This is a genomic window from Paraburkholderia saeva (assembly GCF_907164555.1).
Classification (GTDB): Bacteria; Pseudomonadota; Gammaproteobacteria; order Burkholderiales; family Burkholderiaceae; genus Paraburkholderia; species Paraburkholderia saeva.
Genome location: NZ_CAJQZC010000005.1, coordinates 1 through 53217 on the forward strand (window position 1 = coordinate 1; position 53217 = coordinate 53217).

Annotated in this window: 66 protein-coding genes and 1 tRNA gene (1 of these 67 only partly in view); 31 read left to right on the forward strand and 36 right to left on the reverse strand. The window is 61.6% G+C overall.

Features of this window, described 5'->3' with window-relative positions; all coding sequences use genetic code 11:
• The 4 genes from LPA36_RS14240 to LPA36_RS14255 form a co-directional block, all read left to right on the forward strand.
• A partial coding sequence (locus LPA36_RS14240; protein ID WP_228877542.1) for a hypothetical protein occupies nucleotides 1-297 on the forward strand: 297 nt, incomplete at its 5' end.
• An 82-nt stretch (nucleotides 298-379) separates the two neighbouring features.
• On the forward strand, nucleotides 380-1090 hold the full coding sequence (imuA, locus tag LPA36_RS14245; protein WP_228877546.1) for a translesion DNA synthesis-associated protein ImuA: 711 nt from the start codon (nucleotides 380-382) through the stop codon (nucleotides 1088-1090).
• Entirely contained in the window at nucleotides 1020-2498 is a 1479-nt protein-coding gene (locus LPA36_RS14250; RefSeq protein WP_228877547.1) for a Y-family DNA polymerase, read from the forward strand. Before imuA ends, LPA36_RS14250 begins: the two co-directional genes overlap by 71 nt.
• 6 nt (nucleotides 2499-2504) lie before the next feature.
• Nucleotides 2505-5651 carry an error-prone DNA polymerase gene (locus LPA36_RS14255; RefSeq protein ID WP_228877549.1) on the forward strand — a complete coding sequence of 1049 codons (3147 nt, stop codon included), beginning with the start codon at nucleotides 2505-2507 and terminating at the stop codon, nucleotides 5649-5651.
• Between the two features lie 25 nt (nucleotides 5652-5676).
• On the opposite strand, the gene LPA36_RS14260 is transcribed toward LPA36_RS14255, so the two are convergent.
• Nucleotides 5677-6618 carry a dTDP-4-dehydrorhamnose reductase family protein gene (locus LPA36_RS14260; protein WP_228877553.1) on the reverse strand — a complete coding sequence of 314 codons (942 nt, stop codon included), beginning with the start codon at nucleotides 6616-6618 and terminating at the stop codon, nucleotides 5677-5679.
• Between the two features lie 10 nt (nucleotides 6619-6628).
• Nucleotides 6629-6841: a heavy-metal-associated domain-containing protein gene (locus tag LPA36_RS14265; protein WP_228877555.1), complete on the reverse strand. Its 213-nt coding sequence runs from the start codon at nucleotides 6839-6841 to the stop codon at nucleotides 6629-6631.
• Between the two features lie 130 nt (nucleotides 6842-6971).
• On the opposite strand from LPA36_RS14265, the gene cueR reads away from it, so the two are divergent.
• From cueR to LPA36_RS14280, 3 genes are all read left to right on the forward strand, one after another.
• The gene (cueR, locus tag LPA36_RS14270) at nucleotides 6972-7397 is read left to right on the forward strand and encodes a Cu(I)-responsive transcriptional regulator (protein ID WP_228877561.1); all 426 of its coding nucleotides are present in this window, start codon (nucleotides 6972-6974) and stop codon (nucleotides 7395-7397) included.
• Between the two features lie 270 nt (nucleotides 7398-7667).
• The gene (locus tag LPA36_RS14275; RefSeq protein ID WP_228877563.1) at nucleotides 7668-7814 is read left to right on the forward strand and encodes a DUF3563 family protein; all 147 of its coding nucleotides are present in this window, start codon (nucleotides 7668-7670) and stop codon (nucleotides 7812-7814) included.
• A gap of 214 nt (nucleotides 7815-8028) precedes the next feature.
• Nucleotides 8029-8385: a hypothetical protein gene (locus tag LPA36_RS14280; protein WP_228877566.1), complete on the forward strand. Its 357-nt coding sequence runs from the start codon at nucleotides 8029-8031 to the stop codon at nucleotides 8383-8385.
• A 163-nt stretch (nucleotides 8386-8548) separates the two neighbouring features.
• On the opposite strand, the gene LPA36_RS14285 is transcribed toward LPA36_RS14280, so the two are convergent.
• Together LPA36_RS14285 and LPA36_RS14290 are read right to left on the reverse strand one after the other, a co-directional pair.
• Nucleotides 8549-9394 carry a 23S rRNA (adenine(2030)-N(6))-methyltransferase RlmJ gene (locus LPA36_RS14285; RefSeq protein WP_228877572.1) on the reverse strand — a complete coding sequence of 282 codons (846 nt, stop codon included), beginning with the start codon at nucleotides 9392-9394 and terminating at the stop codon, nucleotides 8549-8551.
• Between the two features lie 257 nt (nucleotides 9395-9651).
• Nucleotides 9652-10623, reverse strand: a complete 972-nt coding sequence (locus tag LPA36_RS14290) for a potassium channel beta subunit family protein (protein WP_228877574.1) — start codon at nucleotides 10621-10623, stop codon at nucleotides 9652-9654.
• Between the two features lie 231 nt (nucleotides 10624-10854).
• Here LPA36_RS14290 and LPA36_RS14295 point away from each other — a divergent pair, with 231 nt between their 5' ends.
• On the forward strand, nucleotides 10855-11652 hold the full coding sequence (locus LPA36_RS14295) for a 3-hydroxybutyrate dehydrogenase (protein WP_228877576.1): 798 nt from the start codon (nucleotides 10855-10857) through the stop codon (nucleotides 11650-11652).
• A gap of 9 nt (nucleotides 11653-11661) precedes the next feature.
• The gene (locus LPA36_RS14300) at nucleotides 11662-12900 is read left to right on the forward strand and encodes a DUF3734 domain-containing protein (protein ID WP_228877579.1); all 1239 of its coding nucleotides are present in this window, start codon (nucleotides 11662-11664) and stop codon (nucleotides 12898-12900) included.
• Nucleotides 12901-13086: 186 nt separating this feature from the next.
• Here LPA36_RS14300 and LPA36_RS14305 read toward each other — a convergent pair whose 3' ends face one another.
• Nucleotides 13087-14286, reverse strand: a complete 1200-nt coding sequence (locus LPA36_RS14305; protein WP_228877580.1) for an amino acid aminotransferase — start codon at nucleotides 14284-14286, stop codon at nucleotides 13087-13089.
• 486 nt (nucleotides 14287-14772) lie between these two features.
• Between LPA36_RS14305 and uvrB the strand changes: the two genes are divergently transcribed.
• The 6 genes from uvrB to LPA36_RS14335 all read left to right on the forward strand — a co-directional run bounded on the left by uvrB (nucleotide 14773) and on the right by LPA36_RS14335 (nucleotide 21018).
• The gene (gene uvrB / locus LPA36_RS14310) at nucleotides 14773-16866 is read left to right on the forward strand and encodes an excinuclease ABC subunit UvrB (RefSeq protein WP_228877582.1); all 2094 of its coding nucleotides are present in this window, start codon (nucleotides 14773-14775) and stop codon (nucleotides 16864-16866) included.
• A 363-nt stretch (nucleotides 16867-17229) separates the two neighbouring features.
• The gene (locus tag LPA36_RS14315) at nucleotides 17230-17778 is read left to right on the forward strand and encodes an iron transporter (RefSeq protein WP_228877584.1); all 549 of its coding nucleotides are present in this window, start codon (nucleotides 17230-17232) and stop codon (nucleotides 17776-17778) included.
• A gap of 141 nt (nucleotides 17779-17919) precedes the next feature.
• Nucleotides 17920-18252 (forward strand): cupredoxin domain-containing protein, encoded by a 333-nt coding sequence (locus tag LPA36_RS14320; protein WP_228877586.1) that lies wholly within the window; start codon nucleotides 17920-17922, stop codon nucleotides 18250-18252.
• Nucleotides 18253-18327: 75 nt separating this feature from the next.
• Entirely contained in the window at nucleotides 18328-19173 is an 846-nt protein-coding gene (locus LPA36_RS14325) for an FTR1 family iron permease (RefSeq protein ID WP_228878825.1), read from the forward strand.
• Complete coding sequence (locus tag LPA36_RS14330; protein ID WP_228877589.1) at nucleotides 19170-20576, forward strand: 4Fe-4S binding protein; 1407 nt, start codon at nucleotides 19170-19172, stop codon at nucleotides 20574-20576. Before LPA36_RS14325 ends, LPA36_RS14330 begins: the two co-directional genes overlap by 4 nt.
• A 31-nt stretch (nucleotides 20577-20607) precedes the next feature.
• Complete coding sequence (locus LPA36_RS14335) at nucleotides 20608-21018, forward strand: GlcG/HbpS family heme-binding protein (protein ID WP_228877591.1); 411 nt, start codon at nucleotides 20608-20610, stop codon at nucleotides 21016-21018.
• 324 nt (nucleotides 21019-21342) lie between these two features.
• On the opposite strand, the gene hemP is transcribed toward LPA36_RS14335, so the two are convergent.
• The 4 genes from hemP to LPA36_RS14355 all read right to left on the reverse strand — a co-directional run bounded on the left by hemP (nucleotide 21343) and on the right by LPA36_RS14355 (nucleotide 23816).
• Nucleotides 21343-21621 (reverse strand): hemin uptake protein HemP, encoded by a 279-nt coding sequence (gene hemP, locus LPA36_RS14340; protein ID WP_228877593.1) that lies wholly within the window; start codon nucleotides 21619-21621, stop codon nucleotides 21343-21345.
• A 193-nt stretch (nucleotides 21622-21814) separates the two neighbouring features.
• Entirely contained in the window at nucleotides 21815-22300 is a 486-nt protein-coding gene (locus LPA36_RS14345; RefSeq protein ID WP_228877595.1) for an SRPBCC family protein, read from the reverse strand.
• Nucleotides 22301-22367: 67 nt separating this feature from the next.
• Entirely contained in the window at nucleotides 22368-22766 is a 399-nt protein-coding gene (locus tag LPA36_RS14350) for an OsmC family protein (RefSeq protein ID WP_228877598.1), read from the reverse strand.
• A 177-nt stretch (nucleotides 22767-22943) separates the two neighbouring features.
• A complete protein-coding gene (locus LPA36_RS14355; protein WP_228877600.1) occupies nucleotides 22944-23816 on the reverse strand; it encodes a pirin family protein in 873 nt (290 codons plus the stop codon).
• A gap of 122 nt (nucleotides 23817-23938) precedes the next feature.
• On the opposite strand from LPA36_RS14355, the gene LPA36_RS14360 reads away from it, so the two are divergent.
• Complete coding sequence (locus tag LPA36_RS14360; protein WP_228877602.1) at nucleotides 23939-24949, forward strand: LysR family transcriptional regulator; 1011 nt, start codon at nucleotides 23939-23941, stop codon at nucleotides 24947-24949.
• A gap of 339 nt (nucleotides 24950-25288) precedes the next feature.
• On the opposite strand, the gene LPA36_RS14365 is transcribed toward LPA36_RS14360, so the two are convergent.
• The 9 genes from LPA36_RS14365 to LPA36_RS14405 form a co-directional block, all read right to left on the reverse strand.
• On the reverse strand, nucleotides 25289-25705 hold the full coding sequence (locus LPA36_RS14365) for an ExbD/TolR family protein (RefSeq protein ID WP_228877603.1): 417 nt from the start codon (nucleotides 25703-25705) through the stop codon (nucleotides 25289-25291).
• Nucleotides 25706-25718: 13 nt separating this feature from the next.
• Entirely contained in the window at nucleotides 25719-26450 is a 732-nt protein-coding gene (locus LPA36_RS14370; protein WP_228877604.1) for a MotA/TolQ/ExbB proton channel family protein, read from the reverse strand.
• Between the two features lie 30 nt (nucleotides 26451-26480).
• Nucleotides 26481-27230, reverse strand: coding sequence for an energy transducer TonB (locus LPA36_RS14375; RefSeq protein WP_228877605.1), 750 nt, complete (start codon nucleotides 27228-27230; stop codon nucleotides 26481-26483).
• 251 nt (nucleotides 27231-27481) lie between these two features.
• The gene (locus LPA36_RS14380) at nucleotides 27482-27718 is read right to left on the reverse strand and encodes a (2Fe-2S)-binding protein (protein ID WP_228877607.1); all 237 of its coding nucleotides are present in this window, start codon (nucleotides 27716-27718) and stop codon (nucleotides 27482-27484) included.
• A gap of 189 nt (nucleotides 27719-27907) precedes the next feature.
• The gene (gene murI, locus LPA36_RS14385) at nucleotides 27908-28750 is read right to left on the reverse strand and encodes a glutamate racemase (RefSeq protein WP_407674283.1); all 843 of its coding nucleotides are present in this window, start codon (nucleotides 28748-28750) and stop codon (nucleotides 27908-27910) included.
• A 217-nt stretch (nucleotides 28751-28967) separates the two neighbouring features.
• Complete coding sequence (bfr, locus tag LPA36_RS14390; protein ID WP_228877608.1) at nucleotides 28968-29447, reverse strand: bacterioferritin; 480 nt, start codon at nucleotides 29445-29447, stop codon at nucleotides 28968-28970.
• A gap of 170 nt (nucleotides 29448-29617) precedes the next feature.
• Entirely contained in the window at nucleotides 29618-31141 is a 1524-nt protein-coding gene (locus tag LPA36_RS14395; protein ID WP_228877609.1) for a fumarate hydratase, read from the reverse strand.
• 67 nt (nucleotides 31142-31208) lie between these two features.
• On the reverse strand, nucleotides 31209-31808 hold the full coding sequence (locus tag LPA36_RS14400) for a TIGR00645 family protein (RefSeq protein WP_228877610.1): 600 nt from the start codon (nucleotides 31806-31808) through the stop codon (nucleotides 31209-31211).
• Nucleotides 31809-32010: 202 nt separating this feature from the next.
• Entirely contained in the window at nucleotides 32011-32910 is a 900-nt protein-coding gene (locus LPA36_RS14405; protein WP_228877617.1) for a DMT family transporter, read from the reverse strand.
• A 523-nt stretch (nucleotides 32911-33433) separates the two neighbouring features.
• Between LPA36_RS14405 and acs the strand changes: the two genes are divergently transcribed.
• From acs to LPA36_RS14425, 4 genes are all read left to right on the forward strand, one after another.
• Nucleotides 33434-35416, forward strand: coding sequence for an acetate--CoA ligase (acs, locus tag LPA36_RS14410; RefSeq protein ID WP_228877619.1), 1983 nt, complete (start codon nucleotides 33434-33436; stop codon nucleotides 35414-35416).
• 123 nt (nucleotides 35417-35539) lie between these two features.
• Entirely contained in the window at nucleotides 35540-35887 is a 348-nt protein-coding gene (locus tag LPA36_RS14415) for a DUF4212 domain-containing protein (RefSeq protein ID WP_228877620.1), read from the forward strand.
• Between the two features lie 4 nt (nucleotides 35888-35891).
• Complete coding sequence (locus LPA36_RS14420) at nucleotides 35892-37910, forward strand: sodium:solute symporter family protein (RefSeq protein WP_228877621.1); 2019 nt, start codon at nucleotides 35892-35894, stop codon at nucleotides 37908-37910.
• A 93-nt stretch (nucleotides 37911-38003) separates the two neighbouring features.
• A tRNA-Ser gene (locus tag LPA36_RS14425) sits at nucleotides 38004-38094 on the forward strand.
• Between the two features lie 82 nt (nucleotides 38095-38176).
• Here the strand turns inward: LPA36_RS14425 and LPA36_RS14430 are convergent.
• The 4 genes from LPA36_RS14430 to LPA36_RS14445 all read right to left on the reverse strand — a co-directional run bounded on the left by LPA36_RS14430 (nucleotide 38177) and on the right by LPA36_RS14445 (nucleotide 40668).
• On the reverse strand, nucleotides 38177-39367 hold the full coding sequence (locus LPA36_RS14430; RefSeq protein ID WP_228877622.1) for a site-specific integrase: 1191 nt from the start codon (nucleotides 39365-39367) through the stop codon (nucleotides 38177-38179).
• A gap of 235 nt (nucleotides 39368-39602) precedes the next feature.
• Complete coding sequence (locus LPA36_RS14435; RefSeq protein ID WP_228877624.1) at nucleotides 39603-39980, reverse strand: hypothetical protein; 378 nt, start codon at nucleotides 39978-39980, stop codon at nucleotides 39603-39605.
• Nucleotides 39977-40258, reverse strand: a complete 282-nt coding sequence (locus LPA36_RS14440; RefSeq protein WP_228877626.1) for a hypothetical protein — start codon at nucleotides 40256-40258, stop codon at nucleotides 39977-39979. Before LPA36_RS14440 ends, LPA36_RS14435 begins: the two co-directional genes overlap by 4 nt.
• Nucleotides 40255-40668, reverse strand: a complete 414-nt coding sequence (locus LPA36_RS14445) for a hypothetical protein (RefSeq protein WP_228877628.1) — start codon at nucleotides 40666-40668, stop codon at nucleotides 40255-40257. Before LPA36_RS14445 ends, LPA36_RS14440 begins: the two co-directional genes overlap by 4 nt.
• Between LPA36_RS14445 and LPA36_RS14450 the strand changes: the two genes are divergently transcribed.
• Both LPA36_RS14450 and LPA36_RS14455 read left to right on the forward strand, forming a co-directional pair.
• Nucleotides 40667-41233: a hypothetical protein gene (locus LPA36_RS14450; RefSeq protein ID WP_228877630.1), complete on the forward strand. Its 567-nt coding sequence runs from the start codon at nucleotides 40667-40669 to the stop codon at nucleotides 41231-41233. The genes LPA36_RS14445 and LPA36_RS14450 overlap by 2 nt on opposite strands.
• Nucleotides 41234-41239: 6 nt before the next feature.
• A complete protein-coding gene (locus tag LPA36_RS14455; protein WP_228877631.1) occupies nucleotides 41240-42688 on the forward strand; it encodes an ISL3 family transposase in 1449 nt (482 codons plus the stop codon).
• Between the two features lie 24 nt (nucleotides 42689-42712).
• Here LPA36_RS14455 and LPA36_RS14460 read toward each other — a convergent pair whose 3' ends face one another.
• From LPA36_RS14460 to LPA36_RS14520, 13 genes are all read right to left on the reverse strand, one after another.
• A complete protein-coding gene (locus LPA36_RS14460; protein ID WP_228877632.1) occupies nucleotides 42713-43771 on the reverse strand; it encodes a hypothetical protein in 1059 nt (352 codons plus the stop codon).
• Nucleotides 43772-44070: 299 nt separating this feature from the next.
• Nucleotides 44071-44289 (reverse strand): hypothetical protein, encoded by a 219-nt coding sequence (locus tag LPA36_RS14465; RefSeq protein ID WP_228877635.1) that lies wholly within the window; start codon nucleotides 44287-44289, stop codon nucleotides 44071-44073.
• A gap of 80 nt (nucleotides 44290-44369) precedes the next feature.
• Entirely contained in the window at nucleotides 44370-44954 is a 585-nt protein-coding gene (locus LPA36_RS14470) for a hypothetical protein (protein WP_228877637.1), read from the reverse strand.
• A 13-nt stretch (nucleotides 44955-44967) separates the two neighbouring features.
• Nucleotides 44968-45357: a recombination protein NinB gene (locus LPA36_RS14475; protein ID WP_228877639.1), complete on the reverse strand. Its 390-nt coding sequence runs from the start codon at nucleotides 45355-45357 to the stop codon at nucleotides 44968-44970.
• Nucleotides 45354-45635, reverse strand: a complete 282-nt coding sequence (locus LPA36_RS14480) for a hypothetical protein (protein WP_228877641.1) — start codon at nucleotides 45633-45635, stop codon at nucleotides 45354-45356. The genes LPA36_RS14475 and LPA36_RS14480 overlap by 4 nt, the downstream gene beginning before the upstream one ends.
• The gene (locus tag LPA36_RS14485; protein WP_228877642.1) at nucleotides 45635-46540 is read right to left on the reverse strand and encodes an ATP-binding protein; all 906 of its coding nucleotides are present in this window, start codon (nucleotides 46538-46540) and stop codon (nucleotides 45635-45637) included. The genes LPA36_RS14480 and LPA36_RS14485 overlap by 1 nt, the downstream gene beginning before the upstream one ends.
• A 78-nt stretch (nucleotides 46541-46618) precedes the next feature.
• Nucleotides 46619-46762 carry a hypothetical protein gene (locus tag LPA36_RS14490; protein ID WP_228877644.1) on the reverse strand — a complete coding sequence of 48 codons (144 nt, stop codon included), beginning with the start codon at nucleotides 46760-46762 and terminating at the stop codon, nucleotides 46619-46621.
• Complete coding sequence (locus LPA36_RS14495) at nucleotides 46759-46950, reverse strand: hypothetical protein (RefSeq protein WP_228877646.1); 192 nt, start codon at nucleotides 46948-46950, stop codon at nucleotides 46759-46761. The genes LPA36_RS14490 and LPA36_RS14495 overlap by 4 nt, the downstream gene beginning before the upstream one ends.
• A 3-nt stretch (nucleotides 46951-46953) precedes the next feature.
• Nucleotides 46954-47697 carry a hypothetical protein gene (locus LPA36_RS14500; RefSeq protein ID WP_228877648.1) on the reverse strand — a complete coding sequence of 248 codons (744 nt, stop codon included), beginning with the start codon at nucleotides 47695-47697 and terminating at the stop codon, nucleotides 46954-46956.
• Nucleotides 47688-47885, reverse strand: coding sequence for a hypothetical protein (locus LPA36_RS14505; protein WP_228877650.1), 198 nt, complete (start codon nucleotides 47883-47885; stop codon nucleotides 47688-47690). The genes LPA36_RS14500 and LPA36_RS14505 overlap by 10 nt, the downstream gene beginning before the upstream one ends.
• Nucleotides 47886-47887: 2 nt before the next feature.
• Entirely contained in the window at nucleotides 47888-48034 is a 147-nt protein-coding gene (locus tag LPA36_RS14510; RefSeq protein ID WP_228877653.1) for a hypothetical protein, read from the reverse strand.
• Nucleotide 48035: 1 nt separating this feature from the next.
• Complete coding sequence (locus LPA36_RS14515; protein ID WP_228877655.1) at nucleotides 48036-48428, reverse strand: hypothetical protein; 393 nt, start codon at nucleotides 48426-48428, stop codon at nucleotides 48036-48038.
• 202 nt (nucleotides 48429-48630) lie between these two features.
• Nucleotides 48631-49008 (reverse strand): hypothetical protein, encoded by a 378-nt coding sequence (locus tag LPA36_RS14520; protein WP_228877657.1) that lies wholly within the window; start codon nucleotides 49006-49008, stop codon nucleotides 48631-48633.
• 90 nt (nucleotides 49009-49098) lie between these two features.
• Here LPA36_RS14520 and LPA36_RS14525 point away from each other — a divergent pair, with 90 nt between their 5' ends.
• Nucleotides 49099-49305, forward strand: a complete 207-nt coding sequence (locus LPA36_RS14525) for a helix-turn-helix domain-containing protein (RefSeq protein ID WP_228877663.1) — start codon at nucleotides 49099-49101, stop codon at nucleotides 49303-49305.
• Between the two features lie 6 nt (nucleotides 49306-49311).
• Here LPA36_RS14525 and LPA36_RS14530 read toward each other — a convergent pair whose 3' ends face one another.
• Nucleotides 49312-49575 carry a hypothetical protein gene (locus LPA36_RS14530; protein ID WP_228877665.1) on the reverse strand — a complete coding sequence of 88 codons (264 nt, stop codon included), beginning with the start codon at nucleotides 49573-49575 and terminating at the stop codon, nucleotides 49312-49314.
• 137 nt (nucleotides 49576-49712) lie between these two features.
• Here LPA36_RS14530 and LPA36_RS14535 point away from each other — a divergent pair, with 137 nt between their 5' ends.
• The 8 genes from LPA36_RS14535 to LPA36_RS14570 all read left to right on the forward strand — a co-directional run.
• Nucleotides 49713-50090 (forward strand): hypothetical protein, encoded by a 378-nt coding sequence (locus LPA36_RS14535; RefSeq protein ID WP_228877669.1) that lies wholly within the window; start codon nucleotides 49713-49715, stop codon nucleotides 50088-50090.
• A 75-nt stretch (nucleotides 50091-50165) separates the two neighbouring features.
• Entirely contained in the window at nucleotides 50166-51032 is an 867-nt protein-coding gene (locus LPA36_RS14540) for a hypothetical protein (RefSeq protein WP_228877671.1), read from the forward strand.
• Entirely contained in the window at nucleotides 51022-51675 is a 654-nt protein-coding gene (locus LPA36_RS14545) for a hypothetical protein (RefSeq protein ID WP_228877673.1), read from the forward strand. The genes LPA36_RS14540 and LPA36_RS14545 overlap by 11 nt, the downstream gene beginning before the upstream one ends.
• Nucleotides 51668-51988 carry a hypothetical protein gene (locus tag LPA36_RS14550; RefSeq protein ID WP_228877675.1) on the forward strand — a complete coding sequence of 107 codons (321 nt, stop codon included), beginning with the start codon at nucleotides 51668-51670 and terminating at the stop codon, nucleotides 51986-51988. The genes LPA36_RS14545 and LPA36_RS14550 overlap by 8 nt, the downstream gene beginning before the upstream one ends.
• On the forward strand, nucleotides 51985-52164 hold the full coding sequence (locus tag LPA36_RS14555; RefSeq protein WP_228877677.1) for a hypothetical protein: 180 nt from the start codon (nucleotides 51985-51987) through the stop codon (nucleotides 52162-52164). The genes LPA36_RS14550 and LPA36_RS14555 overlap by 4 nt, the downstream gene beginning before the upstream one ends.
• Nucleotides 52158-52649 carry a RuvC family protein gene (locus tag LPA36_RS14560; protein ID WP_228877678.1) on the forward strand — a complete coding sequence of 164 codons (492 nt, stop codon included), beginning with the start codon at nucleotides 52158-52160 and terminating at the stop codon, nucleotides 52647-52649. Before LPA36_RS14555 ends, LPA36_RS14560 begins: the two co-directional genes overlap by 7 nt.
• The gene (locus LPA36_RS14565; protein ID WP_228877679.1) at nucleotides 52646-52846 is read left to right on the forward strand and encodes a DUF2089 domain-containing protein; all 201 of its coding nucleotides are present in this window, start codon (nucleotides 52646-52648) and stop codon (nucleotides 52844-52846) included. Before LPA36_RS14560 ends, LPA36_RS14565 begins: the two co-directional genes overlap by 4 nt.
• 21 nt (nucleotides 52847-52867) lie before the next feature.
• Nucleotides 52868-53217, forward strand: partial view of a hypothetical protein gene (locus LPA36_RS14570; protein ID WP_228877680.1) — the 5' portion only. Its footprint extends 118 nt past the window's final position; 350 of the gene's 468 nt are visible here — the first part of the coding sequence; its start codon is at nucleotides 52868-52870; its stop codon lies beyond the right edge, outside the window.

Consider the following 53217-nt stretch of genomic DNA (forward strand, 5'->3'; position numbering starts at 1 on the left):
AAGTGGGGTTTCGGCGTTTACGGCGCGAAAAGCTACCGCTCAGAGACGCCCTTCGGTGTCCCTCCGTCGGGCATGCGATCCGGCAATCCCGGAGGTGAAGCCGGCCCCCGCACCACGCCCCCCAGTGCGCATGCCTTCGCGGCGCAATCCATTTCCTTTCAGCGTAAACGCCGCCCTCCGCCTGCAACCCTTCATCCCAAGTTCGAACCTAAACCGAGCGATGACAGCCATCTGGAAGTTCAATTCCAGCCCCGGACAGCAACGGCAAACGCCTCGGATCTCCATAGTCATTCCTAGGCACCCCAAAAAATAGTGCCCGTTCGCGATAACGAAATCCCATGTACGATACTGTATATCCATACAGGTATTTCGTCGTCCAATGAACGCTGTGTGCATCCCCGAAACTATTCATCCGTCGCTCTGGCGTGCGTCGCAACTCGCGCGCGTGCGCGGCGGTACGCTGGACACGGGTTATGCGGCGTTGTCGGCGGAATTGCCCGGAGGGGGCTGGCCGTGCGGCGCGCTTGTCGAGTTGCTGATCCAGCAGGCCGGAGTAGGGGAGCTGCGATTGTTGCGTCCTGCACTTGGCAGGCTGGCCAGCAGCAAGCGGTCCATCGTTCTGATCCAGCCGCCCCACATGCCGAATGGGCTGGGCCTTGAGTACATCGGGCTTCCTTTAACCCAGCTGATGCAGATCCGCGCAGCGAAAATCACCGATGCGTTGTGGTCCGCAGAACAGATTCTGCGTGCCGGAAGCTGCTGCGCCCTTCTGTTCTGGGCGCAGGAGGTCAAGACATCGTCCTTGCGGCGTCTTCATCTGGCGGCGCAGTCGTCGGAAACGCTGTTCATCATGGTCCGGCCGCTGACGGCCGCCCAGGATGCCTCTCCGGCTGTATTGAGGCTGGCCCTGCGGCCAGCAGGCGACGGTCTCACCGTCGACATTGTGAAGCGACGAGGTCCATCACGCGCTGAGCCTCTGTCCATTCCCCTACAACCCACGCCCGTTCTGCTTTCCCGTCATGCGCGTCTTCCTCGCCGTTCAGTTGTACCGGTTGCAACTCGAGATCTTCAGGCCGAAGTGGTGGTCTGACGGACGTGACGGGCCTGCGCGCGGTTGTGTCGTGCTCGAAAAGGACAAGGTACTCATGGCCGATGGCGTAGCCCGTGCCGCGGGTGCACGCGCAGGGATGAAGCGCGGTGGTGTGCTGACGCTCGCGCCGGACACCGAGATATTCGAACGCGATCCGGCCCGTGAACTGGCGGCCCAGCAGGATGTCGCTATCGCGCTGATGAGGTTCTCGCCGGATGTCGCGTTGTGCGAAGAAGCAATCGTTCTGGTCGATGTTGGTGCAAGTTTGCGGCTGTTTGGTGGAGTGTTGAGTCTTTGTCGCGATGCCCGGGCGGTCCTTGCCACGCTGGGTTTCAGTGCAAGGGTCAGTGCTGCGCCCACAGGGCACGGCGCCTGTCTGCTTGCAAAACATGGAAACCAGCGTCTGCTCAAGCTTCATTCGCTTGAGCGCCGGCTGGCGGGCTTGCCGCTACTGTCGGTGCCGGAGGTTCGTCCGTTTGCCGACTGGTTCACGAGTCTCGGTTGCGAAACGATCGCCGATGTCCGGCGTCTGCCGCGTGCCGGCCTGCAGCGCCGGTGCGGCGAACATCTGCTCGACTCGCTCGATCGTGCGTTCGGGACGGCGCCCGAACTCTTCGACTGGCTCGAATTGCCGCCTGCGTTTTCCGCGCGCATCGAGATGCCCGAGCGCATCGAGCACGCAGACGGCGCGCTGTTCGCCGCCCACCGGCTCATCGTTCAGCTATGCGGCTGGCTGTGTGCGAAGCAGCTTGCGCTGACAGCGGCCACGCTTTCGCTTGAACACGAACGTGGACGGCAGGCCGTGCCGCCGACGGTCATCGAGATCGCGCTCGGCGAGCCGACCTGGCAGGACGCGCATCTGATCCGGCTGATCAGGGAACGGCTCGGCCGCATCGAACTGGATGCGCCGATCATCGCGTTGCGGCTCGATGCGTCGAATGTGCAGGCCGCCGAGCCGGCGTCCGGGACGCTCTTCCCCGAACCCGGCGGCTCACCGGAAGACCACGCACGGCTTGTCGAACTGCTGGTCGCCCGGCTGGGCGCAGAAAACGTGCTGCAGGCCACGCCCACTGCCGACTACCGGCCGGAAGTCGCCAATCGCTGGACGCCGGTCGGTCAGGCCGCGAAGCGCGCGACGCCGCCCGCCGGATTGCCGCGGCCCACATGGCTGCTGGAAACGCCGGTGCGTCTCTTGATGAAAAAGCATCGTCCCTTCTACGGCTCGCCGCTGCGGATGGTGTCGCCGGGCGAGCGCATCGAAGCAGGATGGTTCGACGGCGAACTCGTGACGCGTGACTACTTCGTGGCGCAAGCCGAAGACCAGAGCTGTTACTGGATCTATCGCGAGCGCACCAGCAGCCGCGATGCGGAGGATCCGCGCTGGTTCCTCCATGGTCTTTTCGGGTGACACGCCATGGATCTCACATTCAGTCCGTTACCGGACTACGTCGAACTGTTCTGTTTTTCGAACTTCACGTTTCTGCACGGCGCGTCGCACGCAGAGGAACTCGCCTCGCGCGCCGCGCAGCTCGGCTACTCAGGACTCGCGATCACCGATGAGTGCTCGCTCGCCGGCATCGTGCGGGCACACGTCGCAGCGAAGGAAGCGAAGCTGCCGCTCATCGTCGGCGCTTACTTCAGGCTGGTGAATGCCGACGGAACGCCGGCCTTCGGCCTGATTCTGCTGGCGCAGAACCGGGAGGGCTACGGCAACCTGTCGGAGCTGATCACGCTCGCCCGGATGCGCGCGCCGAAGGGCGAATACCGGTTGACGCCGCACGACCTGTCGCGTCCGGATGCGGAGTACGCGCATCTGCGCGGCATGCCTGATTGCCTCGCGATCCTCGTGCCCGATTTTCCGGCGCAGGAAGAGGCGCTGGATGTGCAACTGGAATGGCTCGAAGAGACGTTCTCCGGTCGCGCGTGGTGTGGTCTTGTCCTGCATCAACGCGCGATGGACGACATCCATCGCGGCGCCATCGAATATATCGCGCAGCAACGGGGCGTGCCGGTGGTTGCACTTGGCAACGTCGTGATGCACGTGCGCTCTCGCAAACCCCTGCAGGACACGATGACAGCAATCCGCACTGGACGGCCGGTCCACGAGTGCGGCTACGACCTTTCGCCCAATGCCGAGCAGCATCTGCGCTCGCGTCTGCGGCTGGCCAACCTGTATCCGGACTACGTACTCAGCGAGACGATGAATGTCCTCGCGCGCTGCACGTTTTCGCTCGATGAACTGAAATACGAGTATCCCGATGAACTCGTCCCTGAAGGCATCACGCCGACCGCCTATCTCCGGCAGGAGACGTACATTGGCGCACGCCGTCGTTTTTCGGGCGGCATTCCGCACGACGTGGAGACGCAGATCGAGCACGAACTCGAACTCATCGCCGACCTCAAATACGAGCCGTATTTTCTGACGGTCTACGACATTGTCCGGTTTGCGCGCAGCCAGCACATCCTGTGTCAGGGACGCGGTTCGGCGGCCAATTCGGCGGTGTGCTATTGCCTCGGCGTCACCGAAGTCGATCCGGGGCGCGGCAACATGCTGTTCGAACGTTTTATTTCGAGAGAGCGGGGGGAGCCGCCTGACATAGACGTGGACTTCGAACATCAGCGGCGCGAAGAAGTCATCCAGTACATCTATCGAAAGTACGGGCGCCATCGGGCCGCGATTGCCGCTGCCGTGTCGACGTATCGCGCGCGCGGCACGCTGCGCGAGACGGGCAAGGCGCTCGGTGTCGACCCGCAGATTGTCGATGCGGTCGCGAAGTCGCATCAGTGGTTCGACAGCGGCGCGGATCTGCTCAAGCGGTTCGAAGAGTCGGGGCTGAATCCAGAGACGCCGATCATTCGCGCATGGGCATCGCTCGCGGGACAGCTGCTTGGCTTTCCGCGGCATCTGTCGCAACACTCCGGCGGCTTTGTGATCAGTCGTGGCAAGCTCACACGGCTCGTACCCGTGGAGAATGCCGCGATGCCGGATCGCAGCGTCATCCAGTGGGACAAGGACGATCTGGAGTCACTGGGGTTGCTCAAGGTCGACGTACTCGCGCTCGGCATGCTGTCGGCGATCCGTCGTGCGCTCGATCTGGTTTCGGCGCAGCGCGGCGAGCGCTTCGACATGCAGGACATTCCATCCGAAGACAAGGCGACTTACGACATGATTTCGCGCGCCGATACCGTGGGCGTGTTCCAGATCGAATCGCGCGCGCAGATGTCGATGCTGCCGCGTTTGAAGCCGAAGACGTTCTACGACCTCGTGATTGAAGTCGCGATCGTGCGGCCCGGTCCGATCCAGGGCGGCGCCGTGCATCCGTATCTTCAGCGGCGCCAGGGCTTCGAGCCAGTCAGCTTTCCAAAAGAGGATCTGAAAGTCGCGCTCGAGCGCACGCTGGGCGTGCCGATTTTTCAGGAACAGGTGATGCAGATCGCGATGATCGCCGCGGGCTTCACGCCAGGCGAGGCGGACCAGTTGCGTCGCGCGATGGCCGCATGGAAGCGCAAGGGCGGCCTGCAGAAATACTACGATCGCATCGTCAACGGCATGCGCGAGCGCGGCTACGAACAGAAATTCGCGGAGGCGATTTTCGAGCAGATCAAGGGCTTCGGCGAATACGGTTTTCCGGAAAGTCACGCGGCCAGTTTTGCGCTGCTCGTGTATGTCAGCAGCTGGCTGAAATGCCATGAACCGGAGGCGTTTCTCGCCGCCATGCTGAACAGTCAGCCGATGGGTTTCTATTCGCCATCACAACTGGTTCAGGATGCGAAGCGGCATGGCATTGTGGTGCTGCCGGTCGATGTGACCATCAGCGGTTGGGAGTCCTCGCTCGAAGCGGTGGGCGCCGCGCGGCCTGCGGTGCGGCTCGGGCTGTCGTTGCTGCGAGGCATGCGCGATGGCGCCGCTGGGCGTATCGAGATCACGCGGGCCGTGCGGCCGTTTGCGAGCGTCAAGGATATGGCGCGGCGCGCGCAACTCGACCGGCACGACCTGCAGGTGCTGGCCGCGGCCAACGCGCTGGCCTCGCTGGCGGGGAACCGGCGCGAAGCGTTGTGGCAGTCGGTCGCGGCGGTGCCGGATCGCGACATGCTGGCGGTGGCCGCCGTCGAGGATCAAACACCGATGCTCGGCGCGCCTTCCGAAGGCGACGATATCGTGAGCGATTACCGGTCGATGGGCCTCACGCTCGGGCGCCATCCGCTGGCACTGCTCAGGCCGCAACTGCTGGAGAAGCGGCTGCTGCCCGCGAAGACGCTGAATACCTACCGGAACGGCCGGCTTGCGCGGGGCTGCGGCATCGTGACGGTGCGGCAGCGGCCCGATACCGCGAAGGGTGTCATCTTCCTGACGATCGAGGACGAGACGGGCAACGTGAACGTCATCATCTGGCCTTCGCTTCTGGAGAAGCAGAGGAAAGAAGTGCTCGGCGCGGCGTTGCTCGGCGTACTGGGCGTGTGGCAGTGCGAAGGCGAAGTGCGCCATCTGGTAGCACATACGCTCCTGGACATGTCGCATCTGCTAGGCGATCTGCCTTCCGTGAGCCGGAATTTTCACTGACGGCGATGGCCCGGCGCCCCATGCATCACGCGGCTGCGTGACCTTCGTCGCTCCACGGGAACATGGTCAGCACCTGACGGATGGCTTCGTCGAACGGCGTCCGGCGACCGATGCCCAGCGTTTCGAGCCGGCTTGCGTCCAGATGGCAGTTATGCGGACGCGGCGTCGCGTCAGTCGGCATATGTTGCGGCGCAAGTTGCGCGTCGAGCCGCAACGCGCCCGCCAGATGGCGCGCGATGTCGTACTTCGTCATCGGTTCATCGCCGGACCACTGGACGATCCCGTTCACCGTCTCGCCACGCACGTGGCATTCGAGCATCTGCCGGATGACGAACGCGACATCGGGCGTGAACGTCGGATAACGGATCGCCCAGGCATCCATGGTCGCGGGCATGGTGCCTGATGCGCCAGCCGCATCCGGCGCCGACGCAGCGATGGCCGGCACAAGACTCGTCACCGCGGACTCCCGCCAGTCGACGATCGGCCCGTACAGCAGCGGCAGACGCAGTACGCAACCGCGCTGCGCCGTCTCGAGCAGCACCCGCTCGCCGTCCAGTTTGCTACGCCCGTAGGCGTTGATCGGCGCGGGTGGATCGTCGTGCCGGTAGGGCGGGCGGCTACCGTCGAATACGTAATCGGTGGAGATCGAGAGCACCCAGGCGCCGTGCCGGTTCGCAGCCGAGGCGAGCGTGCGCACCGCGTCGACATTGAGTGCGCGGGCGAGCGCCGGGTCGTTCTCGCAGATATCCGGCCGACGCTCCGCGGCCGCGACGACCAGCGCATCGGGTTTTTCGCGCGCGACGAACGCGTCGACGGCCTGCGCATCGCGGACGTCGAGCGCGGTCATATGCGGGTCCGCGCGACGGAAAGCCGTCGAAACGATCTGCCAGCCGCGCTGCTGAGCGAGTTCGCCGGCAATTGCCCGACCGAGCAGTCCCGACGCGCCAATCACGGCAACCTTGAACATGCGTCGCCTCTCAGGTGCGGCTGACCGGCGCATCGACAACCGTATAACCGGCTTCGTCAATCGCGGCCCGCAACGCATTGGCCGGCTGGTTCGATTCGACCGATACCCGTCCCGCCGTCAGATCGACCTTGACCTGCGCCGACGCGTCCTGCTCGCGGATCGCCTGCGTGACGGCTGCGACGCAATGCTGGCAGCTCATGCCTTCCACCTTGAATTCCAACATGGATCTGTTTCCTTTTGACGATGCGGCAACTGAACGACCTGAATTATGCCTGCCGCGTGGGCATATATTCGATGGTAGAGCTTCCCACCGTGGGAAGGTGTAGCATCAAAACCGGATTTTGGAGATGAATATGAATATCGGTGAAGCGTCGAAGGAATCGGGCGTCACGGCAAAAATGATCCGTTACTACGAAAGCGTGGGCTTGCTGACCGCGAAAGCGCGCACAACGGCCGGTTACCGCGTGTACGGCGTGGAGGAAGTGCATTCGCTGCGGTTCATCCGTCAGGCGCGACGGCTGGGATTTCTGGTGGAGGACATCCGCCGGCTGCTGGCGCTGTGGCACGACCGCTCGCGCGCGAGCGCGGAGGTGAAGTCGATTGCACTCGAACACGTCGCCGATCTGGACCGGCGCATCGAAGAACTGACCAACATGCGCAATACGCTGGCGCATCTGGCCGCGCACTGTCACGGCGACCATCGCCCGGATTGTCCGATCATCGAAGGTCTCGCGGAATCCGCAGCGACCTCCGAGGCGATTTGCTGCATCGAGTCATAGCGGTTGATGTCACGCGTCGATGAATGCACGATTTCGGTGCATATTGGGTGGCGGGATCCGGGAGCGCGACGACAATCTGCTCCAGATTATCTTTAAATCAGGTATTTACCGCCGAAACAATCATGCACCATTCCAAAACGGAATGCCCGGTATTCGACCATTTCACTAGCCAGGTTGCACCAGAAGGCTATAATGCGGGTTAACCCTTTTAAGGGAAATCCCTGATGTCAACTTTCACCAGGGACTCAATCTGATCCTTGGAGAAACATCATGTTTGCATATTTCGTTGAAACGCTAAGCAACTGGTTCGAAACGGCAGAGCGCGACCGTCGTGAAGCGTTCCTCGCCTCGTCGTCGGATATCGTTCAGCTCGAGCAACGTATCCGTTCGCTCGAAACCAACGGCTACTCGCTGTAAGCGTCTGGCCAGTTGCAACCGCTCCCGGCGGCGGCGTAATAAAAGAAAAGCCCCGAATCGTCGGGGCTTTGTCACTTCTGGAGCAGGACAAGCGGGTGTTGTCGTCACGAGCGACTAGCCGGAACGATCGGCTCACGGTAAGGTAAGGCGTTTTTTGCCGCGCATCGACGTATCCGGCGGCGTCCGACACCAACTAAAACAGCTGGAACCGACCATGCTCCTGCGCCATTCGATTCGATTCGTGTCTCTGGGTGTTGCTGCGTCGCTCGCGGCGTCGGCGGTCTTCGCCGCTTCAGGCGGCCAACCGCTCGTTCTGGATAGCCAGCACGGTATCAGCGACGGGCAGAGCGGCACCGTCCTGCAAACCGCCCCACTGTCGCACGCGCCGATCGTGCAGGCGCAGCCGATTGCCGCGCCCACCGAACTCTCGACGAACTCATCGACGCCGATCTTCGTTGCGCCTTACGTCGACGTGCAGGCCGGCGGCGGTTCGCCACATCCGCATCCGCACCCGCAGCCCCATCCTCAGCCGCACCCGATGCCGCATCCGCAACCTGTGCCGGCGCAATAAGGCTACGCGCTTCGTTTCAATGCTGCGCAGATGCAGGATTGCGCCATGGGGCTTTCGACGCATGGCACAGGCAGAGCCGCGGCACGCGGTCGTCGACGCCGACTGCCCGCTCCAGACCGCAAGCGAAGCGGATCTCGAGAACAGCGTGCCGGAGGCTCACAGTTCAATCGCCGCGATATTCGAGCTTGAATTGCGCGGCCTTGTCCTGCCCAAGCGCATCGACGAGCCACGGCATCGCCTGCTTCAACATCGCCGGCAGCGTGTAAGGCGGGTTCAGGATGAACATGCCACTGCCGAAAAGTCCGAAACCGTCTGTAGGCGGATTGCTGACCGTCAGGGAGACGTGAAGCCAGTTCTTTTCCTGTAGACGTTTCAGCTGGTCGGGAAAGCGCTGCGACTCCAGACGCGTGACCTGCGGGTACCAGACGGCGTACGTGCCGGTTGCAAAGCGCGTCAGGCTTTCCTCGACGCATTTGAGCGTGCGCGTGTAGTCGCGTTTGTCTTCATAGGACGGATCAACCAGCACGAGCGCGCGGCGCGGCGCCGGAGGCAGCAATGCCTTGATGCCGTCGAAACCATCGCCCGCATACAGCATCGCGCGCCGGCCGGCATCGCGAAAGTTGTGACGCAGCACATCGATTTCGGTGGTGTGCAGTTCGAAGAGGCGCATGCGATCCTGCTCGCGCAACAGTCGCCACGCGAGATAGGGCGAACCGGGGTAATAGCGCAGGTCTCCGTCGGCGTTCAGTGCCGAGACTTCATCGACATAGTCCGCCAGCATCGGGGGCAGGTCGTTACGTGTCCACAACTTGCCGATGCCGCTCTGGAACTCACCTGTTTTGGTCGCGTAGCCTTCCTTTAACGAATAGACCCCCGCGCCAGCATGCGTATCGATATACCAGTAGGATTTGTCCTTCTGGGCAAGATAGCGCAGCAACTGGATGACGACGGCGTGTTTCAGGACGTCGGCGTGATTGCCTGCGTGAAAGGCGTGGCGGTAACTGAGCATGACGAAGCCGGACTGGAAAGGGTGCTGGAAAGAATACGCGAGCCGACGGTGACTTCCGGCGCTACCTGCCCGAACAGGGAACGCAGAATGTGCCGGACCTGACAGGTGACCCCGACGCGACGCAAGTGATGCAATGCCACTGATGGCGCAGGCGCGGGCCGCGTATTGTACGCGACGCCGCGCTACCACCTGCCTTGCGGCCATACCTGTCGGCCCGCACGCAACGCCTCGCTTCGGGACGCACGTCAATCATGCACTCATTGCGAAGCGTCGCCGACGATCTCTTCGATTTTCCGCTTCACCTCTGGCGTGATTCTGTCGACCACGTCCTGCGCCTTCATGTTCTCGCCAATCTGCTCGACACGTGATGCGCCCGTAATGACCGTACTCACGTTCGGGTTGGTGAGAATCCAGGCAATGGCAAGCTGGCCGACCGTACAGCCGAGTTCGTCCGCGAGTGCGCCCAGCCTGCCGACGATGCCGTTCTTGCCCGCATCGGTCACTTCCTTGCGCAGCCAGTCATAACCCTGCAGCTGTGCCCGGCTGTCCGACGGCACGCCGTCGCGATACTTGCCGGTCAGCAGGCCCGAAGCAAGCGGACTCCACGTGGTGAGGCCGAGACCGATGTCTTCGTACAGGCGCGCGTATTCCTGCTCGACCCGTTTGCGATGAAACAGGTTGTATTGCGGCTGTTCCATGACAGGTTTGTGAAGATGATGCCGCTCGGCAATTTCCCAGGCCGCGCGAATTTCGTCCGCGCTCCATTCGGACGTGCCCCAGTACAGCGCCTTGCCGCGCGTGATCATGTCGCTCATCGCCCAGACGGTTTCCTCGACCGGCGTGTTCGGATCCGGGCGATGGCAGAAGACCAGATCGACGTAGTCGAGCTGCAGCCGCTGCAGCGACGCATCGATGGCATTCAGCAGGTATTTGCGATTGAGCGTGTGATATTGATTCGGCGCTTCCTGCAGGCCCCAGAAGAATTTCGTGGACACCACATAGCTCACGCGAGGCCACGCCAGTTCCTTCAGCGCCTGTCCCATGATTTCTTCTGACTGGCCGGCTGCATACACCTCGGCGTTGTCGAAGAAATTGACCCCGGCATCCCGCGCGGCCGCAAGCGATTCCCGCGCGGCCCGGCGATCCACCTGATTGCCGTACGTCACCCATGAGCCGATAGACAGTTCGCTAACCTGTAGCCCGGAGCGTCCGAGTCGTCGATAGTTCATGCATTTCTCCTTCGTGAATGATTCAACAGGCGCGGTGCCTACGCTGCAACCGGGCGCCAGAGTTGCACAGCTTAAACCGATCCACATTTGTGCGTGAAACCGGATGCTTCATGCACAATAGCGGAGTTGGCCGCAGTGCAGCATTCGGCCGAACGGTATATGCCTTTCGGCCAGCTTTCCGCCGCCTGCGCGCTATGGTGTCATTGCTCATCTACTGCATGGAGGTTCTGGATGTCGTCATCGAACACGAGTCTGAATGGGAAAGTCGCGGTCGTCACAGGCGCGGCGAGCGGCATCGGAAAGCAGATTGCCCTGACGTTGTCGGCAGCTGGCGCGGCAATCGCAATTGCGGATCTGAACCAGGCCGGCGCGGACGCCGTTGCAGAGGAAATCAACAAGGCGGGCGGCAAGGCGATTGGCGTCGCTATGGACGTCACGAACGAGGACGCGGTCAACCAGGGCATCGACAGGGTCGCGGCTGAACTGGGCTCGGTCGATATTCTCGTTTCGAACGCCGGCATCCAGATCGTCAATCCGATCGAGAACTATTCGTTCTCCGACTGGAAGAAGATGCAGGCCATTCACGTCGACGGTGCTTTCCTGACCACCAAAGCCGCGCTCAAGCACATGTACAAGGACGACCGCGGCGGCATCGTAATCTACATGGGCTCGGTGCACTCGCACGAAGCCTCGCCGCTGAAGTCGGCGTATGTCACGGCAAAGCATGCGTTGCTCGGCCTCTCGCGCGTGCTTGCCAAGGAAGGCGCGAAGCACAACGTCCGGTCGCACGTCGTATGTCCGGGCTTTGTCCGCACGCCGCTCGTCGACAAGCAGATTCCGGAACAGGCAAAGGAACTCGGCATCAGCGAAGAGGAAGTGGTCAAGCGCGTGATGCTTGGCGGTACCGTCGATGGCGTGTTCACCACGGTCGAGGATGTCGCGCAAACGGTACTGTTCCTGTCGTCGTTCCCGACAGCTGCGCTGACGGGCCAGTCGTTCATCGTCAGCCACGGCTGGTACATGCAATAAGGAGCCCGCATGGCGCAACGCAACGTGAAACAGGCGCGTGCGGGCGCCGCTGAAGATGTGGGCGGCGGGCAGGCGGGTTCAGCCGCCGACGCTCACGTCGGCCGGCGCATCTCACTGCCTCAGTACGAAACGGTTGCCCTGATGCTGCAGGGCGGCGGTGCCCTCGGCGCATACCAGGCCGGGGTGTATCAGGGGCTCGACGAAGCCGGCATTCACCCGAACTGGGTGGCTGGCATTTCGATCGGCGCACTGAACACCGCGATCATCGCGGGCAACGCACCGGAGAATCGCGTCGCCCGTCTTCTGGCGTTCTGGGAGACGATCTGCCAGCCGGCGTTCGGGCCGCCGCTACCTGCATTTATCGAGCACGCGTTCTTCAACTCATCAGATGCGGTGCGCAAGGCGTTCACGGCCATGCAGGCGGTCGGCGCGCTCGTGGAAGGGCAAAAGGGCTTCTTTGTGCCGCGGTTTCCCCCGCCCATGCCGACTATCTCAGGCGCGCCGCAGCAGGCGAGCTATTACGACACCTCGCCGCTGAAAGCAACACTCGAGCGGCTCTGCGATTTCGACCGGATCAATGCGCGTGAGATGCGCGTGTCGGTAGGCGCGGTGAACGTCGGCACCGGCAATTTTGCTTACTTCGACAATACGCATACGAAGCTGCGCCCCGAGCATTTCATTGCGTCGGGTGCATTGCCCCCGGGTTTCGCTGCAGTCGAGATCGACGGCCAGTACTACTGGGACGGTGGGTTGATGTCGAACACACCGCTTCACGAGGTCGTGCAGACTACGCCGCGCCGGGACACGCTCGCGTTTCAGGTCGATTTATGGAGCGCGCGCGGGCCGGTGCCCGACAGCATTACCGACGTCCAGGGGCGCATGAAGGACATCCAGTATTCGAGTCGCACGCGTCTTGTCACCGACATGCTCCAGCGCTCTCAGCGGTTTCGTCATGTGTTGCGCGAAGTGCTGGACCGCGTCGCGCCCGAGCATCGCGACGACGCGTGGTGCAAGCTCGCAGAAGAGCTCTCGTGTTCAAAGCGCTACAACGTGGTCCATCTGATCTACCGGCACAAGGAATACGAAGGGCACTACAAGGACTACCAGTTCGGACTGTCGACGATGCGTGAACACTGGGAAAGCGGTCTCATCGATATTCGGCGGTCACTTGCGCAACCCGACTGGCTCGCGATGCCGGATAACGACGCAGGTTTCATCACGCACGATATTCATCGCGACGGTGGTTGAATCTGTCCGTGGCGGATCTTCGGCGCATGCCCTTCGTGCAGTGAAGCGCGCATCCGCTACGTAATAAAAAACGGTCCCCCACATCCATGGGGCGCCGTTTTCACAAACAAAAATCAGCGCGGCATGTCAGTGCATCACAGGCGAGCGGCACATTGCCGTACGGCCTGCCTGCGTCGACTGAGTCGCTTACTTCAGCACGTGCGCAACCGCGTTCGCGACCACGTCCAGATTGCGCGTGTTCAGTGCCGCGACGCAGATGCGGCCGGTGCTCACGGCATAGATGCCGAATTCTTCGCGCAGCCGGTCCACTTGCGGTGCCGTCAGACCCGAGTACGAGAACATGCCGCGTTGCGCGTTCACGAAGCTGAAGTCGCGTGCGACACCCGCTGCCTGCAGACGTTCCACGAGACCATTACGCATCGCGCGAATGCGGTCGCGCATTTCGCCGAGCTCCGCTTCCCACGTGGCGCGCAGTTCCGGCGAGCCGAGCACGGCTGCGACAACGGAGCCACCATGCGTCGGCGGATTCGAGTAGTTCGTGCGGATCACGCGCTTCAGTTGCGACAGCACGCGGGCGGCTTCTTCCTTGCTTGCCGTGATGATCGACAGCGCGCCGACGCGTTCGCCGTACAGCGAGAACGACTTCGAGAACGACGACGACACGAATACGTTCACTTCCGACAGCGCGAAGAGGCGTACGGCGGCCGCATCGGATTCGATGTCGTCGCCGAAACCCTGGTAGGCGATGTCGAGGAAGGGCACGAGGTTACGCGCCTTCACCACTTCGACGATCTGCAGCCATTGCGCCGACGTCAGGTCCACGCCGGTCGGGTTGTGGCAGCACGCGTGCAGCACGACGACCGTGCCGGCCGCGTAGCTGTTCAGCGCCGACAGCATGCCTTCGAAGTTCACGCCATGCGTCGCGGCGTCGTAGTACGGGTAGGAGACCACTTCGAAACCTGCGCCTTCGAACAGCGCGCGATGGTTTTCCCAGCTCGGGTCGCTGATCGCGACCTTCGCGTTCGGGTTCACGCGCTTCAGGAAGTCCGCGCCGATCTTCAGTGCGCCCGTGCCGCCCAGTGCCTGCGCCGTCACGACGCGGCCCGCGGCGATCAGCGGCGAATCATTGCCGAGCAGCAGCTTTTGCACGGCTGCGTCATAGGCTGCGATGCCTTCGATCGGCAGGTAGCCGCGCGGCAGCGCCGCTTCGATACGCGCTTTTTCTGCGTCGCGCACCGCGCGCAGCAGCGGAATCTTGCCTTCTTCGTTCGTGTAGACGCCCACGCCCAGATTCACCTTGGTGGTACGGGTGTCGGCGTTGAAGGCTTCGTTCAGGCCCAGAATCGGGTCGCGGGGAGCAAGTTCGACAGCAGAAAAAAGAGACATGATGGTTCGGCAGTAGTGAAAGGAGGGCGGGCTTCCAGCCTGGCCGGTCGGTGACGCATCGCGGACAGAGACGCAGAGGCGGCGGGCGCGCAACTTGCCATTGTAGCGAATCCCAGGCCGCTTTTTGGCCCGTAATGCGGGTTTGGGCCGCATTTTTGCCTCAGGCGGGGCTTTTTCAGGCCGCGGCGTGACCGTCTGAACACGCTGGAAAGACCGCCCGTACGGCCTTTGATGACCCCTCGCACGGCAACCTTTTGCGTCCACGCGGCGCCCGGAAGTCAGAACCAGAATTCCTACGGCCGGGACTTCGCCATCAAAGCGGTCGACCGGCGCTGGAAGTCACCGCAACAACCCAGCCCTCGCACCGGAACGGCTTCGCAGCGGTTCCCGGAAGGGGCGCCCACAACCGTCCCGGATCCATACCCGGTCCGCGAATCGACAAGAGGCTAAAATAGTCCTTTGCTTCCGGCTGAGGATGCCGCTCCCATGTCCGAACACCATCTGCGCGAAGTCGATGACACCCTCGACGAATCGAAATTCGTCACGTTCGAGGGTTCTCCGTTCCATCTTTACCAGCCGTTCCCCCCCGCCGGCGACCAGCCGACCGCAATCGAAACCCTCGTCGAAGGTGTCAACGACGGCCTGTCGTTCCAGACGCTGCTCGGCGTCACCGGCTCGGGCAAGACGTTCACGATGGCGAACACGATCGCGCGTCTTGGCCGTCCAGCCATCGTCTTTGCGCCGAACAAGACGCTCGCGGCTCAGCTCTATTCGGAGTTTCGCGAGTTTTTTCCGCGCAACGCGGTCGAGTATTTCGTCTCGTACTACGACTACTACCAGCCAGAAGCGTACGTCCCGCAGCGTGACCTCTTCATCGAAAAGGACTCGTCGATCAACGAGCACATCGAGCAGATGCGTCTGTCGGCCACCAAGAGCCTGATGGAGCGGCGCGACGTGGTGATCGTCGGGACGGTGTCGGCGATTTACGGTATCGGCAATCCGTCCGAATATCACAAGATGATCCTGACGCTGCGCACGGGCGACAAGCTCGGCCAGCGCGACGTCATCGCGCGTCTGATCGCGATGCAGTACAGCCGCAACGAAGCCGACTTCCAGCGCGGCTCGTTCCGCGTGCGCGGCGACACGATCGATATTTTCCCGGCTGAGCACGCGGAGATGGCCGTGCGCGTCGAACTCTTCGACGACGAAGTCGACACGCTGCAGCTCTTCGATCCGCTGACGGGCCGCGTGAAGCAGAAGATCCCGCGTTTCACGGTCTATCCGTCGTCGCACTACGTGACGCCGCGTGAAACGGTGATGCGTGCCGTCGAAACGATCAAGACCGAGCTGCGCGACCGGCTCGAGTTCTTCTACAAGGACGGCAAGCTCGTCGAAGCGCAGCGGCTCGAACAGCGCACCCGTTTCGACCTGGAAATGCTGCAGGAACTGGGCTTCTGCAAAGGCATCGAGAACTACTCGCGGCACTTTTCAGGCGCGGCGCCCGGCGAGCCGCCGCCGACGCTCGTCGACTACCTGCCCACCGACGCGCTGATGCTGCTCGACGAATCGCACGTGCTGATCGGCCAGCTGAACGGCATGTATAACGGCGACCGCGCGCGCAAGGAGAATCTGGTCGACTACGGCTTCCGGCTGCCTTCGGCGCTGGACAACCGGCCGCTCAAGTTCAACGAGTTCGAACGCAAGATGCGTCAGGTCGTGTTCGTGTCCGCGACGCCGGCCGATTACGAGAACCGGACCGCAGGGCAGGTGGCCGAACAGCTGGTGCGTCCGACGGGTCTCGTCGATCCGGAAATCGAAGTGAGGCCGGCGACGAGCCAGGTCGACGATATCCTCGGCGAGATCAATGAACGCGTGAAGGCGGGCGACCGCGTCCTCGTGACGGTGCTGACGAAGCGCATGGCCGAGCAGCTCACCGAGTTTCTGGCGGACCACGGCGTGAAGGTGCGGTATCTGCACAGCGATATCGACACGGTCGAGCGCGTCGAAATCATCCGCGACCTGCGGCTTGGCACGTTCGACGTGCTGGTCGGGATCAACCTGCTGCGCGAAGGGCTGGACATCCCGGAAGTGTCGCTCGTGGCGATTCTCGATGCCGACAAGGAAGGCTTCCTGCGCGCCGAGCGCTCGCTGATCCAGACGATCGGCCGGGCGGCGCGGAACGTGAACGGCAAGGCGATCCTGTACGCGGACCGCATCACGGATTCGATGCGTCGCGCGATCGACGAGACCGAGCGGCGGCGCGCCAAACAGATCGCCTTCAACGAGAAGATGGGCATCGTGCCGCGCGGCGTCGTGAAGCGGATCAAGGACATCATCGACGGCGTCTACAACGTCGACGAAGCGCGCGCCGAGCTGAAGGAGCAGCAGACGCGGGCGAAGTACGAGGACATGTCCGAGAAGCAGCTCTCGAAGGAAATCAAGCGGATCGAGAAGCAGATGATGGAGCACGCAAAGAATCTCGAATTCGAAAAGGCCGCCCAGGCGCGCGACCAGCTCGCGCTCCTGCGTCAGCGCGTGTTCGGCGCAAACGTCGGCGATCATCTGACGGGGACCGACTGACGTATGCGGGCGGGGGCAAGGTGCAGGGCGCGACTGTGCGGCTTCAATGCCGCACAGCGCGCGAGCCGGGTTATCCGGGCATTCCGTACCCACGATCCCTTCAAAGACCGCTGCGATCGCCGGCGCAACGCCACCGCATCCCGTCGCGACGTCTTGAAACCCTGTCCGGATAAGGCTTTTTAGCGCGCTGAAATTTGTCCTTCACATCGAAGGATGATAAACTCCCCATGTATTGAGAATGGTTCGCATTAACGTTCCTGATTGGCATGGCAGGAGCCGCCGCGGGACACCATGCGGAACGTCGCCAGCACGTCTTTTTCTGCGTCTTTATTCACTTCAGGTCATAAAAACAAAGGAGTTTCAATGCGGATTTCTTCACTCGTGCGCGGCGGCGCCGCGGTTGTGACGGCGATGGCCGCGCTGTCGGTATCGGCCGCCGAGTACCCGATCGGCAAGCAGCACATCGAGGGCGGCATGGAAATCGGCGCGGTCTACCTGCAGCCGATCACGATGGAACCGGAAGGCATGATGCGCAAGGCCTCGGATTCCGACGTTCACCTCGAAGCCGACATTCACGCCGTCAAGAACAACCCGACCGGTTTCGCCGAAGGCGACTGGATGCCATACCTGCAGGTGAAGTACGAACTGTCGAAAGTGGGCTCGAACCAGTCGGTGAAGGGCGACATGATGCCGATGGTCGCCGACGACGGCCCGCACTACGGCGACAACGTCAAGATGTTTGGCCCGGGCAAGTACCACCTGAAGCTGATCGTCGAACCGCCGATGCAGATGGGTCATATGTCCTTCGGCCGTCACGTCGACAAGGAAACCGGCGTGGGTCCGTGGTTCAAGCCGTTCTCGATCGAGTACGACTTCACGTTCGCCGGCATCGGCAAGAAGGGCGGCTACTGATCCGTTGATCGCCCGACGTGGCAGCGCGGCCACAAGCCGTGTCTGCCACAAGGACCACAGGCTTCACAGGCACGGAAGACACGCAGCGGTCTTGCGTGTCCGGCAAGCTGCTGGACAGCAGAACATCGCAGGAAAGGCTCAATGAGAATAAACAGGAAGATCGCGATCCTCGCCATGACGACGTCGCTCGTTGGCCTGGCGCATGCCGAGGATCTGCCGACGTTCAAGCTCGAAATGAACGACGGCACGCTGAATCCGGCGCGCATCGAAGTGCCGGCGGGCAAACGGATCAAGATCGAAGTGCACAACGTGGGTAAGGGTGCGGCCGAATTCGAAAGCGTGCAGTTGCGCAAGGAAAAGGTGCTCGCGCCGGGCGCCGATTCATTCGTCGTGATCGCGCCGCTGTCGCCGGGCGAATACAGGTTTTTTGACGATTTTCACCAGCAGGCGCAAGGCGTCATCGTCGCGAAGTAAACATGCATCAATGCGGGGTTGCGGTGGCGGGGCAGTAGCCTTCCTCAGCATTCGCACATGAGCGGGAGAATTTCGATGGGTCAGGTGTTGTTCATCGTATGGCGGGAAAGTGTCGAGGCGCTGCTGGTCGTCGGCATCCTGTATGCATGGTTGAAGAACGGTGATGAAAACGCGCAGCGCGGACTGCCGTACCTGTGGGCGGGCGTCGCGGCGGGCCTGCTCGCGGCGGTGGCGCTCGGTGCGGCCCTCGTCGGCTTCACAGAGGTGCTGTCCGGCGACGCGCAGGATTATTTCCAGACGGCGATGGTGCTGGTTGCGTGCGTGCTGATCGTGCAGATGGTGCTGTGGATGAAGCAGCATGGCCGCACGCTCAAGCGCGACATGGAAAAGTCGCTGCAAAAAAGTACGCAGGATGCGAACTGGTGGGGCGTCGCGGTGCTGGTCGCGCTGGCTATCGCGCGTGAAGGCAGCGAGACGGTCATTTTTCTTTATGGCCTCGGATTCGGTCAGTCGGGTCATGTCGATGCGAGCCAGTATCTGGCTGTCGCGATTGGCCTCGGGCTGGCGTTCCTCACGTTCTATCTGCTTCAGCTTGGCGGCAAGATCTTCTCGTGGCGGCTCTTTTTCCGCGTCACGGAAATCATGCTGCTGTTTCTCGGCGCGGGCCTTTTTCAGACTGGCGTCGACAAGCTGATCGACAAGGAAATCCTGCCGACGCTCGTCGATCAGGTGTGGAACACGTCCGCAATACTCGACGATTCGGGTACGTTCGGCTCGCTCGTCGCGACGCTCACCGGCTATCGTGCCCATCCGGCGTTGATGAACCTCGTGGCCTACGCGGTTTACTGGGCTGTCGTCTGGCTGCTGGTGCGCCGCGCGAATCGGGGGCCGGCGCAACGCACGGCAGGACGCGCGGCATGAGCAGTCTTGCACCCGGCCGCACTGGCTGGCTTGCGCAGGCAGGCCAGTGGATGCAGCGCCATGGCGCCGCCATCCGCGGCATCCAGTGGGTTGTCGTTGCGGTCTATGCGTTCCTGATTCTGGTGCCGGCTGTGATGCCGCTGCCCGACGACACGGCGCATCTGTGGACCAACCTGACGCTTGCCGCGCAGTTCGTGTTCTGGGGCATCTGGTGGCCGTTCGTGCTGCTCTCGATGGTGATGCTCGGTCGCGTATGGTGCGGCGTGTTGTGCCCTGAAGGCGCACTTGCCGAATTCGCCAGCAAATATGGACGCGGCCGGGCCATTCCGCGCTGGATGCGATGGGGCGGCTGGCCGTTCGTCGCGTTCGGGATCACGACGATCTACGGGCAGATGGTCAGCGTCTACCAGTATCCGAAGGCCGTGCTGCTGGTGCTCGGTGGCTCGACGTTCGCGGCCATGATTATCGGGTTGCTCTACGGGCGCGAAAAACGCGTCTGGTGCAAATATCTCTGCCCCGTCAACGGGGTTTTCGCACTTCTGGCGCGGCTCGCGCCGTTCCATTTCAAGGTCGACGAAGACGCGTGGCGCCGTTCGTACAAGGAAGGCGAGCATGGTCATCGCGTGATTCCGATCAACTGCGCGCCGCTTTTGCCGTTGCGCAACATGAAGGGCGCGGCGGCGTGCCATATGTGCGGCCGTTGCAGCGGTCACCGCGACGCGATCGCGCTGACGTGGCGCTCGCCCTCAACCGAAGTCGTCCAGCTCGGCGACAAGCAGGCGAACGCATGGGACACCGCGCTGATCCTGTACGGTCTGCTCGGCATCGCCATCGGCGCATTCCACTGGACAGGCTCGCCGTGGTTCATCGACCTGAAGATGTTTTTCGCGACATGGCTCGTCGATCACGACATCACGTGGCCGCTCGAAACCAACGCGCCGTGGTTCCTCTTCACGCACTACCCGGAACAGAACGACGTATTCTCGTGGCTCGACGGGTCGATGATCATCGGCTATATCGTGGCCACGGGCGTTGCTTACGGCACCGCGCTGCTGGCGCTGCTGATGGTCGGCACGCGCATGCTTGGCCGCTTCAGCTGGGTGTGCCTGCATCACTTCGCGCAAGGGCTGATTCCGATCGCGGGCACCGGCGTGTTCCTCGGACTGTCGGCCACCACGCTGTCGCTGCTGCGCGCGGAACACGTGCCGCTGTGGTGGGCGTCGGATGTACGGATCGGGATTCTCGTCATCGCCAATGTGTGGAGTGCGTGGCTCGCGTGGCTCGTCACGCGCCGCTATAGCACGCAGCTTTTCCAGCGTGGCCTTGCGATGGTATGGTTCATGGCCGCGTTAGCGGTCGTCGACAGTGCGTGGTGGCTGATGTTCTGGGGCTGGACGCGCTGACGGCATTTACAGTCCAGAACGAGGTCCGACCGTGAGAACCAAACCCGCATTAACCGACGAAGACGTCAGGAAAATGGCCGCCGCCGCCGAAGCGCACGCGGCAGCCAATCAATGGAACGTGACCGTCGCGATTTTCGACGACGGCGGTCATCTGCTTTACCTGCATCGCGGCGATAACACCGCGCCCAGTACAGTCGAGATGGCAATGGGCAAGGGCCGTACCTCGGTGCTCGGCCGGCGCGAAACGAAGATCTACGAAGAGATCATCAAACAGGGGCGCACGGCGTTCCTGAGCGCGCCGCTCGTCGCGATGGTGGAAGGCGGCGTGCCGATCGTGGTCGATGGCGAAGTGGTGGGCTCGATCGGCGTCTCGGGCGTGAAGTCGGAACAGGACGCGGCGATCGCCCGTGCGGGTATCGCCGCGCTCGGACTGGCCGGTTGATTCGCGTTTTCGTGGCGTCCGCCGCGCCAGATCGATAGAGACGTACACAGCGAAAGCACGTTCGCAGCAGCAAAAGAAAAAGCCGTGTGGATGATTTCATCCACACGGCTTTTGCATTTCAATCAGTCGCGATGCACGCGAGTGGCGCATGCGCACTGCAGTGAGAACCAAAAAAGCGGCCTGGCTGGCTGCGACGGCTGGCTTGGTGTCTGCACGAAGGGGTCTAGATCTCACGTGCAAGCCGTCGATGGCTGGCTACTGCCCAACACCTCCCGGAGAGGTGGTCCCCACAATACCTGGTACGTACTGAGTCCTGCTGGCTGCTTACTTCGTCAGGATCAGCTTGCCGAGCCGCGTGGCCCGAAGCTGATACGTCTCGCCGTTATGCGTGATGCTGACGTGGCTGCGCCCTTGCAACAGCGAATCGCTCGTGACGCTACGTTCGACTGACTCCGCCCGGCTCTGGTCAGGGCCTTCCGTGCGGCTACGGTTCCGGCTGCCGTCGAGGTCGCGCGCCGGCATGGCGGGCTTCGGACGGCTGGTCAGCGCGGCGTTCGGCGAGCGGCGCAGGCTGAGTGTGGAAGAGCGCGTGAAGTCTGTCATTCGTGGCATCGGCTGGTTGATTCGATGGATGAATTCTAAATGATAACAATTCCCATTTACAAGGTTGCGTAATTCATCGCATTGCAATTCCGATAGGCAAGGCTGCCAGTGGATTCGAGGAGTCGGGAAGGAGGCGAAGCGTGGGGTGGAGCGACGGTCGCATCGAGCCGTCGCAAAGGCACGCGAGAGGGAATCAGTGCAGTTGGCCCGGCGCCTGGCCGTCGCCCTGCACGTACTGACGAATGAGACGAACCGTGTCGATGTCCGACTCGCGATACGCCGATTTCACGATCTCACTGGTGGTGCGCTCGTCTTCGGTATCGGCGCTCGGCAATGTGGTTTCGTATTTGAAGCGCAGAAACAGTTGCAGGTCGTCCGGCGCCTCGATCGACATCGTGAGCGATCCGCCGACATACGACTCCGTCGCGAGAATGTCGTAACGCACGCTCTCGCCTGCCATGAGTGTCACCCGATCGCGCACGATGGCCTGGCCATAGTGCAGTTCGCGCTCGAGCGTGCTGTCCGTACGCGAAAGGATCGTGCAACTGTCGAGACCCAGTACGAAGAGCTGCGGCTGCTCCGCGCGCAGCACGAGTCCTTCCCACAACTGCTCGCGGGTCATGGTTTCAACGAAGGGGTTCAACGGATCGTTGATCTGGATCAGATGTTCGAAATTCAAGACGACTGCTTCCTCTTAAGACGCTGCATGACCGGCATCAACAGACGATGCCAGTTGTGCATCGGTATCAGGCCGCGGTGAGCCCGGTGCGCACCGAGATCGGACGCGTCAGGATCTTGTGCACCGGGCACGCATTGGCGATTTGCAAGAGCCGTTCCCGCTGCTCGTCCGAGAGCTCGCCTTCGAGCGTGACCTTGCGGTCGATCGTCGTGCCTTCGTCGCCGGTTTCGATCGACAGCGTGACGCGTACATCCGCAAGCGGCCAGCCCTTGCGCTGGGCGTACATCTTCAGGGTAATCGACGTGCACGCGCCGAGGCTCGACAGCAGTATCGAAACAGGCCCCGGACCGCGATCGCCGCCGCCGAGTGATTCAGGTTCGTCGGCGATCCATGTATGCGCGCCGTCGTCCAGCAAAACCAGGAAATTCGTCGAACCAATGTGGGCGGTGACTGCGGGCTCTACCATGCGATCTCCTGCGGGACAGCGGTGGACGCCGCGCGGGACACGCCGCGCGGCAAGAGCCGTTATTGTGAACGAATTTGTGAAGATTCGGGTCGCGCACCTGCACGCGATACTGAAGCGCCATCGCAGCGAACGAAGCGAGACGCCCAGAAGGGCGCGCAGGACTGCCACGTGCGCTGATCAATGCGTGATCTGTCCCATCCGGCCAGCCTGGTAATCGATGACGGCCTGACGGATTTCGTCCTCGGTGTTCATGACAAACGGGCCGTAACGCACGACAGGTTCGTTGAGCGGCACGCCGCCCAGCAGCAGGACGTCGAGCGGTTCATCGCCAGTTGCGAGCGTCACGGTGTCGCCTTCGTCGCCGAACACGACCATCGTGCGCGCATCGACCTCGCGACGATCTTCGCCGTACCGGCCATTGCCCGACAGCCCGTACGCGAACACGCGGAAATCGCGCGGCACCGGATGCACGATGCTCGCGCCTGGTTGCAGCGTGAAATGCTGATACAGGATCGGCGTGCGCGTCTCGATCGGCGCCTTCACGCCGAGCGCCTCGCCGGCGATCACCTTCACGCGCACCTTGCCATCCGCCGAAGTCGCGACCGGAATGTCCGCCGATGGCATTTCCTGGTAACGCGGCGCGATCATCTTGTCACGGCGTGGCAGGTTCACCCACACCTGCAGGCCGTGCACGCGGCCACCCGTGGCGACGAACGACGGATCGGGCATCTCGCTGTGCACGACGCCCGCGCCGGCTGTCATCCATTGCACGTCGCCCTGGCGTAGCGTGCCCGAATGGCCGGCGGAGTCCTTGTGACCGAATTCACCTTCGAGTACGTACGTGACCGTTTCGAAGCCGCGATGCGGATGATCCGGCGCGCCTTTCGCCTCGCCGGGCGCGTAGTCGACCGGACCCATCTCGTCGAGCAGCAGGAACGGATCGAAATCCATCAGCATGCGCGTCGGAAACGGTCGATGGACGATGAAGCCGCCACCCTCGGTCGTGCGAAGCGCGGGATACGTGCGTTCGATCGTGCGTGTCGTGCTCATCAAAGTCACCTCGGAAAATGGGGAATAGCATCATTTTTAGAACATAGCGCTATTATAGGGACGCATTTTCGCGGTGCCAGCCGCCGTCTCGCAATGGATTGTTCTATGAGTGGAACGATGAAATGAAGATCGACTCGCATAACCTGAACGACCTGATGTATTTCTCGCAGGTGGTCGAGCACGGTGGATTTTCGGCGGCGGAGCGCGTGCTCGGCATTTCGAAATCGCGCCTGTCGCGTCGTCTGACCGAACTCGAGGCATCGCTCGGCGTGCGTTTGTTGCAGCGTTCCACGCGCAAGCTCGCGCTGACGGAGGCGGGCCAGCTCTTCTACCAGCACTGTCAGGCGATGCTTTCCGAAGCGCAGGCGGCGGTCAACGTCGTCCAGCAGTTGCGTTCGTCGCCACGCGGCACGGTTCGCGTGAGCGTCCCGGTGACGATTTCGCAGACGATCCTCTCCGAAATCATGCCGGAGTTCATGCATCGGTATCCGGAAGTGCGCGTCGTGATGCGGGTCACGAATCGCGTCATCGATCTGTACGAAGATTCGATCGACGTTGCACTGCGCGTGCGCTCCGAGCCGCCGCAAAGCGCCAATATCGTGGTGCGGCCGCTATGGCGCACGCAGCAGATGCTCGTCGGCGCGCCGAGCCTTTTGAACCAGAATGCGCCGCCGCTGGAACCGGCCGACCTCGCGCGCTTTGAAACGCTCGATACGCCTTCCACGGATGGGCGGCACGTCTTCACCCTGATCGCGCCCGATGGCACGCGTCATCTGCACGAACACGAGCCGCGTCTGGTGAGCGCCGACCTGATGATGGTGCTTGAAGCGGTCATGGCGGGTGTCGGTATCGCTGCGTTGCCGGAGATGATGTACGGCGCAGCGTTACGCTCGGGCAAACTTTCGCCAGTGATGCCCGGCTGGACATTGCCGACGCCGCAACTCTACGCCGTCTTCGTCTCGCGGCAGGGCATGGTGCCGGCCGTGCGCGCGTTCGTCGACTATCTGGTCGAGATGCTCGATGAGCAGAACGGCGCCTACGTCATGAAGGAATGTCCGGACAGCCGCCCGGAGATGCGCCCGCTGAAAGCAGCCGATGCGTCCAGAAGCGCCGACATCGCTTTTGGCATTTAAGCGCGGGCAGTGATCGGTACTTTCAATGGCCGTTTGCTTGAATGCGCGCGCTGACGGGCCTATAGTGAAATCCCTTCGCTAAGGAGTCTCTTATGCGAAAACTCATGGCCGCTATCATAGCGAGCCTGATAGGGCTGAGCGCGCTGTCCGTGTCGACCACGGCTGTCGCATGCGGTGACTCCGGCTACTCTCATGGCAAGTGATCCCGCCGCCCGAAGGCGCCGAGTGCGCACAAAAAAAGGCCTTCATCTGACGATGAAGGCCTTTTACTTTGTCCGTTGCGTTTAGCCTGAAAAAACAGGGGTTTTCTGCGCCCGGACCGCGCAACGAAGCGGCGTTTTACTTCTTCGGTTCCGTGACGAAACCAATCTTCGTCAGACCACCGGCCTGCGCCGCGGACATGACTTCGGCGACCTTCTCGTATGCAACCTTGCGGTCCGCATTCAGGTGAAGTTCGGGCTGCGGCGTGACCTGCGCGGCGGCTGCAATCTTCGCCTGCAGCGCGTCACCTGTCACCGGCACGTCGTCCCACAGAACGGTGCCGTCAGCCTGTACGTTGACGGTGACCTGCGCAGGCTTCGTCTCTTCTTTCTGGCTGCTCGCATGCGGCAGGTCGATCTTCACCGCGTGGCGAATCACCGGAATCGTGACCATGAAAACGATCAGGAGAACCAGCATGACGTCGACGAGCGGCGTCATGTTGATCTCATTCATCAGACCATCGTCATCGTCGCCGGCAAAGGGGCTCATTGCCATGGGATCGCCTCGCTCAGTGGGTGCGCGCGGCGAGACGCAGGCCGTCGCCACGCTTGCTCGACGACAGGCGCGCGCCCGTCACGAAGAATGCGTGCAGACCATGGGCGAAACGGCTCAGCTTGCTCACGACGGCCTTGTTCGCGCGCGTCAGTGCGTTGTAGCCAAGCACTGCCGGAATCGCGACGAAAAGGCCAAACGCCGTCATGATCAGCGCTTCACCGACCGGACCCGCCACCTGGTCGATCGACGACTGACCCGCCGCGCCGATCGCCAGCAGGGCGTGATAGATGCCCCACACCGTGCCGAAGAGGCCCACGAACGGCGCCGTGCTGCCGATCGAGGCGAGAATCGCAAGGCCGCTCTGCATGCGGGCGACGCTTTCGTCCATCGTGTCTTTCAGGCAGCGCGTGACCCAGTCGGACACATCCATGCGGTCGTGCAGATGCGGTTGCGTCTGATGATGGTGATCGGCGGCTTCCTGGCCCGACAGCGCGAGCGCGAGGAACGGATTGTCCTGCGGCGTCGACGCGTGCGCGCCAAGCTTCTTCACGCCGTCAGCGAGATCGTCCGAATGCCAGAATGCCTGTTCGGCGTTCTTCGTCAGACGGTTCAGACGCATCACGTTCCAGCTCTTGATGACGATGACCGTCCACGACAGCACCGACATGATGACCAGCGTGAGCGCGATGCCGCGCGTCACAAAGTCCCCTTGCGCCCATACGTGGGCGATGCCGTAGTTTTCCATTGCAATTCCTTTTTTTAAAATCTGGATCAGTCAATCAGTCAGGCTGAATGCGAAAGGCTGGGTATAGGTCGCGCGGATCGCCTCGCCGTTCTCGATGTACGGCTTGCACGAACTGCTGCGCATCGCTGCGAGCGCGGCATCGTCGAGGCGGCCGAAACCGCTGCTCTTCTTCAGCTCGATGTTTTCGATCTTGCCAGTCAACCCCACGACGAACTTGACCATCGCCGTGCCGGTTTCGTTGTGTCGTTTCGACAGCACCGGGTAATCGGGCTGCGCGATGCTGCAATCGAGATGCGCGACGTTCTTCGGCGCGGACAGCGCCATGGTCGGCTTGCCGATCGCGGGCGCAGCCGCTTCAGCCGGTGCGGGCGCGGGCGCGGGCGTTGCAGGCGCAGGCGGTGCCGGCGGCGCGGGCTCCGGCGTGGAAATTTCGTGCTGCGACGGTGCGGCGGCTTCCGGCAGGGGCGTGGGTGTCGGTTTCGCGACCGGGCGCGGCTGGATCTTCGGCTTGACCTGCGGCACGGGTGGCGTGGGTTTGGGCGGCGTCGGTGTCGACTGGATCGCGGCCGGTGCGGCGACGGGCGCCGGGCTCAGCAGTTCCGCGGTGATCGTGCGCGATTCGAGGGCGCGCGGCACCGGTTCGTCGCGGGCGATCAGGACTGCCACCAGCAGCGCAACGTGCAGTGCGGCGACGACAGCGGTTGCCGTAACGACACGGCGATTGAAGCGAGTGGGCTGTGCCAGCGAAATGCCGTGTGGGGCGTTATACGAAGGCTGCATGTTATGGGAGCCAGACGGCATCGGACGTGCCGCCGATGCAATACTGCGGGCGAAACAGCGTCATTTTCGGAAGATCAGCAAGGAGATGCACAGGGTAGTCAGAAAACCGATCAGCAATTCCATCTCGAACTCCTGTTACAGGGTGAGCGGTAGCTGGCTGGTGTCGTGACTGGCTTGCTGACGGCGGGTGGATCGAAACAACGACGACGGCAGGACGCGTCGCGGCCAGAGCCGCACGCGCGCCCGCGGTATCAGGCAGCCTTGCGTTCGTAGAACGTCAGCGGCACCGGTTGCGCATGATGCTCGACGCCGCAGCGGCTCACGCAGACGCCGCTTTGCGCCATGACGTCACGCACGGTTTCTTCGCATTTACCGCAACAACTCGCAACGCCCAGTTCGAACTGGAGTTCATCGAACGAATCGATGCCTTCCGCAATGGAGGCGCGGATCTTCCGGTCGGAAACAGACTTGCATACGCATACGATCATGGTGTGGTGCGATAGCTAACGTTAATGCGAATTATTATCATTATGTTTGGGGCGTTTGGCAAGCGTCATATCCGGATTTTTGTAACAAAACCAGCCTGTTAGGAGGGTTTCCTGCTGGCGTGGGAGGACGGGGAAGCGACGAAATAGCCTTCCGGACTGCCAGAAGGCCATCTGACGGCCCGCAAGGGCTCAGACGGCCTGTGGATCAGGCGCGGCGGTGCGACGCGACGGGATGTGCACGCGCTCGACCGGCGCGGCGAGATCGAGGAGCGTTTCGGCGAGTTGCTGCAGGTGTGTGCCGTCGCTGGTCGAGAAAAAACGGGGCGCGAGCGCAGGCCCGGTGCCGCTGGCGGTGCGCAGACCCTGCTGGTCGAGCACGCGCTCGAGCTGGCGCGCGATGGCGACGCTCGTATCGATCAGCGTCAGCCGGTCGCCGACGATGTCGCGAATCGCGGCGTCGAGGAAAGGGTAGTGCGTGCAGCCGAGCACCAGCGTGTCGGCGCCCGCGTCGAGCATCGGTTGCAGATAATTTTGCAGCAGTGCGCGCAGTTCGGCCGACCCGACGTCGCAGCGTTCGACCGCCTGCACGAGCCCGTGACCCGGCTGACACAGAAAACGGCAGTCGGCGGCGTAGCGTTGCAGCAGGTCCTGGAAACGGGCGCTGCGCAGCGTCACCTGCGTGGCGAGCACGCCCGCGACGCGCGTCTTCGACTGCAGCGCGGCCGGCTTCACACCGGGTTCGACGCCAATGAGCGGAATCGGGAGCCGCTCGCGCACGAGCGCGATCGACTGCGCGGTGGCCGTGTTGCACGCGACGACCAGCACCTTCGCGCCCTGCTCGACGAGCCACTGTCCGATGGCGAGCGTGCGGTCGGCGATGAAATCGTCATCGCGTTCGCCGTACGGCGCATACAGCGAATCGGCGACATAGACGATCGATTCTCCCGGCAATTGCGCACGCACGGCACGCAGCACGGAAAGACCGCCAAGCCCTGAATCGAAGATACCAACCGGCGCGTGCGCCGAAGACACCTTCGGTATCGAAGGGGCAGCGGAGGCAGTTTCAGTATGTGGACCGGATGTCGTGCCGTCGAATGCCGCAGCGGCGGTCATGCGCGAAGAAGCGTCCTGCGATGCGGTCATATGCGAACGGGGAGGCGGGCAGAGAGACGGATTGTAAAGTGAACGTTGCCGTTCGCGGGGCACTGGTGGGTGCCCCGCGAACGGCAATTGCGCCACTTTATCAGGATCAGGACTCGACCGATCCCATTCCGGATTGCTGGTAGTTCTGGATGCCGACCTTGTCAATGAGATCGATTTGCGTTTCCAGCCAGTCGATGTGTTCTTCCGTGTCGTCGAGAATCGTCGTGAAGATTTCACGCGAGATGAAATCGCGAACTGATTCGCAATACACAATAGCTTCCTTGCACGTGGTCTGCGAGATCTGCTCGAGTTTCAGATCGCATTCGAGAATCTCTTTCGTTTCCTCGCCGATCAGCAACTTGTGCAGGTCCTGAAGGTTCGGCAGGCCGTCGAGCATGAAAATACGTTCGATCAGCAGATCGGCGTGTTTCATTTCGCCGATCGATTCGTCGTATTCATGCTTGCCGAGCTTGTCGAGACCCCAGTGCTTGTACATCCGCGCGTGCAAAAAGTACTGGTTGATCGCAGTCAGCTCGTTCTTCAGTTGCGAGTTCAGATATTCAATGACCTTCTTGTCGCCTTGCATGATTTTTTCCTTGTGGGGCTCGGGGATTCTGATTCTTTGAACAATAAACGCCATGACCGGAAAAGCCAAGGTCGCCCATAATCGCAACGCTTCTTTCAAGGCCTGATTTGCGTTTCATCGAAAAAAAAGCCGGAGCGCGAGGCCCCGGCCTTCATTGATAGCGCGTGAGCTCAGACCGTGGCGACAGGGATCTTGCCGATCTTTGCCTGCCATTCCTTCGGACCAGTCTGGTGCACGGACGTACCCGACGAATCGACCGCCACCGTCACCGGCATGTCCTGCACGTCGAACTCGTAGATGGCTTCCATGCCGAGGTCCTCGAATGCGAGGACCTTCGCGCTGCGAATCGCCTTCGAAACGAGATACGCCGCACCGCCCACGGCCATCAGATACGCTGCCTTGTGCTTCCTGATGGCCTCGATGGCAACCGGGCCGCGTTCCGCCTTGCCGATCATCGAAATGAGACCTGTCTGCGACAGCATCGTCTCGGTGAACTTGTCCATGCGGGTCGCCGTTGTCGGTCCTGCCGGACCCACAGCTTCATCGCGCACCGGATCGACCGGGCCGACGTAATAGATCACGCGGTTCGTGAAATCGACCGGCAGCTTTTCGCCCTTTGCGAGCATGTCGGCAATGCGCTTGTGGGCCGCGTCGCGCCCCGTCAACATCTTGCCCGACAGCAGCAGCGTCTGGCCCGGCTTCCACGATGCGACTTCAGCCGGCGTGAGCGTGTTCAGGTCGACGCGCTGGCTCTTTTCGGTGTCCGGTTCCCACTGCACTTTCGGCCACGCGTCGAGCGACGGCGCTTCGAGCTTTGCCACGCCCGAGCCGTCGAGCGTGAAGTGCGCGTGACGCGTTGCAGCGCAGTTCGGGATGATCGCGACCGGCTTCGATGCAGCGTGCGTGGGTGCCGCCATGATCTTCACGTCGAGCACGGTCGCGAGACCGCCCAGACCCTGCGCGCCGATGCCGAGCGCGTTGACCTTCTCGTGCAGCTCGATACGCAGTTCTTCGATCCAGTCTTTCGGGCCGCGCGCGATGATGTCCTGGATGTCGATCGGATCCATCAGCGATTCCTTCGCCATCACCATCGCCTTTTCAGCGGTGCCGCCGATGCCGATGCCGAGCATGCCCGGCGGGCACCAGCCTGCGCCCATCGTCGGCACGGTCTTGAGAATCCAGTCGACGATCGAATCCGACGGGTTCAGCATCGCGAACTTCGACTTGTTTTCCGAGCCGCCGCCTTTCGCCGCGACCTGCACGTCGACCTTGTCGCCCGGCACGATCTCGTAGTGGATCACGGCCGGCGTGTTGTCCTTCGTGTTCTTGCGCGCGCCTTCGGGCGGGCTCACGATCGATGCGCGCAGCACGTTGTCCGGGTTCAGATAACCGCGGCGCACGCCTTCGTTGATCATGTCGGTGACGCCCATCGTCGCACCGTCCCAACGCACGTCCATGCCGACCTTCACGAACACCGTCACGATGCCGGTGTCCTGGCAGATCGGGCGCTTGCCTTCGGCGCACATACGGCTGTTGGTCAGGATCTGCGCGATCGCGTCCTTCGCGGCCGGGCTCTCTTCGAGTTCATACGCGCGGCCGAGGGCCTCTATGTAGTCGAGAGGATGGTAGTAGCTGATGTACTGAAGCGAATCAGCGATGCTCTGGATGAGGTCTTCCTGTTTGATGACGGTCATGGCTAGCTCAGTGGGGACAAGGGGCGCTTTTATCGACGCGAATCGCACGGGCAGGTGCGAATCGCGATCACTCCGGCTGCGCCTTTAATGGAGAAAGCGGTTGTTGTGCATGCGGCTCGTGAAAGTGCTGCGGATGCGTGTGCGTCGTGAGACGGTCGACGGCTGCCATCACGAGCGCGGATACAAGGAACGCGACGTGGATGATCACCTGCCACATGATCGTATGCGTCGAGTTCTGGTCGGGGCTGATGAAAGTCTTCAGCAGATGGATCGATGAGATGCTGATGAGCGCCATCGAAAGCTTCACTTTCAGCACGCCGGCATTCACGTGGTCGAGCCATTCCGGTTCATCCGGATGGCCTTCGACACCCAGCCGCGACACGAACGTTTCATATCCGCCGACGATCACCATGATCAGCAGGTTCGAGATCATCACGACGTCGATCAGGCCGAGCACGACGAGCATGATGCTGGTTTCGTCGAGCGACAGCGCTGCCGTTACGAGATGCCAGACTTCCTTCAGGAACAGCACGACGTAGACCGCCTGCGCGACGATCAGGCCGAGATAGAGCGGCACCTGCAGCCAGCGGCTCATGAAGATGACGGCGGGCAGCGCGCGCATACGGCGGCGTGGCGTGAGGGCGGAATGATGGCGCGGTGCGGACATGGGCGATGGCAATGGCTGGGGCAGATGGACGCATCAGACAGCGGGAACACGGGCCGGCGCGCGCGTAATGCAGGCGCTGCGCCCGCATTGGCGGGTCTGCTTGCGTGTGCAACAGCGGATGCAACCGCTCGCGGTCCCGCGCGGCCGTGTCAGGCGCGCTATTGTACAGCGTCCTCCCGGTTTACCCGGACGAGGCGGGCAGTCACGACGCGACGGGTGGTACCCGCTTCACCTTCAGGCTCGCGAGCGCGATACCCACCACGACGCACGCCAGCGCGAAACCGTGTGCGAGCGTGGGCCGCTCGCCGAGAAACACGATCCCCCAGCCCGCAGCCGCCACGGGCAGCACGGCGCTGAATACGCCGGCAAGCGAGCCGGGCACGTGACGAATGCCTTTCATCCATAACCAGAACGAGAAGATGCTGGCGGAGAGTCCGTACCAGAGCACGAGCCACCAGACGCCGGCGGGCACGCCCGCGTAATCGAAATGCACGAGCGCGGTGAGGCCGAACGGCAACATCAGCAGCAAGCCGAACAGATGCGTGTACGCGCAGATATCGATGGGCGCGAGCGTCTGCGTCAGGCGGCGCGAGAGAATCACGTAGAGCGACTCGCAGCACACCGCGCCGAGCACCATCAGGTTGCCGGCGAGCGAGCCTTCGGTTGCCGTGTCGGCCGCCTGATCGGCGTGCGCGAGATTGATCGCCACGACGCCAATGATTGCGAGCGCAATGGAAGCGAGCGCGCGGCCATCAGGGCGCTCCTTCAGAAAGAGCCATGAAAAGAGCGCGACGACAGCGGGAATCGTGCTCGTGATCACGCCCGCCGCGACGGCGCTCGTGCGGTGCACGCCGTTCAGCATCAGCAGCGTGAAGCCAAAGGTGCCGAAGAGTGCCTGCAGAAACAGGTTGAGCCATTCGCCCCGTTTCACGCGCCGCAGTTTCGATACCCGCAGTAGTGGCCACAATACCGCCATCGCGATGACGAAGCGCAACAGCGCGAAGAGCGGAACGGGCACGAACGCGACAATCGATTTGCCGATGCCGACGTTGCTGCCGACAAGCAGCATCGAAACGATGAGAAGCAGGGAATAGCGGTTCAAGCTGGAATCCGGAAAGCGTGGGTCTGACGTGTAGCGCGAAGGACCATGGCCGGTGCGAGGCAAGGTATTCGCAAGCACAAGGCCTGGCCGGTCCTGGGTCGCGGCGTAGTTTAACGGACCGGCCGGTCGGGCGCATGTGCGCGTGCTGCGTTGTCAGTCGATGCGGGCGTACCAGGTTGAACCCTGGTGCACCGCAGTGTCCAATTACCTGTTCAATCCCGCAAAGCCACGCCAGCAGCGGCCGCTTCAGTTAACATTGAAATCTCTGCGCGGATACAGGTGTGTCTGCCACGGCGGTCTTCGCCTCGACGTAAGTGCCCGGTAAGTTGCGGCCTTTATCGTGACAGTCAAATGAAGCAGGTGGCCGGTCATGAATCACGGCACAACAGCATGATGCGGTGCGACACGGGTGAAGAACATGGCGCACTGGCAGGAGACAAGGTGGTACGCGGCCACGCACGCACGTGCATTTCGGGCGCGTTCGCACGGATTTTCGGATTTCATCTTCACGAAGGGGTAGTCGATGTCTGCGATTGAATCGGTTCTTCAGGAACGCCGTGTCTTTCCGCCATCCGCCGACATGTCGGCGCAGGCTTCCGTAGCCGGCATGGACGCGTACCGCGCGCTCGCCGCTGAAGCGGAGCGCGATTACGAAGGCTTCTGGGCACGTCTCGCGCGCGAAACGCTCAGCTGGAAGAAGCCCTTCACGAAGGTGCTCGATGAATCGAAGGCGCCGTTCTATACATGGTTCGAGGACGGTGAACTGAACGCGTCGTACAACAGTCTCGACCGTCACGTCGAAGCCGGCAACGGCGGGCGCGTCGCGGTGATCTTCGAAGCCGACGACGGCACCGTCACCAATGTCACGTATCAGGACCTGCTGCAGCGCGTCTCGCGCTTCGCCAACGCGCTGAAAAAGCGCGGTGTGAAGAAGGGCGACCGCGTCGTCATCTACATGCCGATGTCGGTCGAAGGTATCGTCGCGATGCAGGCCTGCGCGCGTATCGGCGCGACGCATTCGGTCGTGTTCGGCGGGTTTTCGTCGAAGTCGCTGAACGAGCGGCTCGTCGACGTGGGCGCGGTCGCGCTCGTCACGTCCGATGAACAGATGCGCGGCGGCAAGGCACTGCCGCTCAAGAACATCGCCGACGAAGCGCTTGCGATGGGCGGCTGCGAAGCGGTCAAGAGTGTGATCGTCTACAAGCGGACGGGCGGCAAGGTTGCGTGGACCGAAGGGCGCGACCTGTGGATGCACGAACTCACGCAGGCCGAGTCTGACCAGTGCACGCCGGAATGGGTGGGCGCGGAACATCCGCTCTTTATCCTCTATACGTCCGGTTCGACGGGCAAGCCAAAGGGCGTGCAGCACAGCACCGGCGGCTATCTGCTGTGGGCCGCGCAGACCATGAAGTGGACGTTCGACTGGAAGCCCACCGACGTGTTCTGGTGTACCGCCGACATCGGCTGGATTACCGGTCACAGCTACATCGCCTACGGGCCGCTCTCGCTGGGCGGCACGCAGGTCGTGTTCGAAGGCGTGCCGACGTATCCGAACGCCGGGCGCTTCTGGGACATGATCGGCAAGCACAAGGTCAGCATCTTCTATACGGCGCCCACGGCGATCCGCTCGCTGATCAAGGCTTCCGAAGCCGACGCGAAAGTGCATCCGAAGAGCTATGACCTCTCGTCGCTGCGCATCATCGGCACGGTGGGCGAGCCGATCAATCCGGAAGCATGGATGTGGTATCACGAGAACGTCGGCGGCAAGCGTTGCCCGATCGTCGATACGTGGTGGCAAACCGAAACTGGCGGTCACATGATCACGCCGCTGCCGGGCGCGACGCCGCTCGTGCCGGGTTCCTGCACGTTGCCGCTGCCGGGCATCATGGCTGCGGTCGTCGACGAAACCGGTCAGGACGTGCCGAACGGGCAGGGCGGGATTCTCGTCGTGAAGCGCCCGTGGCCCGCGATGCTGCGTAACGTGTGGGGCGATCCGGACCGCTACAGGAAGAGCTATTTCCCCGAGGAACTCGGCGGCAGGCTTTATCTTGCGGGCGACGGCGCGGTGCGCGACAAGGACACCACGTACTTCACGATCATGGGCCGTATTGACGACGTGCTTAACGTGTCGGGCCACCGTCTCGGCACGATGGAGATCGAATCGGCGCTGGTTGCGAATCCGCTCGTCGCCGAAGCGGCCGTGGTGGGGCGCCCTGACGATACGACGGGCGAGGCCGTGTGCGCGTTCGTGGTGCTCAAGCGCGCGCGACCGGAAGGCGAGGAAGCGGTGAAGCTCGCGAACGAACTGCGTGCCTGGGTCGGCAAGGAGATCGGTCCGATCGCGAAGCCGAAGGACATCCGCTTCGGCGAGAACCTGCCGAAGACGCGCTCCGGCAAGATCATGCGCCGTCTGCTGCGCTCGCTTGCGAAGGGCGAGGCGATCACGCAGGACGTGTCGACGCTGGAGAATCCGGCGATTCTCGACCAGCTCGGCGAATCGCTTTAAGCGTAATGTGTTCGCGACCGGCAGCGCGAGGTGCCGCCGCTCCACGCCACAACGTGTGTTGAATAAAGCCACTGCGATGACAATCCTTATTGCCTGAGCAGTGGCTTTTTGATACACAGGCGCATGGCTGCGCCAAACCACACCGCTCAACAGAACATCAATCCACTGCCCGAACCACCGCCGGTTTCGGAAGCGATGGCGCGCGCGCATCGGCGTTACTGGCGTTTCAACCTCTTGCTGATCGCGGCGCTCATGACGATCGGCTTCTTCGTTTCGTTCGTCGTGCCGCTGGCCTCGGGCCGTTTAGCCAGCATACGTTTCGCCGGCTTCAGTCTGCCGTTCTATATGGGTGCGCAGGGCGCGATTCTGATCTATCTCGTGCTGATCGGCGTGTATATCCTGCTGATGCAGCGCGCCGATCGCGCGTTGCAACGCGCACGCGAAGCCGACGCCGTGAGCCGGAACCCTTGAGCCGATGAAGCTGACCCATCGACTCATCCGTTCATACGCGCTCTATACGCTGGGCTTTCTCTTTTTCATCTACGTGCTGTGGCGCGTCGAACGCGCGACCGGCGCCGGCACGTGGATCGGCTACGTGTTCCTGTTCGTGCCGATTGCCGTCTATGCCGCAATCGGGCTGCTTTCGCGAACGTCCGATCTCGTCGAGTACTACGTTGCGGGGCGGCGCGTGCCGTCTGTGTTCAACGGCATGGCGACGGCTGCGGACTGGCTGTCGGCGGCGTCGTTCATTGGCCTTGCCGGCTCGCTTTACGCGACCGGTTACGACGGGCTTGCCTACATGATGGGATGGACGGGCGGCTACTGCCTCGTCGCATTCCTGCTTGCGCCGTATGTGCGCAAGCTCGCGCGCTACACGATTCCCGACTTTCTCGGCACGCGCTTTTCGAGCAATGCCGTGCGCGGAATCGCCGCGCTCTCCGCGATCCTGTGTTCGTTCGTCTATCTCGTCGCGCAGATCCAGGGCGTCGGGTTGATTGCGACGCGTTTTATCGGCGTCGATTTCGCCATCGGGATTTTCTGCGGACTGGCGGGCATTCTCGTGTGTTCGTTTCTCGGCGGCATGCGCGCGGTGACGTGGACGCAGGTGGCGCAGTACATCATCCTGATCATCGCGATCCTGATTCCGGTTTCGATGATCGCGCACAAGGACGGGCTCGGCTGGGTGCCGCAATTCAGTTACGGCCGGTTGATGGCGCGGGTCGAGACGCTCGAGCAGCAGGTGCGCGATGCGCCTCCCGAACAGCGGGTGCGCGACAACTTCCGGCGGCGCGCTGCCGCGATGCAGGCGCGGCTCGATGCGCTGCCTCAATCGTTCGTCGAAGAGAAGAGCCGGCTGACACAGGAAATCGCCGATCTGCGCCGGCATAACGGCCCGCTGCGCGATATCAACGAGCGCGAGCGGGCGCTCGCGGCGTTTCCGCGTGACGCCGTCGCCGCGCACAGCGTGTGGACGCAACAGCGCGACGAGATGCTGCTGCGCGCATCGGCGCCGGTGCCGATGTCCGAAGCGTTTCCCGCTGCCAGCGACGAGGAACGCAATCTTCATCGACGCAATTTTCTTTCGCTTCTGCTGTGTCTTTCGCTGGGGACGGCGAGCCTGCCGCATATTCTGACGCGCTATAACACGACGACATCGGTGGCGTCGGCGCGCCGGTCGGTGGGGTGGACGCTGTTCTTTGTCGCATTGTTCTATCTGACGGTGCCGGTGCTGGCGGTGCTGATCAAGTACGAGATCCTGACGAGTCTTGTCGGAGAGCGCTTTTCGGATCTGCCGCAATGGGTGATGCAGTGGCGGCGGATCGAGCCATATCTGATTGGCATTTCAGACATGAACGGCGACGGCATTGTGCGCTGGAGCGAGATCCAGATGCAGCCCGACATGGTCGTGCTCGCGGCGCCGGAAATCGCGGGGTTGCCGTATGTGATGTCGGGGCTGATCGCAGCGGGGGCGCTGGCGGCGGCGCTGTCGACAGCGGACGGTCTGCTGCTGACGATCGCGAACGCGCTATCGCACGATGTCTACTATCACATGGTCGATCCATCGGCATCGAGCCAGCGGCGGGTGACCATCTCGAAGATCCTGTTGCTCGGCGTCGCGCTGTTTGCTTCTTACGTGGCTTCGCTGAATACGGGGAATATCCTGTTTCTGGTGGGGGCCGCGTTTTCGATCGCGGCTTCGAGTCTCTTTCCGGTGCTGGTGCTTGGCGTGTTCTGGAAGCGCACGACGCGTCGTGGCGCGGTCGCGGGGATGGTGGCGGGGCTTGCGGTCTGCATCTACTACATCGTGTCGACGTATCCGTTTTTCACGCAGCTGACGGGTTTCTCGGGCGCGCGCTGGTTGGGCATCGAGCCGATCAGTTCGGGCGTGTTCGGCGTGCCGGCGGGGTTTCTGGTGGCGATTGCCGTGAGTCTCGTGGATCGCAGGCCGGACGCTTACACGCGGGCGCTGGTCGACTATATCCGGCATCCCTGAGGCTTGCGGGCGGGGTGGTTTCGCGGGCGTTTTAGAGGCCAGGAAAGAGGAGGTGGCGGCCGCCCCAGAGTTTGCTATAATCTGCCTCCCGCCGGAGAGATGGATGAGCGGTTTAAGTCGCACGCCTGGAAAGCGTGTATAGGTTAATAACCTATCCGGGGTTCGAATCCCCGTCTCTCCGCCAAGAATATCCCGCAAAGCCTTTGTTTATAAGGCTCCGAGTTTTCCACAAAAATGACAGGGTGGCTGGAAGTGGCCTGAGATGGCTACGAAATGCCACGGAACCTGCCAGCTTTTTCGTCCAATCCCCCGAACAGTAAAACAGCCTTGTCGCCAGCATCTGGCGCGCTGTCTTTCATCCATCGGCCGTAGCGTTGCTCGAGCATCTTCAGGCTTGTGTGCCCCATCTGTGAGGCAACCCACATGGGCGGTTCGCCGGCGCTGAGCATCATCGACGCGTACGTGTGCCGCGTCTGATATGGCCGGCGATATCGAACCTTCGCCTTGTGGATCAGCCTGTTCCACGCAACTCTGATCGCCTGGTCGTTGTGCCATGGTTTGCTCGTCCGGGGATTCATGAAGACAGTGTCATTCAAAAGGAAGGTGTGCGGCTTCTGGTCAACTAGCGCCTGCATCGCCGGGCCCAGCAGCTTGATTACCCGCGTGCTGCCGCGCGTTTTCGTGGACTCGTCGACCTTCGCTGCGCGTGCTGCACGAGTGGTCGCGCGCGAGATTCGCGCCTCATTGCGGGTCCAGTCGATGTCCGTCCATTTGAAGCCGATCAGCTCGGACGTACGCAGTCCAGCCCAGAAAGCGAACTGGAACAGATTCCGGTCCTGCGGCTGGTCGGCCGCGCCGAGAATGGCGCGCTGCTCTTCCGCGGTGAACGGATCGACGTCGTCGTCCGGCTTCAGCGCTTCCTTGCGTTGATACGTCCAACCTGACAGCACGTTGGCCTCGAGCAGCTCGTCCTGCACGGCTTCTGCGAGCGCCGCGCGCGCGACGGAAAGCACGTTGGTCATGCGCTTGTTGCTGAATTCCTGCTTGGCGCACCATTCGCGGAACTGCGCACGCTTCAGATCGGGCAAGGTGGTCGCGCCGAACTGCGGCTTCAGGTGCGTTTCGATGACACTCTCATACCCCTCGACGGTGCTGGCCTTGAGCACCTTGCGTTGGCGCTCGATCCAGCCGTCCAGAAAGTCACTGAAGAGCGTTCCGTCGCCGGCGCGCTGCATGAACTTGCTGGCGTTCTTCGAGTTGGGAAAGGAGACGCGGTAGTCGAATGTGCCGTTCGCGATCGCGTTGCGCACAGAGCCGAGGAAGTTCTCGACGCGCTTCAGATTGGCGGCCGTGGGCTCAAGCTTGATGCGCTCGCGGCAGCGCTGGCCTTTGTAAGAGAAGGTGACTTCGATCGTGCTGCCGCTGATCGGACGCACCCCCGTGCCGTTTCGACCCATTCTTCGTATCCTTGGAGGTCAATTAAAATGCGGCCGTCGGGCGCCTTGATCCAGACGGAACCCTCCAGCCAGACGCCGTCCCGCCGCTTGGATTTGACGGCTTCTTCCGTGTATCCAGACAACTCGCAAAACTTCAGGACGGTAATAAAGCGTAGCATGCTCGCCTCTCAGGCCTGACTGGGATCAACCCGCCATGCGCGGGCCGTCGTCTCAATGATTCGTTGTGCTGTTTCGGTCACGCCGCACTCCGATACTCGCCGAAGAGCGCAGCGTCCTGCCAGTGGCGGAACGCCGGCCGTGCCATTTCTTCACGCAGCCGCTTCTCCCGCTCGCGGTCGGCAATCTTCGCGCGCTCGCTGTGGACCAGCTGTTTCTGCGTCAGTGGTTTCGGCTTCTTCGCATCTGTGCCGCGCCCGATCACCCATATCGCCATCGGGCAATTCTTCGGACCTCGATCGTAGGCCTTGATATGCACCTCATGACTCTCGCGAAGCTGCGCCATTGAGATGGAGACGGTCGAAATGACGAACCCAAGCTCGTCACAGATCTGGCGCATGGTGCGCGGCTTGCGATCGCGGAGGAGAGCGTAAATTTTGTCGGTGGCATTGATCATGGCTTCTCCTGGCTGGATTGAAGGGCGGCGTCGATGGCGATGTCCAACAGGTCGAGGCTGGGACAGTAGGTGCCCAAGTGGACTCTCGTATTCGATCCGGTCACGACGAACATGTCTGCGTCGTTCCAGTGCTGCTCACGCAGCCACCGATACCGCTCCGCGTCCCGCTGCAACTCTTCGAGCGCGTCTGCTGCTTCGTATAGCATTTCAAAATCTTCAGGGCCAAATCGGTGCGTGCTGCGAAGCCTCGCCACCAGATCACTGATAGGGGTTGTCATTGCTGCTCCCGCATTTCTTCAAGGAATCGATCGACCGTCGCGCAAAGCGATACGCCGTCACGGACCGATCGAACAACGAAACCATTGACGAGGATGTCAGTCAGCTGCTCCGGAGACGGTTGTTGAATCCATCCTCGTGCGTATGCGCTGCGTGCCCACATCGGCCAGCCAAGACGTTCCATTCGGCCTTGCAATAGAGGGAGGCCAGCCGACGCGGCGCGACGCCCCATTGCCTCGAAAGCACGTTTTCCTGTGATAGCTTTGGCTCTGCGGAATAACGTGTGTAATTCATGATTCTCCATTACAATTAAAATTCGGAATAACGTGTGGAAAGGGGGAAATGTGTTCACCAGCAAATTTCGAGAAATGAGCGAAGTGCGTCTGCCGAGGTTTTCGGGAATACGCATCATGATGATGCCGCTGATAATCGGCGACCTCGACAGCGTTCCAGACCGCTTGGAGCACTGGAACGCCGCTCTGCACAGTCTCTTCGACATAAGTACGCACCACGGGCAAGTCGGCTACTTGACGATAGATGAAAAGCATGTTCTGCCAAAATCCACGCACCGCAGGGCAGGACTGCACGTCGATGGCGTATTTCAAGGGCAGTCCGGTGGCTGGGGAGGCGGCGGGTGGGGAAGTGTCGGCAATGGCATGCTTACCGTCTCCTCTCACGTTGGATGCCGGGCGTGGAATCAGAGTTTTGATGGGTTGCCAGGCAATGACGGGGAATGCGACCATCTGGCTGCTCAGTGCAGCCCAGACACGGAGACGCTGTTTAAAGCAAATACGGTGTACTGGGTCGACGGATTGTGCGTGCACGAGTCGATTCCAATGCACTCGCCGACGAAGAGGCAGTTCGTTCGGCTGTCCATGCCGTCGAATGCGCCATGGTTTGACGGATACACGGTCAATGAAAAAGGGATTGCGCCAACCGGCCGAATCCTCCCGCGCCGACAATTCATGGACGAGTAAGCGCGAGTGACTGACATCCTTGACCTTCCCGGCTGGACGCCGACTGCCACGCGCACCGAAGACGGCCAGTACGTCATCGAAGCTGATTACACAGTTTTGCCTGAGGCATGCCAAAAATGCGGCGTAATTGGCCGCGTTTATAAGCACGGCCCCAAAATGATCATTTTTCGAGATAGCCCTATTCGGGGCCGTCCAGTGAGCATCGAGGCCAACGCCCAGCGCTTCAGGTGCCGGGAGTGCGGCGGCACGTTCATCCAGCCTCTTGGCGGCATCCACCCAGCTATGCGGATGACGGCCAGGTGCGTGCAGTACATCGAGGAGCAATGCTTGCGCGACACATTCGTGCGCATCGCTGAGCACGTTGGTTGCGACGACAAAACCGTCCGCACATTGGCCGGCGACTACATTGAACGCCTCAACGCAGAATACAAGCCCTGGCTGCCAGAGTGGCTTGGTATTGACGAGACGCAGATTGACGGCAAGCTCCGCTGCATCATCACCGACGTGGTGAACCGGGTTCCCATCGACATGCTGCCCGACCGCGACAAGCCGTTGGTGACGGCGTGGCTGCATCAGTTCAAGGAGCGCGGCGGCGTCAAGGGTCTCGCCATCGACATGTGGCGCCCGTACAAGGACGCTGCGCAATCCGTCTTCCCTGGTCTGCCGGTCGTGGTGGACAAGTTCCACCTCGTCAAGATGGCAAACAAGGCCATGGACGACATCCGCACGACGCTCGCCAAGGACCAGGAGAAAGAGGTCGGACGGGACTGGATGAGGCGTAAGGTGCTGCTGCGCATGCGCTACAAGAACTTGGATGAGAAAGGCCGATTCAACCTCCAGATGTGGCTGGATAACGAGCCGCACGTCGCGACCGCGTACCGGCTGAAGGAAGCGTTCTACGACATCTACGATGCGCCCACCAAGGCCGACGCCGCTGAGCGCCTGGACGAGTGGCGTAAGTCCGTGCCAGCCGCCATGAAGAAGGGCAAGAAGAGCTTCGCCCCGTTGCTCACGTCTACCCGGAACTGGCGCGAGGAGATGCTGGCGTACTTCGACCACCCGATTTCCAACGGCTACACGGAAGCTCTGAACGGCGTCGCCAAGGTCATCAACCGCTCCGGCCGCGGCTACAGCTTCGAGGTACTGCGCGCGCGGCTCCTGTACGGAAAGCTGCACAAGAAGCAACCAGTGGAAGGCCACATGATGAAACGAACTGCTGTCCAGGTTGAAAGGCAAGTAGCCCTCATAGAGGCGCTCGGCAGTCGGTGTGGGTCGTGCAATGGTGTGTTCGATGCCGCCGAGTTGGAGACGCATACATTGCCGCCCATCACAAAGGATGAGATTCGCCGCGAAGCAAACCGCCGCGCCTACCCGAAACGGGTGCACATCTGCTCGACCTGCTACCAGCGATTCCACACGGAGGGGGCTAGTCATGGCTCACAGCCTTCCACATGATTTTCCGGAGAGCCATAGCTTTCTTCATGGCTTTTGCTCCAGCAGGGCGCGAATCTCTTCGCAAACACACCATGCACCGGCCGCTTGCTGGATAAAGCCGTCGCTGCTGAACTTCGAACGAACCATATCGGCGACTGTCGCCGCTTCCTTCAACGCAGCCGCCCGCACATCTGCCGTTTGCGCGGGAGCGTCGGGAGCGGCTTTCAGCAACGCGTTGTAGCCCGCATTCAGTCGCTCGAAGTCGCCTCGTTTGGAGTTCCTGTCGAACTCGGTATAGAAGGCTCGCATCATCGCGTCGGTCAGACCTGCACGACCTCCATGCGGCGTTGGCATCAACTTCCAGCCGGTCGCCGTATCTGCCTGCGCGTCCGCAGCAGGCTCTGTCTGTGCTGGCTGCGGGGCGGCGTAGAGCGGTCCATCGCGCTCAAGAATCTGCCCGACGTGTTCAATTGCTTCATCCCACCCGTACTTCATAGCGTCATAACGGTCGGTGATGTTGCGATCTTCAAGGCCGCAGCCCATGCCGTCGTAGCTGTATTCGGGCCAGTCCATTTCCCACGCCACCGGTTCCGCTTGCGCTGGCACGGCAGGGGCATCCCTGGCGGCAGCCTCTCGAAGCTCGTACAGTTCAATGCGCTCATGGTTGGTGAGCGAGGCTTCAATAAACACCGGGACGTCTCCATCCAGCGAGCTTGATCCAAATTTCGCGCTGCGCAGATTTGCGTCATGTCCTGAATTCAGTCGGTCTAGCTCACATGCCGGCAAATAGCCAACTGGCTGCGCATTCTTGGCGGCAGATGGCTGGGCGAGCGCGGAGCGGGCTTGCCAAGCTTTCCACATTAGATTGGCGTAGTGCCCTGCATAGGGATACCCTTCGCAGTCGCGCATCCACGTATCAAACGCTGCCCGCTCGTCCTTCGCATCCACTGTCGGCACAATGCTGGCCAGTACGGCGCGTGCCAAGCGGCCGCGTAATTTCTGGTTAAGCTTAGCGTCGCGCAAAACATCTAAGTCGCTGATATCAATTGCTTGCCAAATTTCCTCAACCTGCTCATCGCTCAATACCTGCGTTGGTGTGGTCATTTGTGGCTCTCTGGATGGTGGGTTAGGCGAATAGGTCGCTCTGCGTCTGCCTCTTGCTGCCGCTCGACTCCGACAGATGCGCAGGGCAGAAGTGGGTGTCTGCGCCAACCTGATGCGCGTGCACTGCGCACAGGTGGCGATCACAGGTCTTTCCGGGCTTCGTCGCGTAATCGCACTGGAAACCGCTCGGCGCGCTGCAACCATCGACCGAGCAGCGGTGCACGCGCTTACGTCCGCGGGTGCAGACGATTCCGGAGATGCCACCGGGCAGACGAAAGGGTGTGCAGGGCATGGCGGCCTCAGTGCGACTTCTTCAAGTTCGTGCGCTGCTCGTCGATCTTGGCCCGACGCGACTCTTGGATGATTGCCGCGTGTACGACAGCGGCATACCCGTCAGCCGACGTCATGCGATCGGGCGTTCTGCACAGATCGGCCGTCTCTTCGACGGACGGATCGGAGGTGATCCATACGCCGGCGCCGTCGGGCAGATCTTCGATAGTGATGGTGTGCTTTGCCATGTTGGCTCGCTGAAAAAGCAGGGCGCCGTACTGGCCGCCCCTTCCAAGCCGCTGCCCGGGGTGAGCAGCCGCAACGGTGGTCACTGCTCCTGTTCTGCTTCGCTGCGCGCCAAATCGCTGCCCTCGAAGGGATCGCGCTCGTCGTCCTGCTCGCCCGGCTGTCCATCGAACAGCGTCGGCACGTGCTCCGGTGGCGTCAGGTCGATGAATATTTCCTGCTGCAGGCGTGTGGCGATGCGGCCGTGGTCAATCTCGTCTTTCGGATGCGCGGTGACCTTGAAGCCGACGCCGACCGATCCGCCTTCCTGCGCGACGAAGCGAATATCCTTCAGCCCGCACTCAGCGAGCAACACATCGTCAGCGCCAGTCGCGCCGATGTGGAAACGCAGCAGATAGCCGGCGTACTTACGATCCCACGCGAGGTTGCGCATGAATGGGAAGCGCAGCTCGGTGAAATTCGTGCGGTCCATCGGAAGGTCGCCCGGCTTCGGCTGCGGACGGCGCCACAGGGTTGTCACGAGCGCGCTATCGAAGGCGTCCAGCAGATCCTGCGGGCCGACGAGATAGAGCCCAATCGAGATGGCGGTGACGCGATCCTTACCGTGCTTCTCCGATACGTTGGTGCAGCTGACGATCTTGGCGAGGTGGTTTGAGACGGTGAACATGAAGGCTCCTGTGTTAAACGGCTTCGAATTCGACGCCCAACTCGCGCGCCGCGTGGGATTCGATCTGTGTCATGTAGCGATTGAACTGTTCGGTATTCATCTGCGAGGTGCTGACGGTCAACAGGCCGCTCGGGCCTTCTATCTTTGGCGCGTATTGCTCTTTCGCCCACTCATGCCAAACGTCGCGGCTGAACCATTTGCCATTTACCTGAACCTGTTCGGCAATCTCGCCCAGCAGCGCCCAGTAGCGTGCGTTGGCTTCGCTGCTGCGCTTGGCCTTGTACTCAGTCACGGTGACCACCAGCGGCCGCCCTATGCGCGCCTGCTCGCCCGCGTTCTCTTTGACGAACTGGACCATCTTCTTCGCGTGCTCCGGTTCCCGCAGAATGAATGTCGGCATCATTTACCCCAAGCCAGTTGGTAAAGTTCGTCCTTCTGCGCCTTCAGGTCGGCGACTGTCTTTGCGTACGACTGCAGCGAATTCGCCAGGTGCTCTGCGTTTTGAAACCGCTCAATCGCCCATTCCAGATTGCTGGTCTCGTTCAGGCCATGCCTGAGCGCGTCGCATGCATCCTGTGCAAAGCCCTGCATGACAGACATGAGGCGCTTGTATTCGCCATTGACGGTCGCGTATTTACCGCGTGCCTCAATGACTGCTGGGTCGACGATCGAGAGGTCCATTACGCTGTCACCGTTTCGAGCGCTTTCTTGCGTGCGTTCTTTGCCGTCACGAATACATCCTCAGACAGCTTGTCGCGACGATTGCGAGCCAGTAGAACTGCGTTTCCGTAGATATTCTTCAGGTCTTCGAGCGTCGCAGAGGCTTCAATTGAAGCAGTCCAATCGGCCAACTCTGAAGCGGTGACGCCTGTCAGCACATCAGACTCATGCGCGGGCGGCGGCTCTACGCCTTTCTCCAGCCAGTCGCGCAGAAGTTCGCCATGCGATCGGTCGATCTTGAATAGCTGGCCGTCAAACAGGCGCGTGCGGTCTTTGCTGGAACTGGCGACGTGGCTCATGTCGATATCGAGCATCACCGTGAATTCGTATTCCATGCCCTCGCGCTGCACCGGCGCCATACCGACCTTGCGTGGCGTCTGCTTGCCCTTATCGTTCGTTTCCAGCACGTATTCCTGCTTGGAACGCATGGTCGCGATGATGTGGCAAGGGCTCGTCAGGATCGCTTCCACGAGGCCGTTATGCTCAGGCGTGATGGTTCTCCACGCCGCGTATCCGTTCGCGCCTGGGCGGTCTGCCAGCTTCCCTTGCTTGTCGAGCAATCCGCCATCACCGGCCCATGCATGCGACAGGCTGTCCATAATGATCACGCTGTAACCGGCGTTCTCGAAAGCGTTGAGAGCGGCACGATATTTCTGGACCGTGTAGGGCGCTTCGATGTTGACGATGTCGTAGTCGCCGAGGTCTTCATACAGGTCTGCAGAGCCATGCTCGGTGTCGATCACGCCGACCTTACCGCCGATCCCGAAGGCCAAGAGCAGCGCGGAATAAGTCTTTCCCGCTCCGCTGGGCGCTGCTATCCCCAACCTCAGTTTTGCTTTCTTCCGTTGCGCTTTGCGAATTTCCATGATCTTTTTCTCCGTATGTTTCCATCCACTCCAGGTATTCTTGAAGCTCTTGCTGCTGTCGCCAGTCGTCGTCTTCCATCACGTCACCCTGTGCATTGCGGCATCTACGCTCGGCGGATCTGCCGGCACGACGACCAGGATGATTACGACCACCGCGGCGAACCCGATCAGGATCGAGAGCAGCGGATGGCGGTTGGAAAGGACGTTGAGGCGGCGGATCACAGCGCACCCGCCTTGATCGCAGTGATCACGTACCAGATCGCGCCGATGCCGACTCCCCAGACGACCATCCACACGTACGCGCGCAGCGGTGTCTTTTCGGGCTCAACGTGGAGCTTCGCGTACGGCCCGAACGCATCCGAGAGAGTCCGCGGAGAACGGAGGCGTTCGTATTTCAGGTCGCGATTCATGACTCACTCCGCGTCGATCATCGCGCTGTACAACTCATGCGCGCTGGCCTGAAGGGCGAGAACCGTAGGTTCGAGCTTCGCCCCTGCGGCGTCCCGTGCGGCGGTCCCTGCGGCGTCCCATGCGGCGGCCCATGCGGCGTCCCCTGCGGCGGCCCATGCGGCGTCCCATGCGGCGGCCCATGCGGCGTCCCCTGCGGCGTCCCATGCGGCGGCCCATGCGGCGTCCCCTGCGGCGGCCCATGCGGCGGCCCATGCGGCGGCCCATGCGGCGTCCCCTGCGGCGTCCCCTGCGGCGGCCCATGCGGCGCGCGCATCCTGTCGGGCTGCATCGATCTTTGGCTGCGCTGCGACAAGCTCAGCGGTGCATGTGATCGGCGGCAATGCCTTGAGCGTTTCAGCGTGATGCGCGAGGCCGGGCGAGAGCGCAAGCCATGCAGCCGTATGCACGCGGATCAGCCAGTCCATCGCCATCCAGCCGCGTTTCTGCGAGAGCGCTGGGCCCTTGTTCGTGCCAGGCAGACGCGTGATGTACTGTTTGAGCTGCGCGCGCTCTGCGTCTGAGCGCATACCGTCGTTCCAGCTACGACCGAACGAGGCGAGCACGAAGTCGACACACTCCGGCTTGTCGCCGAATTTCTCGCCGGCGAACAGTGCGACCACTTCGAGGAGGCAATGACCTTGTTCCGGCGAATTGTGTGAACCGTAGTTCAGCGTGATCGTGTCGAGGTCTTCGAGCGTCAAAAGCATGTGGGTCTCCAGAAATAGGTAATGAAGAACATGATCGCGACGCCCATCGAACAGACGTCTGCGGTGAAAGAGAGAAACAGGTCGGCCAAGGCCAGATCGCGCTCTGTGTGTGCAACTGGCTCGCGCTCGACGCCAACCACCTGACGCGCGACGCGGCCGCTCAGGCGCTGGAGGAAGAGAGGGCGCATGCTCAGCACCAGCAAACGTGTTTGAGGTCGACCGTGCGACGGATCACCCAGTGACGCTTCAGCTCGGGCTGCTCCATGTCGTGGCACGCGATCTCTAGGTAGGCATTGCTGAGAAGCACAAGGACGGTATGGAGGCGATGGAAGGTCATGTCATGCTCCGTGCGAGTAGCAGTGGCTCACGCCGCTATTCCCCGGGCCCAGTGCCTTTCCGCATTGCGAGCAGTACGTCATCGAGAAGCGTGGCGCCGGCTCAGCCAGTCGGCGCTTCACGATCGCTTCCTTGAACTGGTCGATCAGGCAGTACAGCGTGTGCACGTCCTTGTTGCCGCCGCGATTCAGCGCTTCCATGAACGCCTCTTCCTGCGCCACCGTCATCGACTCAGCCATCTCGTCGAGCACTTCGGCCGTGCGGATCGAACCGACGATGCGCTCGCGGCGGTCGTATTCAGCTTCGGACGCGTTATCTGCGGCTTCGAGCTCGCGGTCGAAAAGCCAGTCGACGCTCTTCGACGTGCGGCTGATTACGTTCGGGATGGTGTTCATGGTTGCCTCGTTGCGTTGTTGGTGACGCGTTGAGGCAATGTTAGGCGGACCTAATATTCGAGTCAAGAAATATTTAGGTCGGGCTAAATGCGGAGCCGATAAAAAGCCCGCGCTCGGGCGGGCTCTCGTTCTCGTCAGGTCTCAGGTTCGCGCGTTCCCGCCGGTCGGCGGAACGGAATTACTGCCGCGGAAGGCGGGCCTCTTATCCGGCCCGGCGAACTTCGGATGTCTGCGTTTCGGTCCACGCGTCGACGGTATCACGCATAAAGCGGGTGATCCTTGCGCGCTCTCGTTCCGGCAAAGATTCGAATTCTTCCCGCGCAACCCCTTCGAACGGCCAGATCGCAGCATTGCGCGCCATCGGAAGTTTGCCAAAAAGCACCCATTCCGGTCTCACATTGAGCAACTCACAGACGCGCAGCAAGTTATCTGCCTTGATATCACGCGCCGGTGTGATTGATCCTGCCCCGATCCATGCGGAAATACTCGGCGCTTTGAGCCCGAGCGCAGCCGCAAGGCCATTCGCTGTGTATTCGCTCTGCGCCAAGGCATAGGCGAGTCTTTGATTCCACGTATCCATTAGCCAAGCCTAACTCTTGTTGTTTTAGGTGTAACTTGCGTTTCGCTTTAGGTCGGCCTAAAATGATTCGGAAATCATTGCGAGGCCCTTATGGACCAGTTTGCGAACACCGTTATCGACCGCCTCGGCGGCACTTCCGCTGTTGCGAGGATCTGCGAGTGCAAACCGCCGTCCGTCCATCAGTGGCGCACGGATGGCATCCCGAAGCCCCGTCTTCAGTTTCTGCGTATCGCTTATCCGCAGGCGTTTGAGGATCTTGAAGAGCCAACGAAAGCAGAGCAGCCGGCGGCCGCATGAACGCGATCAAACCGGAGTGGCTGGATTTTCTGATTGCGCTGGGCCGTCGCCAGTACGAGCCACATGCAAAAGAGCCTGCGCGATCACGACGTTTGCGTTGTGCGAGACGTTTGTTGAGCCGGTCTGGATTGCTATCAGCGACATTGCCGCAGCAATCGGTTGCCAGGCGCGGTAGAGAGCTTCCCGATCTGGGTGTGTTTGAAACAAAACACCGAGGGCGGCAGCGATAACGGGCGTCGGATCCGCGCCGTCTATTTGTGGCAAGTCCATAGGAGCTTCCTTTCGTGTCTGGATTGACGTGTGAGAGCAGAGATTCTGGCACGGCTGGAAGCTCCTTCATTTTTCGTGGCGCTCGACGCCATTTTTATTCACCGGGATTGATAACTGGTGCGCCGCAGCGATACGACATGAGATCAACAAATATCAATCAGCAGCAAAACCAGCTCGTGCTGGATTTCGAGCCGGGGCTCACAGAACGCTTTACCAGCGCGCGCGAGTGTGTGGCGCAGGGCGTCTATCAGCGCGGCCTGAAACGCGTGGCGGGCGATCTGGATGAAGCGCCAGGCAACTTGAGCGTGAAGCTCTCGGATGATCCCGTGCGGCATTTTTCGCTCGATATGTTCGAGCGGTACGTCGAGAAAACCGGCGATCTGATGCCGATCTATTACCTCGTCGAGAAGTTTCTCGGCGACAAGCGCAACTCGAAGCAGGCGGCCGTCGAGCAGATTCAGGAGCTCGGACCGCAGCTGATAGAGCTGCTCAAGAAGGCAGGGCTTGCAGCATGAATCCGGCCGATCTCCTGACGTTTGGAATGCTCGCGCTGTTCATCGGCGCGGCTGTTTGTTGCTGGCGGGGCTGAAATGCGCGAGTACGGAAAGATTCACTCATCGTTCTGGACAAGTCCGGACATTCGGGCATTGGGCGAAGATGGTCGCACCCTGGCCGCCTACCTTTTGACGAGCCCACACTCGAACATGCTGGGCTGTTTTCGCGTTCCCTTGGCCTACGTTTGCGACGATCTTAAATGGCCTTTGGAAAGGGTTCTCGAAGGGTTCGAAAAGCTTACTCAAAGGGTATGGGTAACGTTCGATAAGGGTTCCGAATGGGTAGTTATCCACAAGTTTTTGAAGTGGAACCAGCCTGAGAACCCCAATGTTGTGCGAGCAGCGGAGAAGCTGTTTGCTCAAATTCCGGGCAGCAGTGGCGTGAAGTCAATACTGGCTTGGGCTATAGCCGAATTCGAGCCTCGGTTTTCTGTGGATAAGTTGGCCGAATTTAAACCCTTCCCGAACCCTTTCGATACCAGTCCCAAAGCCTATCGAAAACCAGAGCCTGAACCAGAGCCTGAACCAGAGCCGCAACCGGAGCCGAAAAACACGCGCGAGGCGAATTCGAAAAACGGAATGCGCCTCGTCGTCGAGTTGCCCGATTGGATTCCTGAAGACGCGTGGACTGCATTCGTCGCCATGCGGAAAAAGATCAAGGCGCCGTTGACCGATGAAGCCGTAAAGCTCGCGATCACGAAGCTCGAAAAGCTCATGCAAGCAGGCCACAGGCCACGCGCGGTACTGGAGCAATCGACGCTGAATTCGTGGCGTGGATTGTTCGAGGTGAGAGTCGCGCGGCTCGTTGCTGGAGATCCAGATTCGCGGCAGGCGTTCAACGACCGCGAGAACGCGAAGGCCAAGCAACTGCTTTTCGGACCGGAGGTCGACCATGCAGCCTGAGGATTTTGACAACTTCGCGCGTGTGCTCGACGCCGCGTATTCGCTCCACAGCAAGTCGCTGACGGCTGATGCGCGCTCGCTGTTCTTCGCTGCGCTCGGCAAATATTCGTTGGCGGAAGTGCGAAAGGCGTTCTCTGCGCACATCAGCGATCCACAGCGCGGCCAGTACCCGCCGAAACCAGCCGACCTGATCGCACATCTGCAAGGCGACGCGTCGAAAGACGGGCGCCCGGATGCGAGCGAAGCTTGGGCAATCGCGGTGCGCTCGCGTGATGAGGCCGAGACGGTCTGCTGGACGCAGGAGATGGCTGAAGCGTTCGCTGTCGCATCGAACATCGAGAATGACGAATTCGGGGCGCGCAACGCCTTCACGTCGAAGTACAACCGGCTTGTCGAAGCCGCACGCTCGGCGGGGCGCACGGCAGTCTGGTTCATGTCCTATGGCCATGACGCGTCACGTCGCGAATCTGTTGCGCTTGAGGCGGTGCGTGCCGGCCATCTGCAGATCGAGGCGGTGAGGGTGGCTGTGCCGGCTCTGTGCGCACCGGATAACGCTTACGACGCGGGCATCGCTCAGGAAAATCTCGCTCGCCTGCGCCAGCTGACCGCATCGATCAACAATCGCGGTGAAGCCCATGACTGAGCCGACATCCGACTTCTGCGCCGCCTATGGCTGCCCAATGCTGGGCGTCTATGGCTTTTCCGGAAAGTGGTACTGCTGTTGCCATTTCAACGCCAATCCGGCATTGAACGACGCGATCACGGCCGAACTGCATCGGATGAAATCGGTCGTGGATCGAGTTGTACTCGCTCGACGTGAGCACCGCGCGGACGCCCAACTCGAAAACAGCCTTGTGCTGATCACCCGCGAGATCGGGCAGCAGCAAACCATCCCCACATCGAACGTCACGGGCCCGACACACGCGGCTCCGCACTTCTCGGAGACAGACGCATGAGAGCATTACTGGACGCCCCAAACCGCCACTACGCGCGCGACGTCCGCTACGTGACGATCGAGCCGGGCCACATCTCGCTGCACGGCGTCGCGCTGACGGATGACGAGTACCGCACGCTGCGCGTGATCGCTGAGCGCATGAAGCAGCAGCAGGTTGCGGAGGTGGTGACGTGCTGACCATCGGAATCGACCCGGGCATTCGCGGCGCCATTGCATCCGTCTCACACAACCACGAAACACGCGTTCATGACATGCCGATCCGCTCTCGCAAGCAGACTGGCAAGGTCAAGAACGAGATCGACCCGCGCGCGCTTCAGGTCCTGCTGCGTGACCTCGTGCCGCCCGACGAGACTGGCCTCGTGATCATGGAGAACCTGAACACGTTCGCCGGTGGATCGGTGCAGACGATGGGCTCGCTCGAAGCGACGAAGGCCGTCATCACGACCGTATGCGAACTGTCCGGCTTCGATGTGGCATTCGTGTCGCCAAAGACTTGGCAGGGATTCTTCGGCATCAAGAAGCGCGACAGCGAGGACACGAAGAAGCAGAGCCTGCGCATCGCGCGCGGCATGTTTGGCCAGCATCTTTGCCCGCTGGAGAAGCACGACGGCCGCGCCGATGCACTGCTGATCGCGCGCTATGGCCAGCAGAATCTCACATGAAGACTGTCACCATCCCCGCCGGCTGGCCGTGCAAGTGCGGCGTCGAGCTGCTCGTGTCTCACGCGTGGCCGAACGTGCGATGCCCGTCCTGCGGCGTGGTGGTGGATGGCTTCGATCTGCTGAAGCTGGACCTGTCGCCGAAGCCTAAGACGTTTGATGCCGAGGCGCATCGCCGATTCATGAAATCGCTGCACTGAGCAGCACAACCGGAGCACGTCATGACTGACCCCGTAGCAGAAGCAGCAGCACAACTCGCAGCAACGCCGAGCAGCACCGAGCCGAGCCTGATCGACGAGATCAAGGCCGGGATTCACACCCTCGAAGAGAAGGCCGAGCACCTGATCCATCCGCAGAGCGCTGAGGTGGCGCAGGTGGGGGAGTCTGCTCAGTCTGCGGAGGAGAACGTCCTTATTGAAAAATCAACCACCGCTACCCAATCCACTGGGAATCTCTCTTCGGAAGACGCGGCTGAACAGGGAAACGTCGCGGCGTCCTCGTTGACTTCCGGCATTGCAACGACTGTGGACGCTTCCTCGTCGGAAACTGGCTCTGTTTCTGCACTCTTGCC

Coding starts and splice junctions, on each gene's coding strand:
- imuA (WP_228877546.1), top strand. CDS start 380: ATGAACGCTGTGTGCATCCCCGAAACTATTCATCCGTCGCTCTGGCGT.
- LPA36_RS14250 (WP_228877547.1), top strand. CDS start 1,020: ATGCGCGTCTTCCTCGCCGTTCAGTTGTACCGGTTGCAACTCGAGATC.
- LPA36_RS14255 (WP_228877549.1), top strand. CDS start 2,505: ATGGATCTCACATTCAGTCCGTTACCGGACTACGTCGAACTGTTCTGT.
- LPA36_RS14260 (WP_228877553.1), bottom strand. CDS start 6,618: ATGTTCAAGGTTGCCGTGATTGGCGCGTCGGGACTGCTCGGTCGGGCA.
- LPA36_RS14265 (WP_228877555.1), bottom strand. CDS start 6,841: ATGTTGGAATTCAAGGTGGAAGGCATGAGCTGCCAGCATTGCGTCGCA.
- cueR (WP_228877561.1), top strand. CDS start 6,972: ATGAATATCGGTGAAGCGTCGAAGGAATCGGGCGTCACGGCAAAAATG.
- LPA36_RS14275 (WP_228877563.1), top strand. CDS start 7,668: ATGTTTGCATATTTCGTTGAAACGCTAAGCAACTGGTTCGAAACGGCA.
- LPA36_RS14280 (WP_228877566.1), top strand. CDS start 8,029: ATGCTCCTGCGCCATTCGATTCGATTCGTGTCTCTGGGTGTTGCTGCG.
- LPA36_RS14285 (WP_228877572.1), bottom strand. CDS start 9,394: ATGCTCAGTTACCGCCACGCCTTTCACGCAGGCAATCACGCCGACGTC.
- LPA36_RS14290 (WP_228877574.1), bottom strand. CDS start 10,623: ATGAACTATCGACGACTCGGACGCTCCGGGCTACAGGTTAGCGAACTG.
- LPA36_RS14295 (WP_228877576.1), top strand. CDS start 10,855: ATGTCGTCATCGAACACGAGTCTGAATGGGAAAGTCGCGGTCGTCACA.
- LPA36_RS14300 (WP_228877579.1), top strand. CDS start 11,662: ATGGCGCAACGCAACGTGAAACAGGCGCGTGCGGGCGCCGCTGAAGAT.
- LPA36_RS14305 (WP_228877580.1), bottom strand. CDS start 14,286: ATGTCTCTTTTTTCTGCTGTCGAACTTGCTCCCCGCGACCCGATTCTG.
- uvrB (WP_228877582.1), top strand. CDS start 14,773: ATGTCCGAACACCATCTGCGCGAAGTCGATGACACCCTCGACGAATCG.
- LPA36_RS14315 (WP_228877584.1), top strand. CDS start 17,230: ATGCGGATTTCTTCACTCGTGCGCGGCGGCGCCGCGGTTGTGACGGCG.
- LPA36_RS14320 (WP_228877586.1), top strand. CDS start 17,920: ATGAGAATAAACAGGAAGATCGCGATCCTCGCCATGACGACGTCGCTC.
- LPA36_RS14325 (WP_228878825.1), top strand. CDS start 18,328: ATGGGTCAGGTGTTGTTCATCGTATGGCGGGAAAGTGTCGAGGCGCTG.
- LPA36_RS14330 (WP_228877589.1), top strand. CDS start 19,170: ATGAGCAGTCTTGCACCCGGCCGCACTGGCTGGCTTGCGCAGGCAGGC.
- hemP (WP_228877593.1), bottom strand. CDS start 21,621: ATGACAGACTTCACGCGCTCTTCCACACTCAGCCTGCGCCGCTCGCCG.
- LPA36_RS14350 (WP_228877598.1), bottom strand. CDS start 22,766: ATGGTAGAGCCCGCAGTCACCGCCCACATTGGTTCGACGAATTTCCTG.
- LPA36_RS14355 (WP_228877600.1), bottom strand. CDS start 23,816: ATGAGCACGACACGCACGATCGAACGCACGTATCCCGCGCTTCGCACG.
- LPA36_RS14360 (WP_228877602.1), top strand. CDS start 23,939: ATGAAGATCGACTCGCATAACCTGAACGACCTGATGTATTTCTCGCAG.
- LPA36_RS14365 (WP_228877603.1), bottom strand. CDS start 25,705: ATGGCAATGAGCCCCTTTGCCGGCGACGATGACGATGGTCTGATGAAT.
- LPA36_RS14370 (WP_228877604.1), bottom strand. CDS start 26,450: ATGGAAAACTACGGCATCGCCCACGTATGGGCGCAAGGGGACTTTGTG.
- LPA36_RS14375 (WP_228877605.1), bottom strand. CDS start 27,230: ATGCAGCCTTCGTATAACGCCCCACACGGCATTTCGCTGGCACAGCCC.
- LPA36_RS14380 (WP_228877607.1), bottom strand. CDS start 27,718: ATGATCGTATGCGTATGCAAGTCTGTTTCCGACCGGAAGATCCGCGCC.
- bfr (WP_228877608.1), bottom strand. CDS start 29,447: ATGCAAGGCGACAAGAAGGTCATTGAATATCTGAACTCGCAACTGAAG.
- LPA36_RS14395 (WP_228877609.1), bottom strand. CDS start 31,141: ATGACCGTCATCAAACAGGAAGACCTCATCCAGAGCATCGCTGATTCG.
- LPA36_RS14400 (WP_228877610.1), bottom strand. CDS start 31,808: ATGTCCGCACCGCGCCATCATTCCGCCCTCACGCCACGCCGCCGTATG.
- acs (WP_228877619.1), top strand. CDS start 33,434: ATGTCTGCGATTGAATCGGTTCTTCAGGAACGCCGTGTCTTTCCGCCA.
- LPA36_RS14415 (WP_228877620.1), top strand. CDS start 35,540: ATGGCTGCGCCAAACCACACCGCTCAACAGAACATCAATCCACTGCCC.
- LPA36_RS14420 (WP_228877621.1), top strand. CDS start 35,892: ATGAAGCTGACCCATCGACTCATCCGTTCATACGCGCTCTATACGCTG.
- LPA36_RS14430 (WP_228877622.1), bottom strand. CDS start 39,367: ATGGGTCGAAACGGCACGGGGGTGCGTCCGATCAGCGGCAGCACGATC.
- LPA36_RS14435 (WP_228877624.1), bottom strand. CDS start 39,980: ATGATCAATGCCACCGACAAAATTTACGCTCTCCTCCGCGATCGCAAG.
- LPA36_RS14440 (WP_228877626.1), bottom strand. CDS start 40,258: ATGACAACCCCTATCAGTGATCTGGTGGCGAGGCTTCGCAGCACGCAC.
- LPA36_RS14450 (WP_228877630.1), top strand. CDS start 40,667: ATGATGATGCCGCTGATAATCGGCGACCTCGACAGCGTTCCAGACCGC.
- LPA36_RS14445 (WP_228877628.1), bottom strand. CDS start 40,668: ATGATGCGTATTCCCGAAAACCTCGGCAGACGCACTTCGCTCATTTCT.
- LPA36_RS14460 (WP_228877632.1), bottom strand. CDS start 43,771: ATGACCACACCAACGCAGGTATTGAGCGATGAGCAGGTTGAGGAAATT.
- LPA36_RS14465 (WP_228877635.1), bottom strand. CDS start 44,289: ATGGCAAAGCACACCATCACTATCGAAGATCTGCCCGACGGCGCCGGC.
- LPA36_RS14470 (WP_228877637.1), bottom strand. CDS start 44,954: ATGTTCACCGTCTCAAACCACCTCGCCAAGATCGTCAGCTGCACCAAC.
- LPA36_RS14475 (WP_228877639.1), bottom strand. CDS start 45,357: ATGATGCCGACATTCATTCTGCGGGAACCGGAGCACGCGAAGAAGATG.
- LPA36_RS14480 (WP_228877641.1), bottom strand. CDS start 45,635: ATGGACCTCTCGATCGTCGACCCAGCAGTCATTGAGGCACGCGGTAAA.
- LPA36_RS14485 (WP_228877642.1), bottom strand. CDS start 46,540: ATGGAAATTCGCAAAGCGCAACGGAAGAAAGCAAAACTGAGGTTGGGG.
- LPA36_RS14495 (WP_228877646.1), bottom strand. CDS start 46,950: ATGAATCGCGACCTGAAATACGAACGCCTCCGTTCTCCGCGGACTCTC.
- LPA36_RS14500 (WP_228877648.1), bottom strand. CDS start 47,697: ATGCTTTTGACGCTCGAAGACCTCGACACGATCACGCTGAACTACGGT.
- LPA36_RS14505 (WP_228877650.1), bottom strand. CDS start 47,885: ATGCGCCCTCTCTTCCTCCAGCGCCTGAGCGGCCGCGTCGCGCGTCAG.
- LPA36_RS14510 (WP_228877653.1), bottom strand. CDS start 48,034: ATGACCTTCCATCGCCTCCATACCGTCCTTGTGCTTCTCAGCAATGCC.
- LPA36_RS14515 (WP_228877655.1), bottom strand. CDS start 48,428: ATGAACACCATCCCGAACGTAATCAGCCGCACGTCGAAGAGCGTCGAC.
- LPA36_RS14520 (WP_228877657.1), bottom strand. CDS start 49,008: ATGGATACGTGGAATCAAAGACTCGCCTATGCCTTGGCGCAGAGCGAA.
- LPA36_RS14525 (WP_228877663.1), top strand. CDS start 49,099: ATGGACCAGTTTGCGAACACCGTTATCGACCGCCTCGGCGGCACTTCC.
- LPA36_RS14530 (WP_228877665.1), bottom strand. CDS start 49,575: ATGGACTTGCCACAAATAGACGGCGCGGATCCGACGCCCGTTATCGCT.
- LPA36_RS14535 (WP_228877669.1), top strand. CDS start 49,713: ATGAGATCAACAAATATCAATCAGCAGCAAAACCAGCTCGTGCTGGAT.
- LPA36_RS14540 (WP_228877671.1), top strand. CDS start 50,166: ATGCGCGAGTACGGAAAGATTCACTCATCGTTCTGGACAAGTCCGGAC.
- LPA36_RS14545 (WP_228877673.1), top strand. CDS start 51,022: ATGCAGCCTGAGGATTTTGACAACTTCGCGCGTGTGCTCGACGCCGCG.
- LPA36_RS14550 (WP_228877675.1), top strand. CDS start 51,668: ATGACTGAGCCGACATCCGACTTCTGCGCCGCCTATGGCTGCCCAATG.
- LPA36_RS14555 (WP_228877677.1), top strand. CDS start 51,985: ATGAGAGCATTACTGGACGCCCCAAACCGCCACTACGCGCGCGACGTC.
- LPA36_RS14565 (WP_228877679.1), top strand. CDS start 52,646: ATGAAGACTGTCACCATCCCCGCCGGCTGGCCGTGCAAGTGCGGCGTC.